The sequence below is a fragment of the Neobacillus niacini genome (genome assembly GCF_036961885.1).
Taxonomy (GTDB): domain Bacteria; phylum Bacillota; class Bacilli; order Bacillales; family Cytobacillaceae; genus Neobacillus; species Neobacillus niacini_H.
In genome coordinates this window covers 1-57,671 of record NZ_JBALNQ010000052.1, presented here as the reverse complement: position 1 = coordinate 57,671, position 57,671 = coordinate 1, and the positions used below count along the sequence as shown (strand labels likewise).

Genomic DNA, 57,671 nt, shown 5'->3' with positions numbered 1-57,671 from the left:
CACCAAAAGTAAAGCCAGAGAATGTAGTAATCATTGGTGCCAGATCACTTGATGAAGGTGAAAAAATACTTATAAAAGAAAAGGGAATAAAAGTTTATACGATGCATGAGATTGATAGATTAGGAATGGCAAAAGTAATGGAAGAAACAATTACTTATCTAAAGGAAAAGACGGATGGTGTTCACTTATCGCTCGATCTTGACGGTTTAGATCCCAATGATGCACCGGGAGTAGGAACCCCTGTTATGGGAGGGATTAGTTATCGTGAAAGTCATCTGGCAATGGAAATGCTAGAAGAAGCAAAGATCATAACGTCTGCAGAATTTGTTGAAGTTAACCCCATCTTAGATGAAAAAAATAAAACTGCAAGAGCTGCTGTCGAATTAATGGGTTCATTGTTCGGTGAAAAATTATTATAATCATTCGTCAGCAGCCTTTCACAGAAGGCTGCTGACACTGTTTTCCCACCATCTATATTCCTCAGTAAAAAATCTTTTAAGCTTCCCTTTATCCAAATAAGTTAATATTTGTTAATATAAAAAGTATAGAAGAAGATATAATTTATATTGAAACTTTTTTGCAATTGATTCGTAAGATTGTATAGCCGCATTGGAGCTGAGAAAAATAAATGGATGCCCTTATAAAAAAAAGAATTAAACAAGTAATAAAAGGCGATCAAGATGCATTTGCTGATATTGTCGAAATCTATAGCAATAGTATTTATCAGCTTGGCTATCGAATGCTGGGAAATCGCCATGAGGCAGAGGACATTGCACAAGAAGCCTTTATTCGTGCATATGTTAATATCAAATCATTTAATCAGGATTTGAAGTTTTCAACTTGGTTATTTCGAATTGCAACTAATTTATGCATTGACAGAATTAGAAAGAAAAAACCAGATTACTACTTAGATGCAGAAGTCTCGGGAACCGACGGCCTCACCATGTATTCGCAGCTGTCATCCGATTCTCCTTTACCTGAAAATGAATTGGAAAGTCTAGAACTTCAAGAAATTGTTCAAAAGGAAATTTTAAAACTGCCTGAAAAATACAGGTCAGTTATAGTTTTAAAATATATTGAAGAACTGTCATTAAATGAAATCAGTGAAATTCTTGATATGCCATTAGGTACAGTCAAAACCCGTATCCACCGTGGACGCGAGGCGTTACGGCAACAATTACGTTATGTTTGATAAGAGGTGAACACGTTGAAGTGTGAAGAAGAAATCGTTGAATTAATGCATGAATATTTAGATGAAGAAATTGATCCTCAAAATGAGATGATTTTAAGAGAACACCTCAAAGGCTGTAAGGATTGTGAGATACTATTCAATGAATATAAGAAGACCATCGCGGTTGTAAAAGGGACTTCAAGGATGCAGGCTCCTCCTAATTTAACATCTAAGGTAATGGCTCGCCTTCCAAAAGAAAAGAAAAAGGTCGGTATGCAAAGATGGTTGCGAAATCATCCATTAATCGCTGCAGCTTCCCTATTTTTTGTTCTGATGATGGGAAGTGTATTTTCAACCTGGAATCAAGAACGAGAATTCTCCGTTTCTAAACAGGAAAACTTAGTCGTACAAAATAATACGGTGATTGTCCCTGAAGGAGAAGTGGTCAAAGGAGATGTAACCGTTCGAAACGGAACATTAAAAATCGAGGGTGAAGTTCAAGGTGATGTAACGGTTATCAATGGGAAACAGTATTTAGCTTCAGCCGGAAATGTTACAGGTCAAATAGAAGAGGTTAACGAAGTTTTCGATTGGATCTGGTATCACATGAAAAAAACAGCTTTAGAGGTTATAGATATATTTGATGAAAATGAAGAATAATAGTAAGAAGTCACTCGTAGTGAGTGATTTCTTTTTTAATGATAACTGACAAATAATAGGGTGCAAGCTTAATCTATGGTATAATAAATTAGTTATAAGTTAGACAAATTTACGGAGGAAAAACAATGCCGTTTTTTGAAGATTTTACTATATGGAAGTATCTAGCTAGTATTGTTGATATTCTCCTTGTATCGTATGTCATTTATAAACTTTTAAATCTTATAAAAGGAACAAAGGCCGTACAATTATTAAAAGGAATTGTCGTTATTCTCCTTGTAAGAGTTGTGAGTGGTTTTTTTGGTCTAAATACACTGAGCTGGCTCATGCAACAAGCGATTGATTGGGGATTTCTTGCTGTAATTATCATTTTCCAGCCAGAGCTTAGGAGAGCGCTTGAGCAACTTGGCCGTGGAAAGTTTTTTTCAAGTAGCAGCAGACCTGATGAAGAAGATCAAGATAAAATGGTGGAAGCCATCACAAAGGCAACAGATTATATGGCAAAACGGCGTATTGGGGCCTTGATTTCCATTGAGAGGGAAACAGGGATGAGTGATTACATAGAAACAGGAATTCCACTTGATGCGAAAATTTCTTCTGAATTACTCATAAATATCTTTATTCCAAATACACCACTCCATGATGGTGCCGTGATTATTCAAAAAAATTATGTAGCCGCAGCTGCCTGTTATCTTCCTTTATCAGAAAGCCCGTTTATCTCAAAGGAACTAGGTACAAGACATCGTGCCGCTCTGGGAATAAGTGAAGTTACAGACAGTATTACGGTGGTTGTTTCAGAAGAAACCGGAAATATCTCTTTAACGAAAAATGGTGAGCTTCACCGAAATCTAACATTAGAAGGTTTTAAGGAATTAATTTCGCATGATTTAATTGTTACCAACACAAAAGTAAAACCGGCTTCTTCAGCTCGTTGGAACTGGAGGGGGAAGAGTAATGGATAAATTGATGGATAATCCCTGGTTCATTAAAATCCTGGCGATATTAATGGCTGTTCTACTTTATTCAGCCGTCGTTCCAAACTCTGGGAGTGAGTCGAATGATATTAATGTACCAGGGGGAAAAACCTCAGAGATAATAGAAGAAATTTCAGTTAAAGCTTATTATGATACCGAAAACCTTGTCGTTTCAGGATTGCCTGATATGGTTGAAGTAACACTCGAAGGTCCAATGCCCCATGTGCAGTCAGCGAAGGCATTAAAAAACTTCGAGGTATTTGTCGACCTAACCAATGCTAAAATAGGCAATCAAAAAGTAAAATTTGAAGTAAGCGGGTTATCAGAAAAATTAAAAGCAACCATCAAACCAGCTTCGGTAACCGTGTCGATTCAAGAAAGGGTATCGAAAGAGTTTACCGTGGAAGCTGAATTTGATCGAGATTTGATAAAAGAAGGTTATTCCGCTGGACAACCTACGGTTAAGCCAAATAAGGTGAAAATCACAGGTGCCAAGGATGTAATCGATCGAATTACCTACGTAAAGGCAGCATTTGAAGGTAGAGATCTTCTTGATAGTACTGTTTCAAAAAAAGCACAGGTACAAGTACTTGATAAGGGATTAAATAAACTAGATGTAGTAATCGAGCCGGAAACAGTAGAAGTTACCATCCCAGTTAAAAGCAACAATAAAACAGTTCCGATTAACATCGTTGAAAAAGGCACTCCACCAGCTGGGGTTACAATTGCATCGATAAATTTAGATATTAAGGAAGCTGTCATATCGGGAGCCGAGGCTGTTTTGAAAGAAACAGATAATGTCCGTGTTGAAGTTGACGTTAGTAAAATAAGTGGAAATACGACACTCACTTTACCAGTCATTATCTCAAACGGTGTAACGAAAGTAACACCTGAAACCGTCGAGGTAACGGTTGTGGTTGTAAAAAGTGAAGGGGAGAAAGCTGTATCAGCTATCCCTATAAATGTTAAAGGGTTATCCGAACAATATGAAGCAGTCGTTAATGATCCAACAAATCGATTAATAAACTTATTAGTCTTTGGACCTGGTGATGTAGTTACTGGTTTAGGACCAAATGACTTCAATATAATTGTCGATTTAACCGGCCTTACAGATGGTGTTCATAACGTTACCATTCAAGTCAATGGACCATCTAATGTAACATGGAAACCAGATAAATTATCTGCAAAAGTTACGATAACAAGAGACAACGTATAGAACACAGCAGTAAACATGATAAGGAGCGATTTTGATAATGGGAAAATATTTTGGAACCGATGGCGTCCGTGGCGTTGCAAATAGTGAATTAACACCTGAACTAGCCTTTAAATTAGGACGTTTCGGAGGTTTTGTTTTAACAAAGGATAAAGAACGACCAAAAGTGCTAATCGGCCGCGATACACGCGTATCAGGTCATATGCTTGAAGGGGCATTGGTGGCAGGGTTACTTTCAATTGGTGCTGAAGTCATGCGCTTAGGAGTTATCTCTACGCCTGGAGTATCCTATTTAACAAAGGCACTGGGTGCTGAAGCGGGAGTAATGATTTCTGCCTCCCATAATCCGGTTGCGGATAATGGCATTAAATTCTTTGGCCCGGATGGATTTAAGCTTTCTGATGAGCAGGAACTTGAGATAGAAAATTTAATTGATATGGCAGATGACCAATTACCAAGACCTGTTGGTGCTGACCTAGGTCAAGTTATGGATTATTTTGAAGGGGGACAAAAGTACCTTCAATACTTAAAGAATACGGTAGATGAAGATTTCTCAGGGATCCATATCGCCTTAGATTGTGCACACGGAGCTACATCTTCACTTGCGACACACCTATTTGCTGATTTAGATGCAGATATCTCCATCATGGGAGCTTCGCCAAATGGCATTAATATTAATGCTGGAGTTGGCTCAACTCATCCGGAAAGCTTAGCGGCTCTAGTTATGGAAAAGGGTGCAGACGTAGGTCTATCATTTGATGGAGATGGCGACCGCTTAATCGCGATTGATGAAAAAGGAAATATTGTTGACGGCGACCAAATCATGTTCATTTGCGGAAAGTATATGAAGGAACAGGGACGGTTAAAACATAGTACGATTGTCTCAACGGTTATGAGTAATCTTGGTTTTTATAAAGGATTAGAAGCACTCGGTATTCATAGCGTTCCTACAGCAGTTGGTGACCGCTATGTGGTGGAAGAAATGAAGAAAAACGGGTTTATTCTCGGTGGTGAGCAATCTGGACACATCATATTTTTGGACTATAACACAACAGGAGATGGCTTATTAACGGGGTTGCAACTAGTAAATATTATGAAATCAACCCAGAAAACACTATCTGAATTAGCTGCAGATATGAAAAAGTTCCCACAGAAGCTTGTGAATGTTCGGGTAACAGATAAACATCATGTCACTGACAATGAGAAGGTAAAGGCAGTTATTGAGCAAGTAGAAGCAGAAATGAATGGGAACGGCCGGATTCTTGTTCGACCTTCCGGCACAGAACCACTTGTTCGAGTAATGGCTGAGGCATCAACTGAGGAATTATGTGAAGCCTATGTGAACCGAATTGTTTCTGTCGTAAAGGAAGAAATGGAATTAAAAGAATAGACTTTTTTAGAGATATGCATAAGGGAACGTAACTCTTCCTTTATGCATATTTTATTATGTAATTGGAAAAAACAGTAATCAGTTGACGAATAACGATTCATCGGTTACGATTGTTTTGCTTTGTATTTTTAAAGCGAAAAATTTTATCAAAAGGGAGGATCGTGTGTATAAAAAGGTAATAATAAAAGCGCCTGAACTAACCTAGGGATGGTTAGTTGACGAGGAGGAGGTTTATCGAATGTTCGGCGGATACCTCCCGGTTGAACGCACAACCGATTGTTTCTTCTTTAAAACACCAAGGCAACTTGGTGCACAAAGAGAAGAAAATGCGCATACTAAACATAGCAATTAAAAGAAGCAGGTATATACAGATACCTTTCAAAACAGAGATAAGGGGGCAAGGTGAGCCTCCAAAGCATTCTTGCCCCCTGTATCAGGGAGGAAAAGAAAAATGTGTGGAATTGTTGGATATATTGGAAATAATGATACGAAGGAAATTTTATTAAAAGGCTTAGAAAAGCTTGAATATAGAGGTTATGACTCAGCTGGTATTGCTGTGATGAATGAAAATGGGGTCCATGTTTTTAAGGAAAAGGGCAGGATTGCAGATTTACGTGAAATTGTCGATATGAACGTAATGGCTAATATCGGAATTGGCCATACACGCTGGGCGACACATGGTGTGCCAAGTAGAACAAATTCACATCCACATCAAAGTGCATCTAGCCGTTTTACGCTTGTTCATAATGGTGTTATTGAAAACTATGATCTTTTAAAACGTGACTATTTAGCGGATGTTACTTTTGTAAGTGAAACAGACACAGAAGTGATCGTCCAGCTCATTGAAAAATTTGTACATGAAGGCTTAGAGGTCCTAGCGGCCTTTCGTAAGACACTTAGCCTTTTACATGGCTCATATGCCCTTGCTTTATTAGATGAAAAAAATAGTGATACGATCTTTGTTGCCAAAAATAAGAGTCCGTTACTTGTCGGCTTAGGCGATAATTTCAATGTTGTGGCCAGCGATGCGATGGCAATGCTTCAAGTAACCAGTGAATACGTTGAGCTTATGGATAAGGAAATCGTGATTGTGACAAAGAATGGTGTCACGATTCAAAATCTTGCTGGGGAAACCGTTACTCGTACTTCTTATACTGCAGAATTGGATGCAAGTGATATTGAAAAAGGCACTTATCCACACTACATGTTAAAAGAGATTGACGAGCAGCCTGCGGTTATGCGAAAAATTATCCAAGCATACCAAAATGACCAAGATGAATTAACAATCGACCCTGAAATCATCCATGCGATTAATGACGCCGATCGCGTATACATTATTGCGGCTGGGACATCCTATCATGCTGGTCTGGTTGGGAAACAGTTCATTGAGAAAATGGCTAAAATTCCAGTAGAAGTTCATATTTCCAGTGAATTTGGTTATAATATGCCTCTTCTATCTGAAAAACCATTATTCGTCTTTATTTCACAGAGCGGTGAGACTGCAGATAGTCGTGCGGTTCTTGTTACGATTAAGGAAATGGGTTATCAAGCACTTACGATTACCAATGTGCCTGGTTCAACGCTTTCCCGTGAAGCAGACCATACGCTATTACTGCATGCAGGCCCTGAAATCGCTGTTGCTTCTACAAAAGCATATACCGCACAATTAGCAGTATTGGCTATTTTAGCGGAAGTAACGGCAAAAAGCCGCAATCTCGATCCAGGATTTGATCTTATTCGCGAACTTGGTATCGTTGCAAATGCGATGGAAGTGCTTTGTGACTCTAAAGAGATAATCGAGCATATTTCTAGGGAGTTCTTATCCGTAACACGCAATGCTTTTTTCATCGGACGTGGTATTGATTTCTATGTCGGGTTAGAAGGTGCCTTGAAGCTAAAAGAAATTTCTTACATTCAAGCTGAAGGCTTTGCAGGTGGAGAGTTAAAGCATGGTACGATTGCTTTAATTGAAGAAGGTACGCCAGTGATAGCCCTTGCCACCCAAGCAAGTGTAAACTTAAGCATTCGCGGAAACGTTAAAGAAGTAGTTGCCCGCGGTGCAAACCCATGCATCATTTCCATGAACGGACTAAACATGGACGAGGACAGCTTTGTTATTCCGGAAGTACATGATTTATTAACACCACTTATCTCTGTAATACCATTGCAAATCCTTTCCTACTACGCAGCTCTACACCGTGATTGCGATGTGGATAAACCACGCAACCTTGCAAAATCGGTTACTGTTGAGTAGGTTGGAAAGATTGCGTTATTAAAATTGTCTCCCCAAAACACCTTTTTTCCCTCTAAAACAAAGTTGGTACCTGCTGAAACTAAGTTGGTACCAAAACGGGAAGAACGGGAGAGGCACTATGTATTTGAAAGAATCAGGAAACGTACCGTTGGTACGCCCATCCTGGTTCTTTTTTTATTGATCAAACGTTTGATTAGTTTAGGACAAATACTAATCAAACGTTTGTGTAAATGCGGATAAAGCCCGATAAATCAACGATTTGGAGCAGGAGAAAATAGCGAGAGAAGCCATGGGAGCCACTTTTGAAGCTGATCCAGTCAGAGCAAAGCCCGAAGGGAAGTTCGAAAGAACTTCCGAAAGAGCCTACATTAAACCTCAATCCTTAACCCTACTATGGAAGAACTTTGTTTCATTTTTATCCCTGTTTTTCCTCTGACCTTCTTTGACGAAATGCCCGAAAAGGGCTGTTTTAGGGAAGAACTTAGTTTCAGATAGAAAGGCGGGAAAAAGAGGCGGGAAAGCAAGAGGGGCAAGGGATTGAGGGGAGTGAAGGGGGAGGAGAAGCGGGGAAGGACTTTCTTTCAGGGAGACATAGTAGAGAAAAGGTTTAGTGAAGTAGATTGGATAATTAAAATTCCGTGTGTAGTGACTACAATAAATCGAGAGAAACATACCGTTGAAACGACATATCGGTTCTTTTTTTAAATCATTTGGTCAGGATTGGAGTTAGGAATTCTTTTAGAATGTGATAATTACCAGTTTGATTACGAAGAAAAAATGCGAGAAATCGAAGAGCGAAGAAAAAATGATGATTACGAAGAAGAAGAAGAAGAAGAAGAAGAAGACAATGAATGGGTTTGTTTATAATCAAGTCATATGCCTTTTAAGACCGAAGCACGTTCAGGTTCAAGCCTGAAAGGCTTCGGTTTTTTATTAATTAAACGTTTGAGTAAAAAGTAATCGTAGGTTTAAAGGGGCATACAGTAAGTATGTATCTCTATATTAGGGAAATATTCCATATTCTTTCACGTGATGCTTCCCCTACTCAAATGTTAACCCTTGTTTAACCATAGGGAGTTATTCACCATCAATAGCCCTTAAATTGCTAAGATACAGCTACAATATTGTGTGGTATATTTAGGAAAATTAGTAAAATGGGGGAATTGAACATGAGAGAAATAGATTTTAAGAATTATCTTGTCCAAAGTGAACAGATTCAGAGTAAGGTGAAATCGGTTGCTTCTAAGGTTTCTAAAGCTTTAATAGTAGAAAGAGAGCTGAAAGTCGATTTAGATTTGATTGTAAAGAATGACGAAAAAATGTATAAATTGCTAATAAGAGTTCAGGAAGAGTTGAATGATAAGGTTTATCATCAAGTTTACCAAAATGCAGTCAGAAAATATTATCTCTTTGTAAATGGAATACAGTTTCCAAAGATGAAGGATTTTGAAAAAGAATGTAGCAGAAATAAATCTTAAACTATACAGGGAAAGTATAAAGTAATACTTTTGAGACTTCAATATAGGGAAATAGTTTGACTGCAAATTGGCACTTTTGCTAAGGAGTAGAAAATTGGAATGATTTTCAACGCACGAACTAATTATGTGTTACCTTTTCTCGGAGTATGATGAAAATGTTGTAAATTATTTGTTACGAAATTACCGAAAGACAGTATATTCAATTTAACATTGGGGGATAATAAATTATTTATTTACATAAAAAAGTTGAATAAGAGAAAGAGAGATGGTAAACACTTCTCCTATAAACATATTGAGGAGTGGTTATTTTGACGGTAAAAAGGCTTAAAGAAAGTTTTAAAAGTGTTTATCCAGCATTGGCAAAACAATGGCATCCGATAAGAAATGGCTTTCTAAAACCAAGTGATATTACTCCACATTATAATACTTGTGTATGGTGGATTTGTAATAGTGGACATGAATACCTTATGAGTCCCAATAAGAGGGCATGTGGCAGAGGGTGTTCAAAATGTGCCAAGCATATATCTATTATAGAATATTGTTTGTATTTATGCATTTTAAAAAGCTATCCTGAAACAATTATTCAATTGAAACTAAAAGATAAATGGAAAGTAGATATTTTTGTTAAGGAAATAAATACGTGTGTGGAATATGATGGATTCAGATGGCACATAAATCAAATCATAAGAGATATTGAAAAAAATAAGGTACTAAACGATTTGGGTTTCAAGATAGTAAGGCTCCGAGAGTTAGGACTACTACCTCTAATAAGTTCAAAGGATAGTAAGCAGATAGTTGTTAAGAGAAGCAGAAATATTCAAGGGTTTAATCAAATAAGGAAAAACGTAATAGAGATATGCAAAAAGCTAAACAAGTCAATAAAAATGAGTATTCAACTACATTTCACAATGGACGATTATTTGACAGCATTAGAAGAAATTCATGTAAAACCAAAGAAGAACTCAATTGTGGGTACTAAATTAGCAGAGGAATGGAATTATGAAAAGAATGGAGATTTAAAACCTTCCAATTTTACTGCTGGCTCACACTCTGAGGTATTTTGGAGGTGTAAATCAAAGGGACATGAATGGTCCGCAGTCATTTATAGCAGGAAAAAGAACGGATGTCCTTATTGTGTTAATCAATTGGTCTTACCAGAAGATTCAATTGCGTTCACGGAGCCATGGATTTTGGGGAAATGGGACTTTAAAAGGAATAAACGGACCCCAGATACTATCCCATCGGGTTCAAGTAAATATATTTACTTACTACCATGTCAATATAATCATAAACCAAGGTATGATAAGGTTCACAGAATCCTTCAGGACAAAGGAGAATGTAAGGAATGTAACAAAAGAAGTCGATCAATTGGTTTATTGCATGATTATATCCTGGATGAGTGGAATTTTGAATTAAATAGCGGTTTGGACCCATTCTTGATTAATTCCCATGAAAAAACCGAAGTATATCTAAATTGTACAAGTTGTGGTACTCCTTATCCAACTCAGGTTAGAAATAGGGTTAGGCGAAAATCATCATTTTGTCCGAAATGCGATTTCAGAACAAGAAAAATCAATGCATGTAAAAAATAATTAATAGTATTTCTTTTTTGGGGGTATTTGAAATGAATAAGGATCGGCAAAAATTGCTGGAGGAAATCATGAGGATTGACCCAGTTATTCGAAAAGCAGAAGAGAAATTGCGAAGGTTAAGTAGTGATCCTGAAGTTGTGAAGGAATATGAAAAACGAGAAAAAGAATTGGCAAAAATTAGGGAATATCAAATAATGGATGAAATAAAATCGCTTGAATTTGACGACGAAGTATATGCTGAACCATCGAAATATCAGATTAGGGTACGTGAAATGGCAAATTATTGTCGAATGGAAGGAAAGCCAATTAGCTCTTTGAAAAAAGAGGAAGCAATGAGATTCGTTGAGAGAAAGGGTGAAAAATGAAAAGCTGTTATTAATTGACCTGCACTAACCCTTCAGTGCTACCAATAGGTTTACTGGTAAAGTAAGGGTTACCTTTAAAACCTTAAAAGAGGATGGTCGCTACTTTATCATGCTATTCAAAACATACAATTTAATATGCTATTTACTATTTTGTCCTTATAAAGAAAACCCGCTAAGGGGTCAAAGGGTTTCTTTAATATCGGAAATTGTTATATCTTCAGTGTCAATAAAGTCAATAATGTCTAACAAGCTTTTAATACAATAGTCTTTGTCCGTTAAATGGTCTGCGATTAACGCTCCAGTTAAATCCAGCATTCTGGTTTTTATTCGGGCAATTGTAAGCTTTGCTTCAAGAAGGTCGTTCATTATTCTTTCCCCTTACCAAATGATGTGATTAATGTTTTACTTTATGGCACCTATAGTTTAATCAAATTCGAATGCCTTTTCAAATAGCTGTCCTTGGGTAGACCAATTGTTGACGAAAAGGGTATTTTCTCCTATGATAGTAATATAATATGAAATGTAAAAATACGGAAGAAATAGGTTGTGATTGTTATGGGGAACCTCTTTAATCGACTTCACAATTTAATAAATTTTTCAACCTAACGCTGAGTCCATGGTGAACTTGGTGTTTTTTAATGCCGTTATCTTCCTAACACAATTAGAAGTTATATTAAAAAAGGAGGCAGTTGAAATGAAAGACATTTTGATTAAAAGTACCGTTTTAAAGGTTGCAGGAGATTTAATATTTATGACTTTGGGTCTTGTAATTGGCTATTACTTGAAAAATGGGCTGTTCTAAAAATGGATAGCCATCCTTATGGGCTTTTCAGTTAAAAGAATAAGTTTGGTTAAATGGCTGATGATAAAAGGCTAAAGGAATTGCTACATGCTGGAGGGTGGAGATAGTGTGAGAAATGCAAAAAGTAATACAAAAAGAGCGGGACAACCACCTAATTTTTGGGGGAACTATCAGGATAAAGTGCCTAAAGAACAAAAAGAAAATATAATTAAGCAATACTTCAGCCAAAATATGTTGTTCATTTATACTGATATGAGCATGAGAATTGACCGTGGAATGATGGCGGTAGCCTGTACTTATGTTTCGTCAGGAACTGTCATGGTCAAACATCAGATAGTCCATCCACCTTTCGGTTGCAAGCAAATAAATGTATACGGAGAATTAGTGGCAATCCAATTTGCATTCAACCAATTTCTAAAGCACGTCGGTGACTGTAACAGTGTGACTATTTATTCTGATGTTAGAGATATTAATGAAATATTGAATCAAACAATTATGTTTAAAAGAAACCCATCGTTAAAACAGCTACAAGAAAAATTGATATTGCTCTATCAAAAAAAGAAAGAGCAATACCCCAACCTTTCCGTTCAGTATTTAACCAGTGACCAGAAAGCTCATAACCCCTTCTATAAAGCCTCTCATAATGCGTCTCGTAAGTTATTGGGATTGTAATATATCTGGGCTATGAAGCTGTATTTCCTTAATCCAGGAAGGCAAAGAAAGGTCTTCCGTAATGATTTCGGTTCGAACAGTATTATCTATATCGGACAAATAAACAAGTTTGCTCTCAGTCCCAAAAATCTGTTTGGCAAGATACATGAAATGAACCTGGGGTTCACGCAATGTGTCTTTTTCCTTTTTTACTTCGGCAAAAAAAAAGTCTTCTAAACTGAAAACGAATAAATCTGGATTTTCAATAGAATATCCTTCTTTAATCAATTCTTGGACAGTTTTCTGGAATGTCTTTATTTTTGACGAGTCTATCATGGATAAAATACATTGATTGAACCGCTCGAATTTGGATTTCTTTGATAATAAATTGAAATCGTTGTTGAAAACATAATAGCCATGCTGACGGAAGTATTGCTCCGCTTTCCATTCCCCATATCCATAGCCATTTATAACTCCTGGTCCGTTCCAGTTTAAAGTATGAGATGGGACAACACGTGGGTCTCTTGTTTTCCAATCATTTAACTCTTCACGTTGATAAGGAATAATAATCTTTTCAAATGTAATAGTTGCCATGGTAGCTCCCTATAATCAAGGCTTATAACGCCAGTCTTAAAAGTGACAAATCCTCTTTCTTGTTCTATTCAAATATTATACTATGATTTTAAGATGGAAGATTCAAGAAAAAATGAAAAAGGCAGTACAGAGCTTTGGAATAGCACGAGGGATATGTGAAAAAATACCGCTGAATTGAGGGTAGAGCGAAGAATTTATGAAAAAATAAAGAATCCATATGGAAAGAGGTGCTGACTATGAGCATATATGCAAATTGTCGAGAAGAATTATTGAATGCAGTCCATAACATTGTTAATAAAAAGGGAAAAAATGAGTTTTCTATTATGGAAGTTATTGAGTATATGGGAAGGGAAAATACCCCTTATTCAGAATCAACGATACGGACACACATAACGTCCAGGTGTTGTTCCAATGCTCCCGAAAATCATGCTGTTGTTTACAATGATTTGGAGAGGATTGGGAGAGGGAAATATAAAATTATACATAAATAAAGAATGGGATAAGATGAGAGGAAGCGGGGAAAATGTTAGATTTGGATTTTCATGAAAAAGAATATCAAATGGAAAGAGCTTTGTATGTTGTATATTTTGAATGGTGGAATCGTATGCTTCGAGCCGTGCAACAGCTTGATGACCGAGATATTCAAAAACTGTCCAATCCTTTTGTCATAAAATGTTTGCCAGCCTATCGTAAGGCTAAAAGAAAAGTGTTATTTGTTGGAAAGGAAACCAATGGCTGGGGCTTGTTTCACGAAACCTTACAATACTATAAAGATATGGATGAACAATATCAGCGAGAAAGGATTATTCGATATTTACAATGGATGTATGAGGATTTTCGATTAAGGCGGAAATGGGATCATACACTATTTTGGCGTGGTTGCAGGGAATTATTTCAGGCAATAGCACCTGGAGAGGGTGACGATGCATTCTTACATACAGAGCTTATTCCTTTTGATTATGACAATAATCGTCCTCCAGCACATCTGGAAGAAAAACTTCAAAGTGAGTTTAATGTACTACCAATGACCATCGAAGTAATAAAGCCCGATGTGGTTATCTTCTTAACTGGATATTCATATGATGATAGATTAATAAAAACGTTCAGGGACCAAAGGGTAGCAGGAGACACTATTGAATTTTATCCCATTGATGGCTTTGAAGAAAGACAGTTTGCTCGCATTTCTCATGTCATGCTCCCATTTCATACTTATCGCACCTATCACCCAGGGTACTCATTATTGAACAGGGATATAGTGTTTGATCCTATAAAGGAAAAGATAACAGGACTTCTAAATATATAATTTTTAGTGGTAGTAATCAAATGTAAAGAAAAAAAGTCTCAAATAAAAAAGCATGGAGTGTTTGGAATGAAAAGATGTATGAAATGTAAAATCTTATGAGTAATTCATCAAAAGAATGCACTAAATGTGGAAGTAAGGAATTGGAAAAAGGACGGTATAAAGATGAGAAGAATAAAGGTGTGATTTATAATAAATACCTACAAAAGAACGAAATTCGTAGATGTCCTACATGCGGTGGTGCGGGACTTATAACTATTAAAAATGGAATAGAAGAATGTAGTGTATGCAGTGTAATGTGAATTAAAACAAAAGGAGTATTTCTTTAAAAAGGTAGAGGGTTACAATTTGAGGTGCATATCATATAACTGTCAAGAAAAATGGTGCAGTTTTATAAAGTTCAAAGTCTCTTTTTTCAATAAACATTTCGTAGAAGTAAAAGGGGCTTTGGAAGTCTCATCCTTCGTCTGGATAGTAAGTAAAGAATGCTTCAAGGATAATTTTTAATTCGAAGTAGCGATAATAGGTTACTTGAAACTCCTCTTCTAATCCGTTCATGTCATCTGAATAAAAATATATGTATCATATTGTCCTTTTTGAATATCACGTAAGTTGTGTGTGCCTCTCTTTTTAAACATATGTGCATTTCCGTATACGTTTAAGGAAATCTCGAAGGGTATTTTCTACTTTTGATTATAGTAAAAAGTAGAAAATCATTCACAGTATCAAAATGCTTCATAATGACCTCCGATTATAAGGTGAATAATTTATTATTTTTATTTTAACGCTCTTTTAAAAATGGAAGCTTACATCAATATGAGCAAATTACGAATTTTGTATTAAAGGTAACTATAGATTTTCATAAAAGATATGAAAAAGATACATAAAAGGTGGCAAAACAAGTTGAATTTAGTTAGTAAAGAATAGTATGGAGGAGAAAGGTGGAGCAAAGTAGAAAGGATTTGGTTCAAAGTGAGAAATTGTTAGGTTTACAAAAAAATAACTTGATTCCTTCAGTTATCAAATCAGTTGAGAAATCTACAATATATTGTATTTGATAAATTGGATTCCTGGTATGGGAAATGTGAAGGAGTTTCGGAAATGAAAAAAGTAAGAAGAGAAGTAAGTGCAGATTTGGGTAGTATGGTAAAAAGACTTCGAGAGGCAAAAGGCTATAGTGTCCATAAATTGGGGGAGCTGTCCAAAACCAGTGCGGGATATATTTCTCGAATTGAAAGAGGGGTAAGAAAACGCCCCAGCATTATTGTATTACAGGATCTTGCAAATGGTCTTGGTGTGAATGTAAATGTCTTATTATCGGTAACGTCAGACAGGGACGAAAGGAATCAGGTTACGTTAGAACAATTGCTGTACAGTCACGATTTTTCAATTAGTAATAATGACATAGTTTCAACTGAAGTAAAAGACTTAATATTAGAGTTAGTTGAAATCGTATATGATATAGAGTGGGAAAAGGAAACAATTTTAGAGGACGCAATTCATATTCTCAAGGTTGTTTATGAAATAAAGGAGAAAATAGGGAAATAAAAACGATTTGTTGGCTATCCAATTAGGATAGTCATTCTTTTTGAGATAGTGTTCAGACATTCTGGTAATAAAAACGAAAGTCCATATTTAGAGAGTGGATAATTAAGTTCAACTTTCATTGTTACAAGGGATTATCCTAAAAGAAACAAAATGCCTTATAATGTTCAAATCTTTGAATAAATATCGATGGGAAATTTTTTGTTTTTGTCGAATAATCGGATCAGAAGGGGAGTTTTACTTAATCTATAGTTGGTTAATAGCGTGGGAATTAGATCTTAAAGGACACGAATAGGAGTCGGAATCATATACCTTGAAAAAGGAAGTAAAAGGTAAATGATGGAAGTGAGAAGAGTGCAAAATGAATCAATTAGGTAGTATAGTGAGAAGGTTACGAGAGGAGAAAGGCTATAGCTTAGTTGGATTAGCGGAAAGAAGTTATGTTTCTGCGAGTTATATCAACAAAATTGAGCTGGGTACAAGGAAACGTCCAAGTGTTGCCATTTTAAAGGATATTGCCCAAGGACTTGGCGTGGAAATGGACTATTTGCTGACGGGCAGTATCCCAACATTAGAACAGTTAGTGTTTAGTCATGATTTTACTATCGGGGATTCCAAAACAATTAGTATAGAGGGGAAGGAACTATTGATACAGTTGGTAAACACTATATATAAGATGGATTGGAATAATGAAAATATTTATGGGATACATAAAGTAATCATAGATTTAAAGGAAAAAATAGAGTGAAAAAAGGTATATTAACAATTTCTAATTAGTTTACGCTATGTAAGACAAGCAGAATTACAAAAATATCCTTCTGCCAACCTGTAACAATCTCCTTTCCGCAGTAACAAAGTTGGCACTTGAGGGGAAACGGGAGACTTTTCGGATCAATCTACAGGATCGAGAAATGTAACAATGGGCATTCTTCTCGGTCTTTTTTTTCGGAAGGGGTAAAATACTTAAGGTATCGAATCCTTGGGTATAGCGACATATGATTACAATACAAGCATAGGATGAAGACCTTTCTGACAGAGCTATTCAATTTCCTCCACAAGCCCTCCTCGCTGAGAGGGAAAGTTAGTGCGGGTTTTTGAAGTATATGACATCCTACCAATTTACGTATGGAAACAAATAACATATATGAGCCACCGTAATTATCACTGAATTCGGTGGTTTTTTTATGAAGAGAGATTGACTCAAATTGAGAAAAAGTTATATACTATATTTAACAAATTGTTAAATACTAAATTTAACAAAAGGAGGATTGAGATGAACCTTGGTGATATTGCAGAAATCAAAACAGGACTTGTACTAACAAGGAAAAAAGCTATGCTGGATACACAAACTCAAGCTTCGTATAAGCTTATCACCCTTAAAAATATTAATGAGGATGGCACTTTTAATGGGGAAAGCTTTGAGATATTTCAGAGTAATGAGCCGTTAGAGCCTCGTTATTTCACCGCTGAACGTGATATATTAATTCGCTTAAGTCACCCAAATACTGCTGTTTATGTAGGAGAACAGCAAAGTGGATTATTAGTCCCGTCTTACTTTGCAATTGTAAAGGTAAATCAAACAAAGTTTCTGGCGGAGTATATAGCCTGGTATCTAAACACTTTTGAAGTAAAAAAAGAACTGGAGAGATCACAGGCAGGAAGCCGTATACCAAGTACGAATCAAAATGTGTTGAAGACTATTCCAGTTCTCAATACTGCTTTTTCCAAACAAAAGGCACTAATAGAGCTATTGAGGCTTCATCGGCGAGAGATAAAACTCTACGAGCAGTTAATTAAAGAAAAAGAGCAGTTATTTAGGGGCATAACAGAGCAGGTAATAAATAAGGAGGAACAATCATGAATGAACAAGTTACACAGCAAGACGTAAATTTAATTCTTTGGCAGGCGGCGGACACGTTTAGAGGGAAAATTGATTCAAGTACATACAAGGACTACATCTTAACTATGCTATTCATTAAATATTTAAGTGATGCATATAAGGAACAATTAGAGGAATACACAAAACGTTACGCTGGAGATCAGCAACGGATTCAACGTGCTATCTCCAGAGAGAGGTTTATTTTAGATGAACTATCAACGTTTGACTATTTGTATAGCAAGCGAAACAATGCAGAGATTGGAGAGATTATCAACAAAGCATTGGAACGCTTAGAGAATGAGAATACAGGTAAACTACGGGGTGTTTTCCGCAACATTGACTTTAATAGTGAAGCAATACTTGGAAAGACAAAAGAGCGGAATACAATGCTTCGTTCATTGTTGGAGGATTTCAATAAGCTTACATTAAAGCCATCTGTTGTTGGAAATGAGGATATAATTGGTGATGCATATCAGTTTATGATAGAACGTTTTGCTTCTGATGCAGGCAAGAAGGGTGGAGAATTTTATACTCCTACAATGGCATCAGAGCTTTTAGCTCGCCTTGTAAAACCACAAGAAAATGATCGTATCTATGACCCTACCTGTGGTTCAGGCTCTTTGCTTATTAAAGTAGCAAATCAAGTACCGAATAAAAGGGTTGCTATTTACGGTCAAGAAAGAAATGGGGCAACTCATTCATTGGCTTTAATGAATATGTATTTACATGGTATAGACGATGCAAAAATTGAGTGGGGGGATACGTTAGCTAACCCACTACATTTAGAAGAAGGTAAATTAATGAAATTCCAAGCAATAGTTGCTAATCCTCCTTTTTCATTAGATAAGTGGGCAATGGGCTTTGCAGGAGAGGGTACAACCGACAGCAAATTTAAAATGGAAGCGAGCCTTGACCCACTTAGGAGATTCGAATGGGGAGTTCCTCCAAGCTCAAAAGGGGATTATGCTTTTGTCCAACATATGCTGTATTCTTTGGCGGAAAATGGTCGAATGGCTACAATTCTTCCGCATGGCGTATTATTTAGAGGTGCCAGTGAAGGGAAAATCCGTCAACAAATAATTGAAATGAACCTTTTGGATGCTGTAATAGGTCTTCCTGAAAACTTATTCTTTGGTACAAACATACCTACTTGTATTATGGTGTTTAAAAAAGACCGTAAGCGTAAGGAAGTTCTTTTTATAGATGCCTCTGGCGATGGTAATTATGAAAAAGGTAAAAATCAGAATAAGTTACGAGAGCAGGATATTCAAAAAATTGTACAGACATATGAAGCTTTTGAAACGATTGAGAAATTCTCATATGTAGCAACAATAGAAGAGATTAAAAGCAATGAATTTAACTTGAATATTCCTCGATATGTAGATACATTTGAGGAAGAAGAGCAAGTCAATATGAAGCAAGTCAAACAAAATATTATGGGCATTAAACAAGAGTTGAAAGAAGTAGAGAAGCAGATGGAGAGTTATCTGATAGAACTTGGATTATAGGTGATTATTTATGAAAACAACCAGTGAAATTGAAAAAGTAAGTAAGCAACCCGTAAATGAATCTGAGATGAACTCACGTTGGAAAAAAGTTAGGTTGGGGGATTTGGTTGAGTATAAGAAAGGTTTTGCTTTCAAGTCTGTTGATTATAAAAATGAAGGTGTAAGAATAATTAGAATTTCTGACACTACTTATGAATCAATAAAAGATGATAATCCAATTTATTTAGCCCTTGAAAGTAAGGAGTTATACAAAGAATATGAGTTAATGGAGAATGACCTTATAGTTACTACTGTGGGGTCAAGACCACCTCTATATGATTCTATGGCAGGAAAAGTTATTAGGGTTCCAAAAGAGAAGAGTGGATCGTTACTTAATCAAAATGCTGTATTAATCAGGGCTAAGGAAAATGTTGACCAACTGTTTTTATATAACTGTTTGAAGACCGAAAAATATTTATTCCATATAGAAGGGAGTGTAAGAGGAAACGCAAATCAAGCAAGTATTACTTTGGAAGACTTGTTTGCATTTGAAATTCCTTTACCGACCATAGAAGAGCAGAAAAAAATCTCAACTATTCTATCTACTTGGGATAGGGCATTTGAGTTAAAGGAAAAACTCATAGAACAGAAGAAAGCTCAAAAAAAAGGTTTAGTACAGAACTTGGTGAAGGGACATATACGTTGGAACGATAGCGTCGAATATAAAAAAGAGGAAATTGAAAAACGTGTGAATTTGCTAAGAAATGGAACTATACCAACAGGGTACAAAAAAACAAAAATAGGTATATTACCAATTGAGTGGGAAATAAAAAAGGGCAAAGAACTATATTCTAATTATTCAGATAAGAAGCATGACGGTACGTTAGAGGTTCTTTCAGCTACTCAAGATAGAGGGATTGTGCCAAGGTCAGAAGTGGGCATTGATATAAAATATGATAAAGAAAGTTTGATGAATTATAAAAAAGTTGAACAAGGTGACTTTGTAATAAGTTTGCGTTCATTCCAAGGCGGAATTGAGTATTCACGCTATAAGGGATTGGTAAGCCCTGCATACACTGTTTTGAAGAACAAAGTAGATATGAATAAAGAATTTTATCGTTATCTATTAAAAACAGAAACGTTTATAAATCGTTTGAGCTCGGTTACATTTGGTATTAGAGACGGTAAACAAATAAGTTACTCTGATTTTGGGGAGTTATATTTACCGTATCCCCCTATTAAAGAGCAACAGCAAATAAGTCGAATCTTATTCACTGCGGATAAGGAAATAAAATTTCTTGAGCAAGAATTAGCACAGACAAAGAAGCAAAAAAAGGGTCTGATGCAACAACTTCTAACAGGAAAAATCCGAGTAAAGGTGTAATATCTTTGCTCTTTTTCCTTAAGTTACTTGAAATGGGGATAAGCGAATGGTGAGGGAGAACAGTTATGATGAACGAATTATAAGTCAACAGCCTGCAATTGAGGTGTTAAAGAAATTAAACTATAAGTATATTTCATCGGTAGAAGCAGAACAAATGCGTGGTAGTTGGTATACCGTTTTGCTGAAAACCACTATGGAAGAGAAACTGCGGGTGTTGAATTCCTATGAGTATAAGGGGAAGATATATAAATTCAGCGAGTCTAATATTCAACAGGCTATTCGTGATTTGGACGAAGATTTGACAAACGGACTCGTAAAGGCAAACGAAAAAATTCTCGAAACACTTCTGTTAGGACGGAGCTATACAGAGCTTCTGCCAGATGGCTCAAGACGATCATTTACTATACAATTTATTGATTGGGAAGACTTCTCCAATAATGATTTTTCCGTAGTAGAGGAGTTTGCTGTTGAGCGAGCTGACGGACGTGGAACAGTTCGTCCTGACATTGTGTTGTTTGTAAATGGCATTCCACTTGTGGTCATTGAGTGTAAAAAGGCATCTATTTCAATGGATCAAGGAATAAGTCAGATGATCAGAAATCAAGGTAAGGACTATGCACCACACTTGTTTAAATTCATCCAGATCGTAATGGCAACTAACAAGAATGAAACAAAGTATGCAACATGTAATACACCGAAGAAGTTCTGGTCTATTTGGCAAGAAGAACAAGAAGCTTGGTTACAAAAAGAATTGGAGAAAGCTGTGGAAGGACGTTTGTCAACCGTACAGGATAAGAATATCATTTCATTGTTCCATCCTGAACGTCTATTGGAGCTAATTAGTTACTTCACGTTGTTTGATAAAGATGTGAAGAAAATTGCTCGTTATCAGCAGTATTTCGCCATTAAAGAGATAATAAAGACTATACAAGAATACGATGAAAACGGGAATCGCCAAGGTGGTGTCATTTGGCACACCCAAGGGTCAGGTAAGTCCTTAACAATGGCGATGCTGTCAAAGTACATTCTATCGGAGCTTTCTGGGGTAAATCCAAAAGTAATCGTTGTAACAGACAGAAAAGAATTGGATAAGCAAATTCATCGCACGTTTAACCATACAAGATTAAAGACCAGCAGAGCCACTTCAGCAGACCATTTGGTTGAACTAATTAATGACGGTAACGTTGATATTGCGACTACACTGGTTCATAAGTTTAACAAAGCTTCAGTTAAGCAGAAGCCTATCAAGTCCAAAGACATATTTATCCTAATTGATGAATCGCATCGAACTCAATATGGGGAGCTTCATATTAAAATGAAGAAGGTATTCCCTAATGCTTGCTATTTAGGCTTTACAGGTACTCCTCTCATGAAGAAGGAAAAGAGTACGATGGTGAAGTTCGGAAAGCTCATTCACACGTATACGATTGCAGATGGAGTTCGAGATAAAGCAATTGTTCCACTACTGTATGAAGGGAAAATGGTTGATCAAACGGTAAACCAAAAGGCAATTGATAAGCGTTTGGAAATGATTACTCGCCATCTTAATGATAAGCAAAAAGAAGAGGTAATGAAGAAGTGGAGCCAGTTTGAGCGGATTGCTTCATCGAATCAACGGATTAGCATGATTGCATTTGATATAAATGAACATTACCTATTGAATTATAAGACTCAAGGAAGCCATTTCAAGGCAATGCTTGCGACCAATAGTAAGGTAGAGGCTCTCCGCTATTTAGAGGCATTTGAGGAGCTTGATGATTTGAATTGTGCAGTTGTCATTTCTCCACCTGACCAAAGGGAAGGGCATGATGAGGTAGATGAAGAGTCTAACGACAGGGTGTTGAACTTCTGGAAAAAGATGATGGAACGTTATGGAAATGAAGATGCCTATGAGGATGCAATTAAGGATGAATTTGTAAATGGTGACGAGATTGATATTTTAATTGTCTGCGATAAGCTTCTCACTGGCTTCGACGCTCCGAAGGCGACCGTTCTCTATATTGATAAACCTTTAAAAGAGCATACGCTCCTGCAAGCAATTGCACGAGTAAATCGTCTGTACGAAGGGAAAGAGTACGGATTTATAATTGATTATCGAGGTCTTTTACAGAAGCTTGACCAAGCCATGCAAATGTATAGTGGTGCGGGTTTGGAGAACTTTGACCCTAAAGATATTAAGGGTGCAATTCATGATGTAATTACAATAATTGGGTTGCTACGACAGTACCATTCTGACTTACTTCAAATTTTTTCTCAAATTAAGAATAAGGATGATGCTGAAGAGTACGAGGTTTGGTTGGAGGATGAAGAACGTAAAGAAGAGTTTTATGATTTACTCAGTAAGTTCGGTCGTAATCTTGGGATAGCATTAGAATCTGAAAAGATTTACAATGCGTTACCAGAAGAAGAATTGAAAAAGTACAAGAAGGATTTGAAGTTTTTCCAAGAATTAAGGAAAAGCGTTAAGCTCCGCTACTCGGATACAATTGATCATAAAGAATATGAAGCTAAAATGCAGAAACTCATGGATAACTATATATCCGCAGAGGAAGTTATCCGTATCACAAACCCTGTTGATATATTAAATGAGAAGGCGTTCGAGGAAGAACTGGAGCGTTTGGATACTAAACGTGCTAAGGCGGATGCAATTCGTACTCGATTGACCAAGAGTGTAAATACAAAATGGGATGAAAATCCTGCCTATTATAAACGTTTCTCGGAACGTATTAAAGAAGCTCTTGAAGCCTATAAGGAGAAGCGTATTTCCGAAGCCGAGTACCTAAACAAAATGAAAGATATAATGAAAGACTATCGTTCAGGTGCATCTTCAGAAGATTATCCAAATTCAATCAGGAAAAATGGAAATGCCCAGGCGTTTTATGGTGTTACCAAAGATATTATTAGTGAAGTTAATGAAGCAAATGTGAGCTACGATGTCCTTGGAGATTTGGCATTAAAAATAGATAACACTATACAACAACATGCAAAAGTAGATTGGCATGATAACACGCAAGTTCACAATCGTATCGCCCAAGAACTTGACGACTTGCTTTTTGACTTTAAAAACGAACAGGAAATAGACTTAGATTATGATCAGATAGACAAGATTATTGAGCAAATCAAAACAGTTGCCCTACGACGTTATTAAGGTTGTGAACAACATGGAAAAACATCAAGTACAATATGGCAATAGAACAATTGAGTTTTACATTGAGCGGAAAAATGTGAAAAACGTTAATCTTAATATCAAACCTGATATGACCATCCAAGTCTCCGCTAATGAAAAAGTACCTCTATCTTTTATATATGACTTTGTAAAAGGGAAAGGAGCATGGATTTTAAAGCATGTAAAGGGCTTTGAGAAAGTGCAATCCTATAAGCAAAGTGAAAGAGAATATGTAAGCGGGGAATCTTTCAAGTATTTGGGCAAACAATACCGTTTGCGTGTCCAAAAAACTGAGGGAGATGAAGCCGTAAAGTATTTTCGAGGGTTTATATATATATTTGTGAAAAATACACACGACTTTAATAGGAAAGAGAAGTTGATGGATGAATGGTTTCGAGAAAAAGCTCGAAAGGCATTTGAGAGATCGCTTGATAAGCTTTGTCCATTGATACAAAAGTACGGAATAGAAAAACCTTCTATTGATGTTAGGGTGATGAAGGCAAGATGGGGGTCGGCATTATTAGATTCCAATACGGTTCTCCTAAATCTTGAACTGATTAAGGCTCCAAAGCATTGTATTGATTATGTAGTGTTGCATGAGTTAGTTCATTTTAAATACAACGACCATAGCGACAGGTTTTATAATATGATGTATTCTCTAATGCCAGATTGGGAAAAGAGAAAGGCAATTCTGGATGAAGAGATTGTTAGGGACTTGTAGCTGTATGACACCTACTTAGAGAAGTAACAACAAGAAGATACTACATTAAGGACAGTTCTCTACTGATATTTATAAAAGGGGACTGTCAATTTTTTTTATGGATAGAAAAGGGAGGTTTATTCGTGAAGATATATTCAAGGGATTACAAGGTATTAAATGAGCAGGAACTAATTCAGTGGGAAGACTTACAAGAGAGAGAAATAGTAAGAAGGATTGGTAAAATAGCAATTAGAAGAAATCTATATAGGGAATATCCAAGTGCTGTTAGACACTTCATTAGCTTGTTTCCAAATAATCACCTGGATATTGAAGATTTACAACAAAGAGAAAAATTAGAAAAGCTTGTTCATGAATATTCTGATCTAATAAGTGAAAAAGAAACAACAGAAAGAACAATCTTGAACTGGATAAAGGAAAAACAAGCGTATTTTATTATTGCATCCATAATGAAGAGTTATTACTCTTTCGGTCATCATGATGCATACATTTTTCCTGAATTTCAATTGGGAAATTCATATCAGGTGGATTATCTTATTATTGGTCAGAATTCAGGCGGTTACGAATTTATCTTAGTTGAACTTGAACATCCAAATAAAAAGGTAACATTAGCTGATGGTTATGAAGGTGAAAGTCTCAGGAAGGGCTTAAAACAAGTGAGAGATTGGAAATCTTGGCTCGAAGGGAACTATTCCTCACTTTACGAAACATTCAATAAGTATAAGGGAGATATTAAAACTCTACCTATTGAATTCATGAGATACGATAGTTCGAGAATTCATTATGCTGTTGTAGCAGGTAAAAGAAGTGATTTTAAAGAAAAAACCTATGAAATAAAACGTCAAAAGCTGGCGGAGAAAGTTCTGCTTCTCCATTATGACAACCTGTACGATACTGCTAATTCAGTAATTGGCGAAGCTACATATTAACCGAATTTAAGAATATTGATACCATTCGGGATAGGATGTGGGGGAAGACTATGGACCGAGAAGACTTAAAAACTGGGATTCAACTTTTAATTGCATCAAAAAGAGAAGGTGACTACTGGGATTTTAAAGAGGAACATCACTCAAACAAAGCTGATCTTTTACATGACATTATTTGTATGGCTAATAATAGGGCGGATAGAGATGGCTATATCATTTTTGGTATATCCAATGATTTTGAGGTAATGGGGTTGGAAGGTGACCTTAATAGAAGAAATCAACAAAACATCATTGATTTCTTGCGTGCTAAGAAGTTTAGCGGTGGTATTCGCCCAATAATTGAATTGAAAAGCTTGTATATTCACGGGAAAGAATTAGATGTATTAATCGTAAAGAACAGCACAGATACTCCTTACTATCTTACTGTGGATTTTCCAGAAAGAGGACGCACCGTTCGTGCAAATCATATTTATACCAGGGTTGGGGACACCAATACGCCGATCAATGAAAGTGCTGACATCAACCATGTTGAATATCTATGGAAAAAACGCTTCCTGTTAAATAGACCTCCTTTGGAGCAAATTCATAAACGATTGGATAACAAGGAAGAATGGAAAAGCGAAGGCGATACCTACTATAATGTCTACAATCCCGAATTCACGTTACAATTAAGAGACGATGAAGATTTTGGAAGACCAGAGTTTTATTCCTATCTTATGATGAATGAAAGCACATCCTATGGAAGTTTAATAGTGAGTTGCTTTGGAACAACATTATATAATCAACAATTTGTGGTGTTGGACGGCGGGCGGTATTTGACTGTAATACCTAAATGGGGATTCATAGGAAATCAATTTAGGTGGGAAGAAACATATGCCTACAAATACTTTATAAAGGGGAATTTGGACTATTCCCTGCACCTGTTTCTCCTCTCTGAAGACAACCATGAGGCATTATGGGCGAGAGATCACTTGTACAGTGGAATTATCATTTACAACAGTGAATTAGAAAGAGAGTTGTTTGAGGAATTCCTGAATCAAAACGAAGAACTTATTATTGAAGCTATGGAGAAAGACAAGGATTCCTATAATTGGCTTAAATGTAGTGAAGACCTTGAAAAGCAGGATGTCGCAAGAAAAATCAAAACGGGAATGGCATTAAAAGGCTTACTCAAAGAATTCCGTTCACATCTACGGCAAGAAACACTTATGTAAAGGTCATTTTTATTGAGGTATGTAATGGGGCAGAGGACACTTGATTCAGTGTGCATTCTGCCTTTTTGATTAGAATAAATTCATGATCATATCCTTATCCTCATCCTCCACGATGGGCTTCCTTACAACTTCGAAGGACACGGCAGTTCCCGTTTCTTGCAATCTTCTTAATAGATACTGGTACATATCTTCAAACTGTTCCTCATTCAATCCCGCTTGTCCCATGTCCTTCCGTATAAGATTGCGGATATACGAACTTATTGATGTGGTCTTTCGTTTGTTTTCTAAAAAAGAAAAAATGTCATGGTCTGAATGAGAAATGCTGAAGGTGTAACGGCTGGTGTTAGCCATTCGTTTTGATTTCGAGGATTTTCAAAAATGAGTTGGTATTAGCAAATTGGGGATTTACCATGACATGAGAGTAGGGGAATTCCTCTTTAATGAACTTTTCCAAAAGGTAGGAACCGCCACCGCAGAAGTGGATGGAATCAGTATTGAAGGTATACTCACGGCTTTGGGCAAACTGAATGATTTGCAAAAGATGGTCTCTTTTTAACTCTTCAATAAGCAGTTTGCTTTCCTCAATGATTTTCCCTTTATGTGCCAAATAACCACAATGAAGAATTTGTTCCAAATCATCAGCCGAAACGCTTAGACCAAATCGTTCGTTGATCATCTTCCCCAGTTTTCCTTTTAGGACGTTAATTCCCAAGTTGCTTACTGTCATTGTATTAAACAAAGGCTGGATGTGACGGAACGTGCAGAGGGTTGTATTCAAGCCCCCTACGTCTATAACGACAGAAGACTTATTTTTAAATAATTCAATCTGGTTATAGATACTGCCCATGCCTTCAAAGCAGATTGTAATGTCCTGCAACCGAAAGGAAAAAAGCTTATCGTTTACGCTGAACAAGATGGTTTGGTGGGAGTTCTCAATGAGAGCTTTGTGGGCTTCCTTTAAACTGGCATCTTTGTAAATGTTTATGGGGGCGTTTACTGCTAAGTGGATTTGATTTTGGAGAGGGAGTGGGACTTTCGCTTTTTCTAAGAGGATGGCAATACAGGTGTAAATGGAGAGCTGGTGAAGGAGAGAGGTTTTACTTAGCGTAAAATCATTATAATCTTCGGATACCATGCCACCAAGCAGATACTCATTTGTACCGAATTTTACATGGTACGAGTTTGGTTGTAAATCAACGGCGAACCGTTCCACTTTCTGAAGCTTAGTCCTAAAGAGCGTGGTATAAATCTGTCCCTGGTATTTCAGCATTCCCTTCACGGAATGTTTTCCTGAATCTACGGCTATCAATATTTTTTCTTGCATGAAATCAACTCCATTCTATTAAACTATTACCTTGTATTATATGGGCAACGGTTTTGGATATTCATAAAAATATGAAAAAGTCATACCAACATTGTTCGAGTTAATTCTTAATTTTCATAAAGGTATGATCTCTAAAAATTGTAAAATAATTATCTGACTATTATGAGGTTGCAAAGGTAAAATAAAGCTGTATTAGGTATAGAATCGTATAGAACCGTTTTCCCCTGTTATTTGAAATAATAATGGATTATCCTTTATAAGCAGAACAAGAGCTTATAAAGGAGGCTTTCATGTGGAAAATTATTTTTTTGAGTTGAAAGAACAAATCTTAAATCAGGAAAGGTGGGACAATAAGCACTTTCATGTTTTTGACTACGAGGCTGGTAAAGGAAAAAGTACAACAGCCCAGAAAATATTGGGGGAAATGACTAAAGAGTACCCCTTTCGGGTTTTATATGTTCAGCCTTATGTGAAGGACAACCTGCTTGATGAAACTGTTGCATCGATTAATAAATCTGCAGGTAAACAAGTTGCTGTCGGTTATTCCAGTGAAGACACAAAGAAAGGCAAGAAGAAGCAGGCGGAAGAAGCTCAAATCCTCTGCCTCACGACTAATTTTTACCAGCAAATTTCTAAAGGGAACCACAAGGAGTTTATTCGTGATCGGGAAATCCTTATTATCGATGAATTTCCTGATTTTTTGGAAGTTGAGTCAATTGGATTGGCAGATATAGGGGAATTATGGAGCAAGCTTGGATTTCATTCAAAGGAACTTGATTTACTTGTTAATGATTTGCGTGGGAAGTTCTTCAAAATTATGGAAAACAAATCGGCTCAAAAAACTCCTATAATTTCCCACCTCGATTTTAAATCAGAGCTATATAAGACAAGTAAAAAAGTGATAATGGGTTTAATGCAATCATCCTCAAAAGATACACAACCCCTTTTAACTAAAATCCTCCATCTCCTTCAAAACGGCTGTCTCTTCCACGAAAACCAACTCCACACGTTTAATTCTGATTCGAAACTTCTCCCTCTCAAATGCAACCTCATTTTGGATGCTAATGGGTTCGATGCAAGATACCACCTATCCAACCAATTCATTGTAAGAAAACAGAGCAAAGCCTTTTCTTATGAAAACACCCATCTGAATCATTATGAAATCAATACAGCGAAAAAGGGACTAAAAAGATATGCAGACTTTCATGAAACTGTACTTCAGAAGGTCAATATTGAGGAGAGGAAAGGAGTCTTATTCATTACCGATAAGGATAGCGAGCAAATATTAAAAGGTTGCTTGGAAGCCCATTTTTCCCATATGGGAGAAAACCTTGAAGAGATTAGTAAAAGAATGGGATGCCGATTGGAAATTAATCATTTTGGCAATATTGTCGGGGTCAACCATTATCGGGATTTTGATACAGTGTTAATCCTTAAAACACCCTTTTATAACTATTTGAACTATGCCATGAACTACTTCTACTATAGCTCCCTGGATCAAAAGCCCATAGGGAATATTGAAGTTTTTCAACACGAGGAAGTTGAAAATCTTCGAATAACAATGGTAGCGGGTGAAATCTATCAAGCCATTAAACGGATCAACCGAGATAACAGCCAGATTGCGATGATGGAAGTATGCTGTGACTTTCGAGAGGCAATGGATATGGTCAAGCAACAACTGCCAGGAGTGCAATACAGTAAGGCGAAAATGGAGGTCAGCAAAAAGAAAAAATATGATAACTCCTCACGGAAGGACAATTCTGTTTTTGAGAAAAGGATAGAGCAGTTGAAGGCTTTGATTATGCAGTATCAAAGCGAAGGCAAGAGTGAGGTAAAGAAGGAGGAGCTTATTGAGAGGCTTGAATTGAAGCAAAAATCAAGCTTGTCAAAAGTGCTAAAATCTCTGCAAGGTTTTATAGAATCACAGCAAATCATAAACAAAGGTCAGTGGCTTTATTTTAGCGATTCGAATGTGTAGCAGGACGAGAATGTCGATATGGCATCCTTTTTTTGTGGTCAAGATGCCCTAACTGGTGGAATGCAGAAAAGTTGTTCCACGCATTCGTCCAGAAGAAAAACAAGAAAAGAATGTCCTTGCATCCAAACCCATAGGAGGATGACATGAAAAGTTGTCTTTAACTCTATATAAGGAGTTAGCCTAAAATTGGTTGCAACTTTTTGGCTTGCTGTAGTTTTTGGATACTCCTGTTGGAAGTATACCCTGCAATATAGAGTGGACAGCTACTATAGGGGGATTCACTATTTTAAAAAGGAGGCATATCCTTCAGGGGGCAGTCATAGCTTGGAGGATGCAAAATCTCCTATGGGAGTTCCGTAAACCACATGGACTTTCAATAGTCGCTGACGCTTGGACCATTCAAATAGGAGGTTCGCAAACTCCCAGTGGAAAGGAAAGAAAATATGCATCCCGTTTTGCAGGCATTAAGAGCAATGGCATTCTTACTGGAGAACAATGCTTAGGCATAGAGAATTTACCGTTCCTATTGGATGTATCCTAATACGGCAATGAGTTATACCTATGCATGTTGTCCCACCCAAATTGGATGATTCAACCCTCCCAGGAGCAATGCAGGGTGCCTTTGGGATATGGAAATACTCCACACCAATAGATTTTGAGGAAGTACCCAAGGGCAACTGCATACAAAATTCAGATAATTATAAAGTTTGGTTTTCGTTGAAAGTTATCCTTTCCTACAGGAATCCACGGCAACACTTAGGTCATTGCCAAGTTCATAAACATTGTAGGATATTTGGAGTTCCCCTAAGCCTTTCGAGGAATGGAGGAACCCTTGTTTAAAGGTCTTCAAAGCGAAGCGGATTGAAAGTTCTACATGGTTTTTTGAAATCCAAATAGGAGACATTGCTTCCAATCAGAGTTTGCATACTCCATTCCAGATTGAATGCGTTAATCAACTTATTGCGATGGCATGCAGTTTTTACTATATAATATAGGTTTTATTATGTTTTCAGAAAGTTGCAGGGGGGATCGGTTGAAAATAGCTCAAACCGCATTCGACCTAAAGTTGGTTTTATAGTGGGTGAGTTCATGCGATAATATAAATAGAAAAGTAAAAGGAGGAATGTCAATTGACCCGTATCACAAACAAAAATCAAAACCCTTCTCCACTTGAGTGGGAAAGGAACCTCTATTCATTAGCAGGGTATCTCGAAGGAGACTACCAAGAGGAGCTGGGGTCGGATGAACCGTTAGTATCAAATCTTTCGTGCTTGGATGTTGCACTGGACGGGGGCTTTACCAAAGGCTTATATATGCTTATGGCAACGGAGCAATCCCCAAAATTTGCATTCATTACCCAGCTGGCAGAGGCGTTTGCCAAACAAGACTTTGGTGTTTTGTTCATTACCCCTAAGAAAAACCTCTCGATACTTCCTGCATTTGTCCTCTCCCGTCAAACTCTTCTTCACGATTTTCGAAATGAAAAGCCCATTGATGAACTTATGCCTGTTTCGTCCGATTTGTGGAACCATCTTTCCGAAACTGTTAAAGAACAAACAAAACTTCTTGTCAAAAACATGGGAGTTATTGATTCCCTCAATATTACAACCGATTTCCTTAAAGGACGGATAAACGCCTTAAAAACTACCCGATATGAAAAATTTATGTGTTTTGTAGATGCTTCCCATATTCAGCCAAGCCGTTTAGATAGCTTCCTGGAAGACTACAGACAACTGGCAGAAGAGTTAGAAATGCCGATTATCATCTTTACGAAAGTGCCTGTAGAGGAAGGAAAAGATTTCCTCCGCATAATGGATGGGATAAGTCATCTTGTTGATTACTTGCTATTTCTTAACCGTACCACAGCAAATAGTGACCCTATGAGTTTAAGCAAAGGCAAGGAAAACCTCGACTGGCTCCTCTATAAATGCCACGTGATGCCCTCCTATTCAGCTCCTGAATTCCGTAAATGCTATCTGACGGTCTATTCCAAATTTGGTTTATTCTCCGAAGCATAAAGAAGAAAGCAATTCCTCTGTGCGGGAAAGAACCCTAAAAAATCAAAGAAGAAGGGGTTATCCTTCCTTGATAGATAATCCCCATTTGGCTCCTATAATAAGTTCACATCAATGTGTTTCCACAACAAGTTTTTTTGCTCTGTATGAAAAGTCATTAAAAGGGAGGAAATGAATATGGTCATGAAAAAAACTCATATTTTTGATGCAAGGAAATCTGTAGTATATAGAAAGTCGCTTATTTTTAAGAAGGAGATTTACAAGTTAGTAAAGGGGCTTCCAGCCTATGAAGCTGGCAATATGTTCGATCAACTCATTCGATGCTCTACAAGTGTCGTAGCCAATCTGAGAGAAGGAATGGAGAATATTTTTTATGGTAAAGAATTTGACCGTCTGAATACGAGCTTGGGTTCTATAGCCGAATGCAGAGCCTTTTTGGATATGGCTGTTATGGAAGAAGGGTATCTTTCAAAAGAAAAATATGGACGGCTCGATAAAGATGCGGAAACGATTTATCGACTAATATTAGAACGTTTGTTTGAAATAGATCGGATTCTTTCTGGGACCCAGGAAGAGAGCGTGTCATGATGGAAAAGCCCGAAGATTTTAGAAGGTTAGCTCTATATTATCGGTCTCTTGATTTACACAAAGCGGTAAACAACTTATTAAGGGTACACGGGGCAAGGCTTAATGAAGTGGATCAATTAAACCTACGAAAACGGGCAACGGTTGTTACAAAGAAAATCGCATATGCCATGTCACAGACTAATAATAAAATTCGTTTTAAAAAGTTAAATGAAGCCAAAAATTGCCTTCTCCAGCTAAAATCCATGTTAAAGGAAGCGGTAAGCAAAATGGATGGGGCAATGGAAGAATACTCAAAGGTGGAGGATTACATCATACAAGTTTTAAAGCTATTTAATTATTCCTTTGCTCAATTAAAAAAACAAAGGATAAAATGATTATCACTCCTTGTAACCGCTAAGTAGAAATGAACACTTTCTTACCCAAAAATGCTAAATAAGACTGAACACTATTTCCCAGTAGAGACGTGCAATTTATTTGGAGAGGCGGGCATGATAGCCTATTTCGGCTGAGCCAGATAACACTGGTACATCTGGCTTCGTGGCTCATAGTCTTGCCCGCAGAGGCTCTATGTAAAGTGACAATGTCCAAGTTCTAATTCCCAGTAAAGTGTTCACTTCAATTTAGCAAAAAGTGTTCAAAGTTATCTGACGATTACACTCATCTTCCCTCAATATACAAGGAGGGAAGGTGAAATGAAAATTAACAAGAAAAAAGCCGTTCTTCTAATATTGCTCTGTCCCTTCTCCATCAAAATAGGCTTCTTTAGCCTGTTCCATTTTTCTTGCATGAGGTCCCAGCGGTCATCATCTATGGAAATATCCTTTATGTCAATGCCAGCTCCAAAAACCTCGGTTTGGGATTTTTGTCTTATTTGATTTATAACCCGACTAAAGTTTTCCTTTTCAAAGTTTAAGATTACTTGAATCCAAATATCATGGAACCCTAAATCCCCTAATTGCTGGTAAATACTCTCACTTTTTTGTTGTAAGTCGGTTCCGCTTGTCTTCCCACTGTTTAAGATCTTCTTCCACCTTAATGACTTGGGTTTGATAGTAGTTTTTAAGGGGATGGTTAGATTGAGCTTTATGTCGGCTATTTGTTAAGTCTTCTTGTTTCATTTCGATAATCATATTCAATCTTCTTAAAGTTTCAGTTACATCTGCTAATTCACGAAAATAACGTCTAATGGTGTTTCCCTTTTCAGAGAATGCATGTCTGCAGGTTTCCAGTCGTTGGCGAGTCAAATCCATTGTTTCTTTTTCTGCTTGCCATCTTTTTTTGATGGCTTCAAATTCTTCCTCTGTTTTTCCAACCACTTGATTTTCAAATATATCTAATAAATTGTTGTTTTCTTGGAAAGGGGGGCATATTAGTCCTTCTCTCATGTTTTTTACATACTTGTTGAATTCCTTCATCTAAAAAGTCTTGTTTCAACCTTATTCAACTTGCCGTCATACGAAAACCCTTAAATGATTATACCTAATAGTCAGTAGGCATCTTAGTTGAAGAACAATAATGTTTCGTACCATTTGTATTATTTCCATAACTTTGTATCTAAATTAGGGAAGGGAAAATCAAATCAGACATTATCATAATGCAACTATCCTTTGCGAGTTCTCGTTATTTCGAATGCCTAAGTAATTTGCTGTATTATAAGCACAGTATACGAGTAGTTAGATATACTTTTTCTAAATCTAAGGAAGGAAAAAATCTTTTTTCATCGAAATACAGTGAAAAAGGAGGAGGATATAATGAGCCAAAATAAAGATGAATACGTAGGAAGATGCTCAAATTGTGGTAAAGAAATTAGAAGTAATGACTATTGGGAATCTTTTGATGGCTACGGAATGCATGAACTTTTTTGCTCACGTAAATGTAATGATGAGTATCGTGAGGAAAACCCAATTAATCATCAAGCTTGGAAGGATTAAATACTAACTCGCATTAAATATAGGCATTAATAATGTCTCCCTCATAATGAAAAGGGAGACATTATTTTTTGTTTATGTGTTTCAATTATTGTACCTTTTGGGATAGATGAATCTTAAGTTCCAGAACTTCTGTTTACCCATTATGTGATATTTCCAAAGTTTAAATACTATTTGGAATGCATAATTATTAATCTGTGTTGCATTTAGATTGCACAGATTAAATTAATGTTTACAACTGTATAAAATAGTGATAATATTAAACTGAGTAAAAAGGAGGTGACAAACGTGGCTACCAACGCTTACCACTTAGTTGATCCAACGCATAGAAGTTCAGTCGTTCTTTCAGATTATTCAAGTGCAATAAAAAAAGCCGTTTCCTGTATCCGCCCCTCGGCAGTTGTAACAGTTTATAACAGTTTTTTTGAAATTAATACTTTAACTGATTTAACCGATGGTGAAAGACGTAGCATCGGAAGGCGAATTGCACAAAACTCCTCAGACCTAAACTCACTGAAAAGACCACATTCAAATGGCTATCACTTATTCAAACGTAAATAGCATTGATGGGAGAGGCTTTAGGTAATTACCTCTCCCACTATTCTTAGGTTGACCAATTTCAAAACAAATAAAACTGGAGTGTTATCAATGAAGAGTATTTTACAAGTACAAGAGGGATTTAAAGACAAAAAAGAAGCGTTATCATCTGATTACTTCAAGATATATAGATCAAAAACAAGAATTTCAGCACTAAAATTTTATGTAGGGAAAGCCTCCAAATATGTTGGTAAATCCACCACCATTCCTCATGATTTTCACTCGGAGTTATCTCAGTTTCGGGGTATCGTAAGTATTGGAAGAACAAAAGTAAAAAGAGAACACTCAACAGATTACGATTTTAAAAACATACATTTATATTCATCAAATTGTGAAACATTGGATGGCTATGAGCGAATCTGCTATGTATATAGTGTTGAGAACGAACAGTTTTTAAAGATTAAGGAATGTGCAAGATCACGAGGAGATAACTATTCGGCTTATTACAAGTTACTATCCGAAAGAATGATGGCGGAAGGATTTATTGAAGATGATAATGAGTTTGTAATAACAAAGGAAAACGTTGATTTATTTATTTCAATAGTCAATAAAATTTGCAAGGAAGCAGAAATAAGCTTGTATGAACAGCACTTTACTAATGAAATCCAAAATGTAAATGGTACCTATTTTAATACATTTTATTGGGGTGAACGCTCCAAAGAAAACGTTGTAGTTGAAAGCAACCCTGAAAAAACTACTACTCTGAATTCCGACTTCAATTTGATTTATCAGCAGTTATTTAATTTAATTGACTCTTCATCCGATATTGAGCTACTGTCTAAATTAGGTAAACAATTGAGGGAGTTAGGTCAATTTGCGGAGCTAAAAGCTAATTTAAAAAAGCCTCAAATCTAAACTCCCAAAGGCAAAAATCGAACTTTACAAAATCGGGGACTGTAAAAAAAGGAATTCATCAACGGCGGGCTTTAAATAGCTTTACAGTTTTTCCATTTCCTGTATTGTACACAATGGTTATTTTAGATGATTTTGTTAAGTTGAATATTGGGAAATTGATGCCTTTTATTTATAAAGAAGGTAGATTCAATTTTCCCCATTAAAAAGAACGGTTAACACCAACGTTAACCGTTCTTTGCATTTAACTTGGTATTCCACTTTGAAATAACTTGTATAATTGATTTTGCATCATCCGTTGACATTTTTGATGTTGCGGGCTCATATTTTATTATTTTGCAAATCCTGTAGAATTCTATTACATCTTTAACATCTTGATTATTGTATTTTATTAATTCAAATCTAACCCTATCAAATTCCTCAAAATTTAGAGGCACGTTAAAGGAATAAGAGGGATCAATTGTCCCGTTAGCTCTACGTTCTAACGCTTCAAGATAACTCTTTTCCTTTGCTAAAGTTCTGAAGTTGGAGACTATTTCATCTAATAAAAACAAATCTATTATATTTTTAATATACTTCTCTTGATCTTCATGTTTCTTGTTCTTTTCTCTTTCTTGGTCATCTTTATCTTTTAGTCTTGCTTTCTGCTCTTGTTTTACCTGTGAATTCGCAATAAAAAAAGCAACCATTCCACCGATAATTCCTCCTGAATAGTTACCAAAAAATCCAACCCATGCATTTTCATCACCTATTGTTAAAGCTCCACCAGGAATATTAAGGATTACGCCCAATAAAATAGGTGTAAATACAATCATAGCGATAATTTTCAATACTTCTATTTTTTTTAATTCCAAGACTCGACCCCCTCTCTATCTATCCATTATTATACAGAAATATATTAGGATAAGAATATAGAAGGGGAGAAAAGTTGAAGTACAACTTAATACGATTTGTGTTGCACTTAAGCCCTTCTGGAGTTATGATGATGGCAAACAAATGCAACACAATTTCTGGATGTACTACCTTTATTTGGTGCAACAGAACTCCGTGAGTGGAAGGGAATCGATGGTATGGATATTTGCAAACAATTTGGTCTTTATCTAAATGATGAAGGGAAAAGCGAAAATACCCAAAAGTCATATCTTTCAAATTTACAAGAATATCTAAGGTGGTTCAAGGAAAGTTATGATTCTACTTTCCAAAAGCTGTATAGGGAAAATGTATTGGAATACAAATCTTATTTGTTAAATGTCAAAAAAACTAAAGGCAAGCATCTAAATGGAAAAACTGTAAACGGCAAGCTAAGTGCTTTAGTTAGTTTTAATCATTTTTTGATTTCTGATAATATACAGCAGAACATCGTTATAAACAAAAGTGATTTTGTAAAAGTGCAAATTGACTACGCAAACCCTTGTGAAATAGAAAAGAAGGATGTAGAAAAATTTAGACAGTTGATCCTTGAGGCAGGGGATAGAAGGCTTTACGCTTTGGTCACCCTTTTGGCATATGGGGGATTACGTATAAGCGAGGCATTAAACGTTAAATTACAGGATTACAGTTTGGAAGCTAAAGAATTGATAGTAAGAAAGGGAAAGGGGCAAAAACAAAGATTAGTATATTTAAACGGCAAAATAGAAACTGCTATTAGGGAGTATTTAAAATTGCGTAATGGGGATGGTGAGTATTTATTTGTTTCACGAGAGAGTGAAAAGGTTGATAGAACTGTAATCAATAAGGCTTTTAAAAAGTATAGCAAAGTGATTACTCCCCATATGTTGCGTCATTTCTATGCCACTCATTGTTTAGAAATGGGATATTCAATTCATGAGGTAGCAAATCAAGCTGGGCATAGGGATATTAAAACAACATTGCTGTATACGAACCCAAGTAGGAATGAATTAAAGAAAAAAGCGGAACTGCTCTAATGGACTAATTTTCGGCTTTTTCAATAAAGAAAGGTGAGGAAAATTGAATAAAGTAAATTTACGGAACCACGATTTCTTAGGTGAAGCCTCAAAAAAAACTGAGGGTATTGCCTAAATGAAATCGTGGCTTTTTTATTGCCCTTTGGTAATGAGGTGGAATAATGATTCGAGAATGGAATGATACAACTATTAAGAGGTTTTTAGATGAAGGGAGAGGAGCTGGGATTGGAAAGGACTACAAACCGTGGTTGCGGGTACAAGACATTGCGTCGCAAGGGCGGAGTACACGTATCTATTCTTTTACCTCACAAAGAGTAGTGCATATGTTAAGCGATTTGCAGTTGTATTACTTCTACTTGCTGGAATTTGATGATCGAGTGGTTGATATTCGGGAGAACTACCCCGCCTTGGATTTTCATGAATTGAATATTCCTTTGGATGGAGAACTGACAAAAAAACTTTTTAACTCGAAAACAAAGGCTCCTCATGTTTTTGAAGTTTCTTTTCTTGTAACAAGAATGGACCAGCAAAATAAACCCTATTACGAAGCCAGGGCAATCAAATCTTCCTCGGAATTTGAGAAAAAGACAACCATTCAGCGGTTAGAATTGTTACACAGATACTTTGAAAGAAAACAGATTGATTTTGGGATTGTGACGGAAAAGGAGATTAATAAACAGTTCGCACGAAACATTGGGTGGATTCTGACAGCCTATGACTTGCACGATTATCCCGATTTAATTGGGAACTTTCATTATCTTAAGCAGGACATGTTGAATGATCTGACCAATCCGTCTGAATCTTTCCTGAAAGCTTTTGCAAGACTGGAAATGAATTATCAGTTGGAAGAAGGATTAGGCTTGATCTTTTTCAAACATCTTCTTGCCACAAAGCAGTTAACAATGGACTTGTCCCAAAAGATAAATCTCTCCGAGCAAGTAGAAAAGTATAATATCGAAATTCCCATTTTGGAAGGTGATAGACGTGCAATTGGTGGTTAATGATTTGCTGGCAGGAAAACAGGAGGTAGATAAAACCGAACGTGTTGTCTGGATTGATAATGAAAATGGATGGGGTTACTTAGTGAACATAAACAAACCATCTTTTCCATACCGTTTAGAAATTAACCATATCGTTCAACTGCTAAAAACGGGCGAACTTGAGAAGGTAACGGAAGACCCATGGTATCTCCTCGTAAATGAAGAGGATTTGACGGATGCAGAAATAAGGAAGCGTGATTTTGCCTGGAATGTTATCCAAGACGTTTACAGAGTGCCAGAGATATTTGATCCGAAACGCAGATCGGAATTGATAAAGCAAGCAAGTATAAAGTTTGATATTAGCCAAAAGACAATAAGAAGCTATTTGAAACAATATTGGTCCAGAGGCATTATTTCAAAAAACTCCCTATTGCCGAATTACCTTAATTCAGGAAAAAAGCAAGCAGGTGAACGGGTATATGCCAAGAAAACAGGGAGACCTCCTCTCCATTCTTCGTCAATTGAAAGAACAAATGTAGGTGAAGAGTGGAAGACAATATTTCGGATTGTTTTGGAGAAACATTATTTTAAGCGTTCGAAACCCTCATTGAAGTATGCCTATCAACAGATGATAAAAGACTATTTTTCTATCAACAGTAAGGATTCTACTTCCAAAATGCTGAACGTTGATAAGCCAATACCGTCCTTAGGTCAATTTTATTATTTTTATCGAAGCCATTATAAGGTAGATTATGTAATACGAAAAAGGGAAGGGAAACGCACCTATTTGCAAAATCATAGAGCCATAACGGGATCAGCCAATGAAGATTCAATGGGCATTGGTATTTTTGCAGTTGACGGAACTGTAGGTGATATATATCTTGTTTCTTCTATAGATAGAACAAAAGTAATCGGACGACCAATAATAATGTTAATTATTGACATCTACTCCAGGCTCATAACAGGAGTGGGAGTTGGTATTGAGAGTATGTCGTCTAATACGTTAAGGATTTCTCTTGCTAATACATTTGAGAATAAAAAGGAATTCTGCAAAAGAACGTTGGATATGGACATCGATGAAAAGGATTGGATGGCACACTATTTGCCACATACACTTCTGGCAGACAGGGGAAGCGAGCTAATATCGGATGATCTGACAGATATAGTAGAAGATTTAAACATAAAAATTCAAAATACGGCTCCGTGGCGACCCGAACTTAAGGGTACGTGCGAGTCATACTTCCAAATTTTACAAAATTTTTTGAAGCCCTATTTACCTGGATTTGTCCAAAAGGACTTTAAAAAGCGGGGCGGTCAAGACTATAGGAAGTCTGCAGTTCTAACGTTAAAGGAGTATTTCAGCATTTTAGTGGAATGCATTCTCTATTTCAACTCACGGTACATGCCTGATTATCCACGGTCAAAAGGAATGATTGAGGAAAGCATTCCCCCTATCCCCAATGAAATCTTCAAGTGGGGTTTGGCTAAGGGGTCAGGAAAGCTAAGAACCATTCCTTCTGTTGTTGCTGTCTATCCCAAATCAAAGGCATTAGTTACGAAAAAAGGCATCCTCTTTAAAGGAATCTATTATTCTTGTCCAACCGCCGTAAAAGAAGGATGGTTTTCCACAGCCCGTATTAACGGAAATTGGAATATTGGTATACGATATGATCCGCAAATCATGAACAAGATTTATATAAAAAAGGATAGAACCGATTATGAGGTTTGCTTGTTAATTGAGCAATATGACCTTTACCGCACAGCCAGTTTAGAAGAGGTTGTGGAACTTCAAAGGACGAACCACCAGGAAGAAGTGGATTATGAGGAGAAGGATCTGAATGCCTCAATCAAGCTTGCTCAAAAAGTAGAAGGAATTGTAAAGCGTGCGAAAGAGGAAGCGAAACTTGAATCTATGGATGGTCGCATAAGTAAAAATGTTAAAGACATCAGGCAAAACCGCAAGGAAGAACAGGAATTGTTGTGGTTTACTGATGTGAGGGGAAAAGGGAAACGTTCCTTTCAGAATGAGGAGACTTATGGACCCTTAAACGACAAGCAAGTAAAAAGCTTGGATATATTCCGTAAAAAGCAGAAGGAAGGTCTGGATCTTGAACAAGATTGAATTGCCGAATGGATCGTTGGCTCAGGTAGCTGAATATAAAGAGCAAGATATTGCTGAGTATCAAAATCCACTTATTGAGGCTTTACCGCCAATATATTCACAGCAGGAGGTGATAGACCTTTTAAGTGTCTATCCGCCCTTCAATAAAGAAGAAAGGTACTATGAAGACAACAAGCGGACTCATTTGATTCAACGGATACTCCGCTATTTTCAACCATTACCAATCCATTTAAAGCTGTATACATCCGTTGATTGCTTACTGCGGGCAGGCTATGTTTCTCGTAACCCTATAACTAAAGAATATGCAAATGGTTTTGTGAACAATTGGAACCATATACAACATGGCTTTTCTGAACAAACGGCAGTTCAAACAGCTCAGACGCTTAGCATAGTAGGAATTTCTGGTAGCGGGAAAACAAGAACACTGAATCGGCTTCTACACACCTATCCGCAGGTAATTTCACATACGTCTTATCAAAATCAGCACATGAACCTATATCAGATTTCTCACTTATCAATCCAAACGCCATTTGATGGGTCAGTGAAAACGATAATCTATGATTTTATGTATCAGATAGACTTAATTATGGGGACAAATTACTTTAAACGGTATTCCAATAGTCGGCTTTCAACCAGTCAGTTGATGCCCATTTGTGCCACCATTGCCCGCTCGAATCATTTGGGGTTGCTAATCATTGACGAGATTCAAAATCTCAAATCGGTCAAAAGCAAAAATTCATCTCAGGTATTAAACTTTTTTACTACTCTTATTAATTTGCTTAATATTCCAATGGTTATGGTAGGTACCCCGAAAGCAATGGACATATTCCAATCCCAGTTCAGGCAAGCCCGACGAAATACGAATTCAGGCAATATCATGTGGGACCGATTAAAAAAGGATGATATATGGGATCTTTTTATTCGAGGATTGTGGCAATACCAATGGACAAGAGAAGAAATTGTTTTTAATGAAGAGTTATCTACCGCACTTTACGATGCCTCGCAAGGCATTATAGACATTGCCGTCAAACTCTTTATGATGTGTCAGCTCCGCAGTATTTCCAGTGGGGAAGAAAGAATAACAATTCCGCTTATAAAGAAGGTGGCAGAAGAAGAACTGAAAATCGTCAGTCCAATGCTATATGCCTTACGAACCAACAATCTTAGGAAACTGGCAGACTATGATGATTTAGTGTTTCCAGATATTGAGGGATTTTTGGAACGGGAAAGAATTGTGCTGGATCAGAAGCAAGTAATGGATTCCTTAAAGCAGGGTGCAAGCCGTAAAGCCGAGCAGAATAAGTTGGTTGATGATGCGGTATTCCGATTGAGCATCCTTGGGATTGCAGAAGGGATTGCAAGGGAAACTATAGTAGAAGTTATCAATCAGGGTAATCAACCTAATGATTTGTCACAACTCGTACAAACGGCATTTTGTGCTATTAAGATGCCAAAAGAAAAAGAACTAATTGGTAATAAAGAAGATGCAAGGGACTTAAGGGTCATTGTTGATAACGAGAAAGCTCATGATTTGAATGCGTATCAGGCTTTGAAAAAAGCAGGCTTTATCAAAATAGACTATCCAATGGGTGAAATATCATGATTGTGCAATTCCCAACACCTTACCCAGATGAACTTTTGTACAGCATTCTCGGTCGCTACCATATGCGGTCTGGGAATGTTTTTTTGAAACATACAACGGAAGATTTGTTTGGAAAAAGAACGGTCTCTGCAACCGTATTTTTACCTTCAAACATCCATTCTTTGGTCAGCCATTTGCCAGAAAATACAGCCTTAAACGAGGATGTGCTAATTAGAAACCACACCTTTTTCCCGTTTGCTACAGTATTTTTGCCAGAGAATAGGGCGAACTCCATTTATCAGGCTATGCTAAGTGATAGTGGAGAGAAGATTTATGTTCAATCAGGTTTAATGGCAAGTTCGATTCCACAAAATAAAGCATTCAAATTTTGCCCATGCTGTTTCCGTGAGGATCTTGAGCAGTTCGGTGAGCTTTATTGGCACCGTCTACACCAGCTACCTGGTCAATTGCTATGCCTGAAGCATGATTTGTGGTTGGAAGATAGTAAAGTACCAATCATCAACTCTAACAAGCACAGCTATATATTGCCGACTATCGAAAATTGCGGTTTGTCAAAGGGGAGGCAAGTAGAATCAAAAATTTACAAACAATTTGTCGGTATTCTTAAACCAATGGAAAATCTATTAAATGGGAATTATCCGTATAAGTCATTCTCCCACTTTACAAATTTTTATCGTAAATATTTGAGGGGGAAAGGATATACCACTGCAAAAGGAAAGGTCCAACAGGAAGAATTGTTCGAAGCATTCCATGAATTTTATCCTGATCACCTGCTTAAGTTTTTTCAAGTGAAATTAGAATCGAAGAATTCATGGTTGGCTTCTATAACCCGTAAGCACCGAAAATCCTTCCATCCTTATTATCACGTCTTGTTACTAAACTTTTTAGACTTAAATATTGAAGATGTTTTCACAGAAACATTGTTGAATATTGACCTCCTTGGGAATTTCCATGGGGCTTGTTTAAATGTTATATGTCCCGATTATAATAGGGATGTTATTCAAACAGCTACTATCAGAAGGTGCGAAAAAACAAAAGAGCCTATTGGCAGATTTACTTGTCCTACATGCGGTTTCTCCTACACCAAAAAAGGATCAGCCCTTAACGATGATTCATGTAACGAATACTCCCGAATCATGGATTTTGGATCACTTTGGAGAGAAGAACTTGCAACACTGCTTGGGAAGGATTTAAGCTATCGGGAAATTGCTCGAAAATTAAACGTGGATACCAATACGGTAATCAAATATAAAGAAATTATTAGAAGTGAGGACGTAGCCGATACCCAAAGTAACACGCATACGATTGAGTTACTAAAAAGTCATCGTCATGCTTGGCTTCAACTCCAAAAAGAACATCCAAACCTTTCTAAAACGGAGTTGCGAAACCTGGCTCCCCCCACTTATGCATATCTGTATCGGCATGATAAAGAGTGGTTACAAAATAATTCGCCAATTAAACGAGTATACAGGTCAGAAAATAAACGTGTAAATTGGAAAAAAAGAGATAAGGAGATATTAAGAAGGGTTCAAATGGGAACAGATGAACTATTAAGCCGTAAGGAAGATTGGATCAGGATTACGGTAAAAAGTTTAGGTGACTTCATTGGTGAAAGAGCCTTATTAGAACAACACTTGGACAAGATGCCTGAAACGAAATCATATCTACAAAAGGTGAGGGAGTCGGAAAACGGTTTCCGCTTACGAAGGGTAAAGAGTGTTTTACAAGAAATGCATGAAGCGGGGGAAGTTATTAAGACGTGGAGTGTTCTTAGAAGAGCAGGCATTAAGCCTAAATTTGAAGAAGAAGTAAAAAAGTTTATTCAATTGAACAGTGGTATTAACGTCTATTGATAAAATGTTTATTTATAAGGATTAATGGAGGGATCTGAAAAAGGAACCTTGAGCGTGTTACTCACGTTTATGGTTCCTTTTTGATTTAAAAAGATAATGATAAAACAATGATAAAAATTTTTATCATTGTTGATATTTTTTCTTGATAAATTAGATAAAATAACTTACTATGGATATAATTAAAATATCATGATGTGGGAGGCTGGTCTTATTGGATGAAAAAATGCTGGGATTAATAACACTTGTTGGAGAACTGTCTGGTGAAATTCAAAAGATGAAAGTTGAAATGGAGGAAATAAAAAAGGAAATTTCAAAAATGAAGGAGGTCAAAACAATGAATTCTGCTCTTAAGGTAGATAGTGATGAAGAAATTACCTTAACTGTTGCTCGTGATTATGTAATGGAGCAAATATCAAAGCGGTATCCAGAATTAGAATTAACTAAAGGCAGTCAAAAACTGGGTACAAAATTGACAATCTCAAATGGTAAGAAGACATTAAGGGTGCTTGTCAAAAAGTCAAAGTCGCATCGTATCAAAGAGGATTATCCAAGTGGTTGGTTTACAGTACATGAGGAAGCAACAGATGCATTCGACCTATATGTATTTGTCATTACCTTTAAAGATGAAATTCATACCATTTTGCTTAGCCCGACACAATTTAAAAAGTGGGTCGAGGCAAAGCATATTACTTCAGATAATATTCATTTTTATATGAATCAAATTGAGGGTAAGTGGATAGATGATCGTGATGATATTAACTATCAATTTACTGATTATGCCGAAAATTGGTCCGTTATTGAAGAGATATTAGAAGGAAAGGACGTTTAACAGCAACTCTAATTATCCAGAGAGTTAAGTGTGCCGTTATATGGGAACAAACAGGAGAATTATTTTGTTAATGGAGGGTTCGCAATGATCTTCAAAAATAAACTAATTGACATTTTTAGTAAAGAAGGATTGTTGGAGAAAGAAAAAAAGTATTTTCTTAATCGTGTTGGAGAATACGGTACTATAGCAAAGCTTTCAAGATATGGAATAGATGCTTATCTTACCCATGGAAACAAGAAAAGCTTTGATATTGTTGCGGCAGGAAATGGAAAGAGTGTCAAAATTCAAGTAAAAACAACAAAGGAAAATGCTGTACCAACAAGGTTTTTCCAAACCTACTATGATTTAGGCATCGAAACGCCTGATTACTGGGTTCTCGTTAATTCCATTATGGATGAAAACGGTCAATACAATGAAAAATATTATATTTTAACACATTCAGAACTAATGGATTATCATGTTGAACAGCTTAAGCGACCAAAAGAAGGTATTAATAATGCTGACGATTTACGTAAAAGAGAACAGCTATTGCGTGAATCCAGGAAAAGTAAAGTTGAAGCAGAAAGAAAGGCTTCTGGTTTAGATAAAGTATTTTTTAAGGAAATACAGAAATTTGAAAACCAATTCAATAAAATTTTTAACGCACTCTACGGCATAGAAAAAATTTCTTAAAACTAATACATTAAGGATACTGGATTTTATGACCTTTTCTCTAACCAATACACATTCTCTACCGACAAAACAATGTTTGAACCTGATTAAACACAGTAATATCTGAAAATGGAAAGGGCAAGGGATATATATGGATTACCAGAAGAATCGGGAAACGTACGGTTGGTACGCTGTCTCGGTTCTTTTTCTATTTACCAGAAAAGAAAAAGTAGTGATACACTACAAACATTTTTTTCCATGTTGCTGTTATACTGTAAAAAGATAATATAGTAAAAATCTTCATACCCAAACTAATATAGGAAAAAGGAAGAAAGAACGTTTATCAAAAGATATAAGCATCATTTACGAATCAGAAAAGAGAGGCGAAAATTCAATGGCACGAAAAGTTATTCTAAGTAGAAAAGGATTTGACGGAACGACAGGAGGAAAGCCAAGTCCAATCATTGATGATAAGTTTGTTTCACTGCCAATCCCCAGGGCTGATTCGGGTGATTATTATAAAAAATTTAGATACTCACCAACAGAGAACTACCTAAAGGTGATGAAAGACTTGGGGATAAATTTGTATTCAGAAGCCCATTTAGATCCTGACTTAAAAAGAACAACCTTAAAGGAAAGAGATAAGAAATGGAGGGGGCTATTTGGTCAGGCAGGAATTTCACAGGGGACGTTACATAATAGAGGGGTGGGTAAGGATGATATATTCCTTTTTTTTGGCTGGTTTAAAGAGGCAAGAAAGCTAAATGGAACATGGAAGTATCGTGCAGATGCTCCCGATATTCATGCTATATTTGGTTATTTAGAGGTTGATAGGGTTTTAGATATAAAGGCAAGAAATCCAGTCCCTTCGTGGACCAAATATCATCCTCATATTAAAGGTAGAAGGGAATATGGTACGCAACGCAATAGTGTGTATATGGCAACACCCCTTTTTTCTAAGGATTCTAATAAACAAGGATGGGGATCTTTTGAATATAATAAACAGCTTGTCCTGACTAAAGATGGTGAAAAAAATCGGTCAATGTGGATGCTTCCTCCATGTTTTCAGGGGGAGCAGAACAGCTTTACTCACGCAATAAAAACATGGAATGTTATGCCCAACGGTTGGATTGAAATGCAAACTAATGGCAGAGGAGATCAGGAAGTATTTATTAGTAGCAACCCTCAAGTGGTAGAGTGGGCGGAACAACTAATAACATCCTGTTCAATATATGAATAATAAAGCTAAAACAGGATACCAAAAATGGGCTTGAGAGGTGTTTACCATTAAAAATAGATTTGAAGTGAAAGATGATATTGTTATTATTTTTGTCGATAGACAAGATGACCAAATCATTGGGGTCATTATTGATGCAATTGATTTGCTGAAAGCCATGAGTTTTCCAAATTCGTGGGGAGCAACCAATGTGGGAGGTAGAAGGTGGCAAATAAAGGGAACCTATCGAGAAAATAGCATAAAGAAAAATATCACGCTTAGTAGGTTTCTTTTAGACATTAAAAATAGCTCTCCCGTACGTTTTATCAATGGAAACCAGTTAGATCATCGAAGATGTAATTTATCAGTTGGTTATGAAGAAATACAAATTACAAAAGGCAATGAATATGAAATACATAATGATGTAGCTTTTTTGAAGCTGAATAAACGTGATGGTACGGATCTCTTTACCCAAATTGATAAAGAAGATTTAGAAAAGGTATTGGAGAAGGGAACTTGGTTTGCTGAGTGGTATTCGGACTTTAACAACTATATGGTTCAAAATGTAGCTATTATTATACGAATGGAAAAAAGCACAGAAAGAAAGTAACTTTGCACTCCTTTCTCATGGGAACGGATTCCAAATCTCCTATTAGGCATGTGGACGGCGATACTTTAAACAACTGCAAGTCCAATTTAAAAGTGTATAGCCAAACGATGATGAATGATTATGAAGAAATCGGCAACGATACGGTTGCAATCATTTTAAGAGATAAACAGGGGAAAGAAAAAGCCAAAACCTTAATTGATAAAGAAGATTTGGAACGGGTCCTCAGCAACGGCTATACATGGTTTTATTTTAAAACCCCAAAAGGCGAACCTTATGCAGTTGCCAATACAACAGAAGGCAGAATTTACTTGCATCGGTTTATTATGAATACATCAAAAGGGATGGTAACTGACCATGTAAATCACGATACTTTAGATAACAGAAAACAAAATTTAGTGAATGCCACAAAAAGTGAAAACCAGCAGAACCGTAAAGGAGCAAGAAAAGGTAGTAGGAGCGGAATAAGGGGAGTATCTTGGGATGAAACAAACCAAGATTGGATTGTAGTAGTAAAAGGGAAGTATTATGGTCGGTTTAAAGAAATCGAAAAAGCAAAAGAACTTGCAAATGAAAAGATAAAAGAAGTAATGCCTTATATCAATGAAAAAGGTGGTTCAAAGTAATTTTAAAAGGTTGAAAAAAATCATTGTGACTAATTGGCAAGCTCAATTAAGCAAAGCCGAATTTCATTAAAGAAGAGGATACGGAGATATGGGGAAACATAGAGATAATTCAAAGGAACTAAATACAGAAAAAAGAGAATTACATTTCCATCTATACTTAAGTCCATACTTAAAAGACCAATATATACGAATATATGATGTCTTAGCTGATACTCACGCCCGTACCTATAAAGCAATTTATGAACCATTAAAAACCAACATAGATGCTGTTGCGGAAGAATATAAAGAGGAAGCAGAAAATGTATTAGAAGGAAGATTCCACTCTGAATACTCGGACTATGGAGATTTTATGGAGTCAGTACGTGATTATGTTTATGAACGAATCGACCAACAGTTCCTTATGCACTATCAATTTGAATTAATGTCTTTAAGCAACCTGTATCAAGTATTTGAACAGCAAATAAGAAAATGGTTATATGAGGAAATAACACATCATGAAAACGAATTTATTAATGAGGTAATTTTTATCCATATAAATGATAAAAACAAGAATGCGTATGATACGTTTTATGGTGATTTCGGAAAGATTACTAATGTACTAACCGAATTGAAATTAACATTTAAAGATTTGTTTGGAAATGAAGAGCTTATTGTAGAAACCGATTTATGGAAGACAATTCGTGAATGTAATTTATTATCTAATACATATAAGCATGGGAGCGGTCATTCTGCTTCTAATTTATTTGCTCTATGCCCTGATTATTTTGAGAAAGTAAGTAACACTCGTTTAATGGACATGTATCGTACTACTAACTTAGAACGAGTATTAAATGTTGAAAAAATATGCTTTGAAAAATACAGTAGTGCCATGAAAGAGTTCTGGGAAAACATGAAAGAACACCAGAGGGGTACAATGAAGATGAACGTTACAAATTCTTGAATTCATTAATTTGATTGAGTAAATGGGAGCTTATCATGTTCTCCAAGAAAGAATGTAATTGCCCTCTGTATAAAGGAGCTGGCGTGATGTTTTATCAATACCTGTATAAAATAAATTGGAAAAAACTTGTAATAGTGTTGAGCTCAATAGCGGTAAATATACTTTTCTGTCCATAGGAGGAAAAAATGAAAACGCACATTGTTCCTAACGAAGCAATTCCTCCACTAACCTCTAATGAAGTCATTTCTTATGAACCAAATCTCCCTTATCCTATCGTTCATTACCCTTCGAGATTTGGCTCTTTTTTTGGTTTTCAGGAAAGTCAGGATAATCCTGTTTTCTATTGTTCCTGCCAAAAAAGCGGTCTGGAAGTTTACCTTTTGACTGACGAGTTTAATCAGTTTAGCGATATTCCAAAGGTATTAAGAAAACAATTTGGCGAGTCTAATTTTAAATCCATTCAATACAAGGATAATCTCTGCCATGTTTGCAATAGGGTGGCTCCTGCCTTTGGGTTTGGAAAGACACTCAACGGCACGAAATTCCACTCCATATACGGACATTACATAAATGGAGTAGCATACAGTTACGGTATAAATCCTTTTGGAAGAGTTCATGAACCATCACTTATTCCATCAGACATCGTTCCCTACCTTATCACAACTCAATATGATGACAAGAGGTTGGATGAACAGTCAAGATTTGATTTTATGCGTTATTGTGAAGATATCGTTCGAATGAGGATGGGTTATTTCACAATCGGTAAAAAATGGACAACCGAAATTAAACTGCTTGAAATAGTGAAGAAGCTTTATCCTAAATATACGGTAATTCACCAATTTCCCCTTGATCATTTACGGGCTGATATTTTTATTGAAGAATTGGCTTTGGTGATTGAATACCAGGGAGAACAACATTTTAGCCCTATTGAAATCTTTGGCGGGAAGGAAGCATTTAATAAGACACAAGCCAGAGATAAAGAAAAGGCAATGTTGTGCAAATTTTATAACCTTGGAATCATCTATTTTACATATCAAGATGACATAACAGAAAAAAATGTGAAGGAAGGAATTTCTCTTTACATTAACGAAAGAGTTAATCTGGTATGACTGAAACTGGCTTAGGGACTTTGCTAAGCCCCAGTTGATGACAAAATTTCATGTTTCTATTTTGTTTCCCAAAAACAATATCCTTCCCTCAGTAACAAAGTTGGTACCTCAAGGGGGAATGGGAGGCAAATATAGGTCTAATCAAGAATCAGGAAGCGTACCGCTGGTACGTCCATCCTGGTTCTTTTTTTATTACGTCACCAAAAAAATAAAGTAGTAACACACTTAAAACGGCTTTTTCCATTATACTGTAAATAGACAATATATCTAAAAATTTGACAATATTCATGAGTATCATTTTTTATTATTTTTCATATAGGAGTGGGGGATAAAAGATGTTCGAAAGGTTAAAGGAAACTGTTGAGAAATTTGACTTGCTAAACTTACTAATTATGAATTCAGCCTGCCAGATGATGCCTGTCAATGCAAATAAGTTACAGCGTTTTGAGGCAATGGCTTTTTGCCTTTGTTCTTGTCGCTATGAAGATAACCAGCCCGTTATGTCGAAATCACGTATTAAGTCTATTTATAACAGTAATATGTATGACCTCAAAAAAGTTGCGGTTTATGAAGATCCATTTGAGCAAATGTTTACTGAGTCAATTACATTTTACGGAGGATCATATATTGTTTTCCCTGGTATAACAGAGACGGGAGCATTAATAATTAAGCAACTTTTAAAAGCAATATTTTTTAGTGAAAGGAAAACCGAGTTTCGGGAATTTTACAAAAAGGCATATGATGTTGCTATCTTATTTTTATCTATCAGCGATGCAATGGCTAAGAAAGCGGGGTTGAATTATAGAGAAGAAAGTAAAGTAATAGATTCTGATATTCGAATCCCTCCGTTTAACATAGAAGAAAGATTGTTTGATGCGGTTTCATTTGATAAGGAAGATCTTACTGAAACCCTAAATAAAAGTGGGGTCAATATCGATGTGCTTAATAAGTTAATAGTCAATTTTGGTGATGCCAATATTAATGACTATACAAGTGACAATCATATTTTGCATCACAAACCCTTTTTATGCTATGAGGATAAAATCATAGTCACCATGCCTTGCAACTTATTGGGTACTCTCAGGCATTCGATTATAAGCCTGGCAATAGAATATGGATTTACCAATGAACTGAAATCTAAATTGCAAAAGACTCTGTGGGACACAACCATTAGATGCCTAAGTATGATGAACATAGAACAGATTAAGGCACAGGATCACTTCTCATTGGATAAAAAAGAACTCAACTATAAAGAAGGACTTTTTTCAATAGATAGCGATAAAGTAATGTATGTTCAACTACATACAGATAACTTTGCTGATTATGATGCCAAAGTAGTCTATGGCGTGAATAAGATGCTTGAAGGCGAGTTCGAGAAAAGGGCTTTGGAGCAGAAAAATCATATATTGGAGAATAATATAGGTATAAAAACCGTATTTTTTTTACTATTACTCCAGCCAGCAGGTCGAGCAATGAGGTTAAGGATATCCCAACTCGCTGACGAAATACATCTGATGATGTCATTGAATGATTTAGAAGTTGTATCGTTATTGGAAGGTGGAGACTCATTACACTTATATAAATTTGCAAGAGCAAAAAAACGAGTGGAATCCGAAATACATACCTGGGGTTTTTTGGATATTTACAGTTTATATAGATTTAAAGATAAGAGTTTCTATTTTTCTGATGAAGTACAACCGACAATGTATCATATTCCAGTAGGTGAAGGTAGAGATGTTATAGAGAAGATGCATAGAAAGGTTCGACCTCATGGTGTCCCTATTTCAAATGGTAATGAAATTATAGAAGTAGTCTCAATGCATAGCGATGAAACCATACCTATTTATTTGCCAGCAATCCCAATTAAAAACATGATTATGCTACTTGTAGAGGGAGACACATGGAACATATGGGTTACAAGCAAACAGGCTCATCCGATTACATTTCAAATTGTGGATCTTGTTGCGTATTGGATCTGGCAATTTTCTCGTGAGCTTAACCAAATAATCCAACATAAAAGCCTAATGGAAATAGAGGTAAATTTAGAACAGTTGGAGAATTGGACACAGCATAACTTGGAAATGCATGAAAAAGATCAAAACAGCGATTCAATTTCCTATAGCATTTCAGGTAATATTATTCAAATAAATATTTGCTACAGCTTCCAAAAAGAATTGGAAGGACATACGAATCAAGGAGAACGTGCCTTGGTTAGTAAAATTCTGGAGGCATTAGAGGAGATAAATAAAAACCGTATTTTACCTTCCGTAAATAAGGTTTTAGATGATATAGCACCTATTGGGGCAAAGAAAAAGTTATTGGTTTTTAACCAAAATAATGTTTCGGTTTTACTTGAACCAGGAAGTTTCCCTCAGTTAAGGTATATTGATTCAACAGATGAAAACATGATTTTAGATGGTATAGGTGAGTGGTTGAAAAACGAGAAAAAGATTAATGTTGGAAAGATCACTAACCAAAAACAAGTTATAAATGATGTGGTAGGATATCTCTTTTCCAAGATAGAATCAAGCATCCAAACTTTAAAAGAGCCTGAGAATGTTCTTCAAACGATGATGTTATATTATGAAGCATTACTATATAAGCGGGAAGAACATAGGATAACAATTCCAACTACATTGCATTGCTTTTCGGATAAAACAAGTATGGTAAAAAAAATAAATGATGATACCAGTAAGTTCAACAAGCTATCAGTCAGTCTTCGGTTTTTAATTGAATATGTTAGTGCTTGCCCACCGAGAAATGGGACAGAATATTTCAGCACGGAAGTCATGGATTATTTACTGGCACTATCTTCTCTTCTAATTGAATGGGCTAATAATAGCGACTTAATTAATTATCAGTTAACAGATTTGCAAATTTCTATGCTCCCTTCAGAAAGGTTGGGCTTAGCACATGAGAATAACTATTTCTCAGCCAGTTCTACGTATTTCAGGCAGTATTCCTCTCAGGTATTGAGTAATGCCATTGATAATTATGAAAGCAATTGGGAAACAAGTGGAGATAGAAATGTCGAAACTGTGGATTCGGATATAGTTAATGCATTTGAAGAGGAGTTTGGGGTGAGATTTTACCATTACACCGAGTTTATAACAAACGTTTTAGATTTTGGAAGAGATTTGCCTGATGAAGTTAAGGGTATTCCTTATCCCGAATTTGTAGGAGCTATTCAAAAAACGGGGTTAAGTAAAAAGGAAGTTGAGGACATTCTTACTTTATTGAGTCTTAAAGAGAGAGAAAACTTTTTAAAAGCACCAAAAGGATTTAGGAAGGAAGATATGCTCCCTTGGAAATTCAACAGAGAATTATCGTATTTAAGAAAACCTTTTCTCGTGCAAAACGATATTGTTTATTGGAGTAATAGACATTTGTTCTATTGTGGACAGCATTTGATTGATCTGTGTATTGGTGGAAGGCTAAAAGCAAAGAGCGAAAAAATGAAGATTCTGATAAGTAAATACCAAAATATAAGAGGAGAAAAATTTAACAATGTTGTAGAAGGGCTGTTTAGTACCTATGATTTCTTGATTACCAGAGGACAAGTAAAGAAGTTTGGCGGTAAAAGAATTGAAGGGGAAAAAGGTGATTTAGGGGATATTGATGTCTTGGTGATTAATCCAAGAATTAAAGGCATTTATCTTCTTGAATGTAAAGATTTATCGATAGCAAGAAATCCTTATGAGGTACATCATGAATTAAATAATCTATTTGTTGGGACAGAAAAGAAGCCTTCCATTGTAGAAAAGCATTCAAAAAGAACTGTTTGGATTAAAGAAAATATCAACTTGGTCTTGGCAAACTTTGGTCTATCCACAAAAGGAAAGTGGATAGTGAAACCACTTATAGTAATTGATGAAGAAATGATATCCCCTTATCTCTATAAAGAGAAGGAAGGCATGCGGGTAATTTCGATAAATAGATTAAAAGAAGAAATAGAGAGCGGAAAGTTTTTTCGAAGATGATTAGGGAGTTAGTTATAAATTTGAAACAAATTTACTTAACGAATTTTTGAATTTTTGGAATTGAATTGGAGTGATGTTAAATATGAAATTACCATTTGAACAATGGCTACAAACACAAAGTCTACCAGAAGAAGCATTGAGCATCGTTGAAGAAGGAATAAAGTGTTATAAAATTGGTGCTTATCGTGCCTCATTTTTAATGTCATACTATTTCTTGTTAAAAGTGCTAAAACATAGACTTGAAAATGCAAAGGATGCTAAACCAGATTCAATTTCTTTAAAGAGTTGGCAGGGACTTTTACAAAAGATACAAGATGATAGTGTATGGGATCAAACTGTTTTTGATACAACTCAATGGAAAGAGAGTGATGGTAGAAGTAAAATTTATCTTATAAATAATGATTTACGTGAAGATATGGTTTATTGGAGAAGAAAAAGAAATGATTGTGCTCATTCTAAAGATAATATTATTAGCTACCCTCATGTAGAATCCTTTTGGTTATTCATTCAATCTAATCTAAGTAAGTTTATAGTCAATGGCGGCAGAGAGGGACTACTCAATAAAATTGAAAAACATTTTGACCCAAAATATACGCAACCTGGACAAGACTGCACTTATATTATTGAACTAATTCCTTATGTCGTAAGAAAAAGTGAAATCAGTGACTTGCTAAAAGACATTCATGAAATATTAAAGAAACAAAGTAGTTATATGTACATTGAAGATAAAGAGGATGTTTACTATTCATTTTGGAAGGACATAGCATTCTCAACGAATAGGGAGCTTAATGAAAGTTTCATTGAATTTATTACTTCTAATAATGATATTTTTACCGATTTTATTACTGTTTACCCTGAAAAGTTATTGATGTGTGTTGAAAAGGAAGAGTTGATCAGGCAATTTTGGAAGGAGGATTTCTTTAAAAGGGGAGTTCTTGGTACTGACGAATTTTGGAACTTAGCAATAATATTACTGAACAATGAAGTGATTCCCGTAGATGAGAGAGAATCATTTGTTCGTCGATTAGCTCTAAAAAGTTCAAGTAGGGGTATAAGTCTGGAACAAATAACAGTTCTAAAAAAACACGGTCTTTTTAGGCATATAAGAGAGTATTTGTTTGTAAATGATAGATTAACTCAATTGCATAATGGATACCACAATGCTAATTCTAATGCTCAATTAATTATTTTTTATTTAAAGAATGAACAATTAGATGATGTAGTGGTGGCAACTTTAAATTCATTGCTATATGGTATGAGTTTCGGAACCTTTGTTGAATTGTTTAGTGATTTTCTAAAGAAGAATCCTGACTTTTCAAAGCCATTCAAAGAGAGCGTTGAACTTCAAGGTTTAAAATTAGCTCCTATTTTTGAAGAAAAACAAGAAGGTTAGGATTCCTCTGTAATGTAGGTTGGTTATTCACAACTCGATACAACCATTAGTAAACTATAAAAAGGGTATTCTATTAGAAGGTGGAAAAATAAAATGGCTATTCTATTCGATATTACTACTTTTAATGAAACAATGAAAACTTTGAAACGAATGTTCGGGATTGATGATGAATTCATATTGGAGTTCATTAAGAGAGAGAACAACACAGTTCATGACTTTCTAAACTATATATCTGCAGATAAGGAGAGCATTTCCGAGCTTGATATTATTGTAACTTCTACACACGTTACAACTAATGATGACGAATGTAAATCTCTAAAAGAAATTGGATTAGTTAATACAATTGAAGCAATATCTTTAAATACTCCTTTCAAAAGACATTTGGATAAGCATGGAATATTGATAAATCTTCAAAACGGTACGGTTGAACATAGAGGGAGTACATACTTTTTTGGCAAAAGTTTTAACGGATATTCTGATACAGAAGAAGAAAATCTCTTAGAGCATATAGCATTTAAACTCTATTGTGATCGTCAAGTGAATGGTTTCTTTTGTACAGAAAATGCCTTAACCTATGGTGGTAGGGTAAATAAAAGACCTGAACTAATGAATAATATAGCTAATTTGTTAAATTACAATGAATTAGTAGAGGATTGGGTTAAAAACAATAACTTAAAATGTTATGTTATTAAGTTTGCTATTCCCCTCTCCGAATATTCGGTTGATTCTTTCGGAAACATTCCATCTAATTTAGACAATCAAGTGGAGATAGATTTATTAAAAAAAATATGGATGATTCATCTTGCATTAACTAATATAAAGGATCATGTTTTCTATCAGGGCTTAGTAAGGGAAAGAATATCTTACTTAAACCCAGATTCTAAAGTAAAACCTTTACAATTTATTGATATTTTTAGTGAGAGCGAGTATCTAAGATATTTAAAATAGGTCTATTTTCAAGTCCAGTAAGATTTATCTTCAAACGCTTTTTTGAGGAATATAATAGTTTTAAGAGGGAGAAAAAAGATGAGAGAAAAGCTTTCTGAGTTTATTGCTAATAATTTAGATGCCGAATTCATTATGGATAATTTTGATTTAATCAACAGTGGATCATCAAGAGATGTATATGCAATTAGCAAATCAATTGTGGCTAAAGTAGCAAAAGAAGACTCAAATGGACAAAGGCAGAATTTAAAGGAATATCAGGTATTTGAACAATGCTTTTCTTACCAAGATATGAGTGATGATGATATCAAAAACGATCTGTCACACATTAGATTTGGAAATCTATATGAAGATGATGCAGTGAGGATAGCAAAGGGAATTGTTAATTCACTTGCAATTGTTTATGCAATCTCTCCAAATAATGATATTTTGTTAATGGAAAGGCTTGAAGGAATAGTTAGGGGCAATATAGATTTAGAAGAACCTTCATTGATTTTCTTAAAGCAAAGGTTTTCTTTGTTTGAAGGGGATTTGCAAGCTGGTGAGAATTGGATGTACAACGTAGATGGAGATACAAAAATAGTTGATTATGGTTGTGACGACGATATAGCTGAAAATCATACCGAGTGGGGCAACTTGGACAAATATGATTTAGATGACGAGTAATACTTTATGAGATGTTAAGGGCGACACGAAGTTCAATAGAAAGGTCATTTATCCATTTGGATAGTTCTAAAAATTTCTGTACATTAGTATGGGTAGCAGAATCTATAATTAAGAAATAAAGCAATAATATTCATATACTTAATCCTTTAATTCTTAGTTCTATTATGTCTCCCCAAAACACCTT

General features: G+C 36.0%; 54 protein-coding genes (1 of these 54 running past the window's edge). 48 read left to right on the top strand and 6 right to left on the bottom strand.

Annotation, left to right across the window (positions count from 1 at the left end; translation table 11 throughout):
- The 11 genes from rocF to V7124_RS19970 form a co-directional block, all read left to right on the top strand.
- Positions 1-419: the 3' portion of an arginase gene (gene rocF / locus V7124_RS20020; RefSeq protein ID WP_335419006.1), read on the top strand. Its footprint begins 478 nt before the window's first position; the window shows 419 of its 897 coding nt (coding positions 479-897); its start codon lies beyond the left edge, outside the window; its stop codon occupies positions 417-419.
- A 209-nt stretch (positions 420-628) separates the two neighbouring features.
- Positions 629-1,192, top strand: a complete 564-nt coding sequence (gene sigW, locus V7124_RS20015) for an RNA polymerase sigma factor SigW (protein ID WP_335419009.1) — start codon at positions 629-631, stop codon at positions 1,190-1,192.
- Between the two features lie 15 nt (positions 1,193-1,207).
- A complete protein-coding gene (locus V7124_RS20010) occupies positions 1,208-1,831 on the top strand; it encodes an anti-sigma factor (protein ID WP_335419014.1) in 624 nt (207 codons plus the stop codon).
- 125 nt (positions 1,832-1,956) lie between these two features.
- Positions 1,957-2,790 carry a diadenylate cyclase CdaA gene (gene cdaA, locus V7124_RS20005; RefSeq protein ID WP_335419018.1) on the top strand — a complete coding sequence of 278 codons (834 nt, stop codon included), beginning with the start codon at positions 1,957-1,959 and terminating at the stop codon, positions 2,788-2,790.
- Positions 2,783-4,018, top strand: coding sequence for a CdaR family protein (locus V7124_RS20000; protein ID WP_335492740.1), 1,236 nt, complete (start codon positions 2,783-2,785; stop codon positions 4,016-4,018). The genes cdaA and V7124_RS20000 overlap by 8 nt, the downstream gene beginning before the upstream one ends.
- Positions 4,019-4,055: 37 nt before the next feature.
- On the top strand, positions 4,056-5,405 hold the full coding sequence (glmM, locus tag V7124_RS19995; protein ID WP_335419024.1) for a phosphoglucosamine mutase: 1,350 nt from the start codon (positions 4,056-4,058) through the stop codon (positions 5,403-5,405).
- Between the two features lie 451 nt (positions 5,406-5,856).
- Entirely contained in the window at positions 5,857-7,659 is a 1,803-nt protein-coding gene (gene glmS / locus V7124_RS19990; protein ID WP_335492736.1) for a glutamine--fructose-6-phosphate transaminase (isomerizing), read from the top strand.
- 720 nt (positions 7,660-8,379) lie between these two features.
- The gene (locus V7124_RS19985; protein ID WP_335492733.1) at positions 8,380-8,526 is read left to right on the top strand and encodes a hypothetical protein; all 147 of its coding nucleotides are present in this window, start codon (positions 8,380-8,382) and stop codon (positions 8,524-8,526) included.
- Between the two features lie 302 nt (positions 8,527-8,828).
- The gene (locus V7124_RS19980) at positions 8,829-9,137 is read left to right on the top strand and encodes a hypothetical protein (RefSeq protein WP_335492730.1); all 309 of its coding nucleotides are present in this window, start codon (positions 8,829-8,831) and stop codon (positions 9,135-9,137) included.
- A 308-nt stretch (positions 9,138-9,445) separates the two neighbouring features.
- Positions 9,446-10,729: a zinc-ribbon domain-containing protein gene (locus tag V7124_RS19975; protein WP_335492726.1), complete on the top strand. Its 1,284-nt coding sequence runs from the start codon at positions 9,446-9,448 to the stop codon at positions 10,727-10,729.
- 32 nt (positions 10,730-10,761) lie between these two features.
- Positions 10,762-11,094, top strand: coding sequence for a hypothetical protein (locus V7124_RS19970; protein WP_335492722.1), 333 nt, complete (start codon positions 10,762-10,764; stop codon positions 11,092-11,094).
- Between the two features lie 180 nt (positions 11,095-11,274).
- On the opposite strand, the gene V7124_RS19965 is transcribed toward V7124_RS19970, so the two are convergent.
- The gene (locus tag V7124_RS19965) at positions 11,275-11,460 is read right to left on the bottom strand and encodes a hypothetical protein (protein ID WP_335492719.1); all 186 of its coding nucleotides are present in this window, start codon (positions 11,458-11,460) and stop codon (positions 11,275-11,277) included.
- A 544-nt stretch (positions 11,461-12,004) separates the two neighbouring features.
- Here V7124_RS19965 and V7124_RS19960 point away from each other — a divergent pair.
- Complete coding sequence (locus V7124_RS19960) at positions 12,005-12,568, top strand: hypothetical protein (RefSeq protein ID WP_335492716.1); 564 nt, start codon at positions 12,005-12,007, stop codon at positions 12,566-12,568.
- On the opposite strand, the gene V7124_RS19955 is transcribed toward V7124_RS19960, so the two are convergent.
- Positions 12,554-13,141 (bottom strand): hypothetical protein, encoded by a 588-nt coding sequence (locus tag V7124_RS19955; RefSeq protein ID WP_335492713.1) that lies wholly within the window; start codon positions 13,139-13,141, stop codon positions 12,554-12,556. The two genes, V7124_RS19960 and V7124_RS19955, sit on opposite strands and share 15 nt — an antisense overlap.
- A gap of 236 nt (positions 13,142-13,377) precedes the next feature.
- Between V7124_RS19955 and V7124_RS26300 the strand changes: the two genes are divergently transcribed.
- From V7124_RS26300 to V7124_RS19900, 12 genes are all read left to right on the top strand, one after another.
- Positions 13,378-13,632 (top strand): DUF7669 domain-containing protein, encoded by a 255-nt coding sequence (locus V7124_RS26300; RefSeq protein WP_420490571.1) that lies wholly within the window; start codon positions 13,378-13,380, stop codon positions 13,630-13,632.
- 32 nt (positions 13,633-13,664) lie between these two features.
- Positions 13,665-14,444 carry a hypothetical protein gene (locus V7124_RS19950; RefSeq protein ID WP_335492709.1) on the top strand — a complete coding sequence of 260 codons (780 nt, stop codon included), beginning with the start codon at positions 13,665-13,667 and terminating at the stop codon, positions 14,442-14,444.
- 95 nt (positions 14,445-14,539) lie between these two features.
- Complete coding sequence (locus V7124_RS19945) at positions 14,540-14,743, top strand: hypothetical protein (protein WP_335492706.1); 204 nt, start codon at positions 14,540-14,542, stop codon at positions 14,741-14,743.
- Between the two features lie 799 nt (positions 14,744-15,542).
- Positions 15,543-15,989, top strand: coding sequence for a helix-turn-helix domain-containing protein (locus V7124_RS19940; protein WP_335492703.1), 447 nt, complete (start codon positions 15,543-15,545; stop codon positions 15,987-15,989).
- A 358-nt stretch (positions 15,990-16,347) separates the two neighbouring features.
- Positions 16,348-16,734: a helix-turn-helix domain-containing protein gene (locus tag V7124_RS19935; protein ID WP_335492698.1), complete on the top strand. Its 387-nt coding sequence runs from the start codon at positions 16,348-16,350 to the stop codon at positions 16,732-16,734.
- Between the two features lie 525 nt (positions 16,735-17,259).
- Entirely contained in the window at positions 17,260-17,847 is a 588-nt protein-coding gene (locus V7124_RS19930; protein ID WP_335492694.1) for a restriction endonuclease subunit S, read from the top strand.
- Positions 17,844-19,373, top strand: a complete 1,530-nt coding sequence (locus V7124_RS19925; protein WP_335492691.1) for a type I restriction-modification system subunit M — start codon at positions 17,844-17,846, stop codon at positions 19,371-19,373. Before V7124_RS19930 ends, V7124_RS19925 begins: the two co-directional genes overlap by 4 nt.
- Before the next feature lie 10 nt (positions 19,374-19,383).
- On the top strand, positions 19,384-20,736 hold the full coding sequence (locus V7124_RS19920) for a restriction endonuclease subunit S (RefSeq protein WP_335492689.1): 1,353 nt from the start codon (positions 19,384-19,386) through the stop codon (positions 20,734-20,736).
- Between the two features lie 46 nt (positions 20,737-20,782).
- Entirely contained in the window at positions 20,783-23,884 is a 3,102-nt protein-coding gene (locus tag V7124_RS19915) for a type I restriction endonuclease subunit R (protein WP_335492685.1), read from the top strand.
- A gap of 13 nt (positions 23,885-23,897) precedes the next feature.
- Positions 23,898-24,623 (top strand): M48 family metallopeptidase, encoded by a 726-nt coding sequence (locus V7124_RS19910; protein WP_335492681.1) that lies wholly within the window; start codon positions 23,898-23,900, stop codon positions 24,621-24,623.
- A gap of 122 nt (positions 24,624-24,745) precedes the next feature.
- On the top strand, positions 24,746-25,549 hold the full coding sequence (locus V7124_RS19905; RefSeq protein ID WP_335492677.1) for a Shedu anti-phage system protein SduA domain-containing protein: 804 nt from the start codon (positions 24,746-24,748) through the stop codon (positions 25,547-25,549).
- Between the two features lie 50 nt (positions 25,550-25,599).
- Positions 25,600-26,760: an ATP-binding protein gene (locus V7124_RS19900; protein ID WP_335492672.1), complete on the top strand. Its 1,161-nt coding sequence runs from the start codon at positions 25,600-25,602 to the stop codon at positions 26,758-26,760.
- 69 nt (positions 26,761-26,829) lie between these two features.
- Here V7124_RS19900 and V7124_RS19895 read toward each other — a convergent pair whose 3' ends face one another.
- Together V7124_RS19895 and V7124_RS19890 are read right to left on the bottom strand one after the other, a co-directional pair.
- Positions 26,830-27,111: a hypothetical protein gene (locus V7124_RS19895; protein ID WP_335492667.1), complete on the bottom strand. Its 282-nt coding sequence runs from the start codon at positions 27,109-27,111 to the stop codon at positions 26,830-26,832.
- Positions 27,104-28,084, bottom strand: a complete 981-nt coding sequence (locus V7124_RS19890) for a ParM/StbA family protein (RefSeq protein WP_335492664.1) — start codon at positions 28,082-28,084, stop codon at positions 27,104-27,106. Before V7124_RS19890 ends, V7124_RS19895 begins: the two co-directional genes overlap by 8 nt.
- Before the next feature lie 292 nt (positions 28,085-28,376).
- Here V7124_RS19890 and V7124_RS19885 point away from each other — a divergent pair, with 292 nt between their 5' ends.
- From V7124_RS19885 to V7124_RS19865, 5 genes are all read left to right on the top strand, one after another.
- Positions 28,377-30,062 carry a DEAD/DEAH box helicase family protein gene (locus tag V7124_RS19885; RefSeq protein WP_335492659.1) on the top strand — a complete coding sequence of 562 codons (1,686 nt, stop codon included), beginning with the start codon at positions 28,377-28,379 and terminating at the stop codon, positions 30,060-30,062.
- A 331-nt stretch (positions 30,063-30,393) separates the two neighbouring features.
- A complete protein-coding gene (locus tag V7124_RS19880) occupies positions 30,394-30,603 on the top strand; it encodes a hypothetical protein (RefSeq protein WP_335492656.1) in 210 nt (69 codons plus the stop codon).
- 589 nt (positions 30,604-31,192) lie between these two features.
- Positions 31,193-32,080, top strand: coding sequence for a hypothetical protein (locus V7124_RS19875; RefSeq protein ID WP_335492652.1), 888 nt, complete (start codon positions 31,193-31,195; stop codon positions 32,078-32,080).
- 174 nt (positions 32,081-32,254) lie between these two features.
- Positions 32,255-32,665 carry a four helix bundle protein gene (locus V7124_RS19870; protein ID WP_335492649.1) on the top strand — a complete coding sequence of 137 codons (411 nt, stop codon included), beginning with the start codon at positions 32,255-32,257 and terminating at the stop codon, positions 32,663-32,665.
- Entirely contained in the window at positions 32,662-33,039 is a 378-nt protein-coding gene (locus V7124_RS19865) for a hypothetical protein (protein WP_335492646.1), read from the top strand. Before V7124_RS19870 ends, V7124_RS19865 begins: the two co-directional genes overlap by 4 nt.
- Positions 33,040-33,636: 597 nt before the next feature.
- On the opposite strand, the gene V7124_RS19860 is transcribed toward V7124_RS19865, so the two are convergent.
- Positions 33,637-34,050: a hypothetical protein gene (locus V7124_RS19860; protein ID WP_335492642.1), complete on the bottom strand. Its 414-nt coding sequence runs from the start codon at positions 34,048-34,050 to the stop codon at positions 33,637-33,639.
- Between the two features lie 366 nt (positions 34,051-34,416).
- Between V7124_RS19860 and V7124_RS19855 the strand changes: the two genes are divergently transcribed.
- The 3 genes from V7124_RS19855 (at position 34,417) to V7124_RS19845 (ending at position 36,045) form a co-directional block, all read left to right on the top strand.
- Positions 34,417-34,596, top strand: a complete 180-nt coding sequence (locus V7124_RS19855) for a hypothetical protein (protein ID WP_335492637.1) — start codon at positions 34,417-34,419, stop codon at positions 34,594-34,596.
- A 285-nt stretch (positions 34,597-34,881) separates the two neighbouring features.
- Complete coding sequence (locus V7124_RS19850; protein ID WP_335492633.1) at positions 34,882-35,154, top strand: hypothetical protein; 273 nt, start codon at positions 34,882-34,884, stop codon at positions 35,152-35,154.
- An 87-nt stretch (positions 35,155-35,241) separates the two neighbouring features.
- Positions 35,242-36,045, top strand: coding sequence for a hypothetical protein (locus V7124_RS19845; protein ID WP_335492629.1), 804 nt, complete (start codon positions 35,242-35,244; stop codon positions 36,043-36,045).
- 224 nt (positions 36,046-36,269) lie between these two features.
- Here the strand turns inward: V7124_RS19845 and V7124_RS19840 are convergent, their stop codons facing one another.
- The gene (locus V7124_RS19840; protein WP_335492626.1) at positions 36,270-36,896 is read right to left on the bottom strand and encodes a hypothetical protein; all 627 of its coding nucleotides are present in this window, start codon (positions 36,894-36,896) and stop codon (positions 36,270-36,272) included.
- A 216-nt stretch (positions 36,897-37,112) separates the two neighbouring features.
- On the opposite strand from V7124_RS19840, the gene V7124_RS19835 reads away from it, so the two are divergent.
- From V7124_RS19835 to V7124_RS19760, 16 genes are all read left to right on the top strand, one after another.
- Positions 37,113-37,967, top strand: a complete 855-nt coding sequence (locus V7124_RS19835) for a tyrosine-type recombinase/integrase (protein WP_335492623.1) — start codon at positions 37,113-37,115, stop codon at positions 37,965-37,967.
- 161 nt (positions 37,968-38,128) lie between these two features.
- Positions 38,129-38,968 carry a TnsA endonuclease C-terminal domain-containing protein gene (locus V7124_RS19830; RefSeq protein ID WP_335492621.1) on the top strand — a complete coding sequence of 280 codons (840 nt, stop codon included), beginning with the start codon at positions 38,129-38,131 and terminating at the stop codon, positions 38,966-38,968.
- On the top strand, positions 38,952-41,069 hold the full coding sequence (locus tag V7124_RS19825; protein ID WP_335492618.1) for a transposase family protein: 2,118 nt from the start codon (positions 38,952-38,954) through the stop codon (positions 41,067-41,069). Before V7124_RS19830 ends, V7124_RS19825 begins: the two co-directional genes overlap by 17 nt.
- Positions 41,056-42,672, top strand: a complete 1,617-nt coding sequence (locus tag V7124_RS19820) for an ATP-binding protein (protein WP_335492615.1) — start codon at positions 41,056-41,058, stop codon at positions 42,670-42,672. Before V7124_RS19825 ends, V7124_RS19820 begins: the two co-directional genes overlap by 14 nt.
- A complete protein-coding gene (locus V7124_RS19815) occupies positions 42,669-44,525 on the top strand; it encodes a TnsD family transposase (RefSeq protein ID WP_335492612.1) in 1,857 nt (618 codons plus the stop codon). Before V7124_RS19820 ends, V7124_RS19815 begins: the two co-directional genes overlap by 4 nt.
- Positions 44,526-44,736: 211 nt before the next feature.
- Positions 44,737-45,354 (top strand): hypothetical protein, encoded by a 618-nt coding sequence (locus tag V7124_RS19810; RefSeq protein WP_335492609.1) that lies wholly within the window; start codon positions 44,737-44,739, stop codon positions 45,352-45,354.
- 84 nt (positions 45,355-45,438) lie between these two features.
- Positions 45,439-46,026 carry a hypothetical protein gene (locus tag V7124_RS19805; protein ID WP_335492604.1) on the top strand — a complete coding sequence of 196 codons (588 nt, stop codon included), beginning with the start codon at positions 45,439-45,441 and terminating at the stop codon, positions 46,024-46,026.
- 373 nt (positions 46,027-46,399) lie between these two features.
- Complete coding sequence (locus tag V7124_RS19800; RefSeq protein ID WP_335492600.1) at positions 46,400-47,245, top strand: hypothetical protein; 846 nt, start codon at positions 46,400-46,402, stop codon at positions 47,243-47,245.
- A gap of 64 nt (positions 47,246-47,309) precedes the next feature.
- Positions 47,310-47,831 carry a hypothetical protein gene (locus V7124_RS19795; protein ID WP_335492597.1) on the top strand — a complete coding sequence of 174 codons (522 nt, stop codon included), beginning with the start codon at positions 47,310-47,312 and terminating at the stop codon, positions 47,829-47,831.
- A 50-nt stretch (positions 47,832-47,881) separates the two neighbouring features.
- Positions 47,882-48,454: an HNH endonuclease gene (locus V7124_RS19790; protein WP_335492594.1), complete on the top strand. Its 573-nt coding sequence runs from the start codon at positions 47,882-47,884 to the stop codon at positions 48,452-48,454.
- 88 nt (positions 48,455-48,542) lie between these two features.
- Positions 48,543-49,394, top strand: a complete 852-nt coding sequence (locus tag V7124_RS19785; protein ID WP_335492592.1) for a hypothetical protein — start codon at positions 48,543-48,545, stop codon at positions 49,392-49,394.
- Positions 49,395-49,579: 185 nt separating this feature from the next.
- Positions 49,580-50,503, top strand: a complete 924-nt coding sequence (locus tag V7124_RS19780) for a hypothetical protein (RefSeq protein ID WP_335492589.1) — start codon at positions 49,580-49,582, stop codon at positions 50,501-50,503.
- Between the two features lie 335 nt (positions 50,504-50,838).
- Positions 50,839-54,483 (top strand): hypothetical protein, encoded by a 3,645-nt coding sequence (locus V7124_RS19775; protein ID WP_335492587.1) that lies wholly within the window; start codon positions 50,839-50,841, stop codon positions 54,481-54,483.
- Between the two features lie 82 nt (positions 54,484-54,565).
- A complete protein-coding gene (locus tag V7124_RS19770; RefSeq protein ID WP_335492585.1) occupies positions 54,566-55,876 on the top strand; it encodes a hypothetical protein in 1,311 nt (436 codons plus the stop codon).
- Between the two features lie 93 nt (positions 55,877-55,969).
- Complete coding sequence (locus V7124_RS19765) at positions 55,970-56,824, top strand: hypothetical protein (RefSeq protein WP_335492582.1); 855 nt, start codon at positions 55,970-55,972, stop codon at positions 56,822-56,824.
- Positions 56,825-56,902: 78 nt separating this feature from the next.
- On the top strand, positions 56,903-57,487 hold the full coding sequence (locus tag V7124_RS19760; RefSeq protein ID WP_335492580.1) for a hypothetical protein: 585 nt from the start codon (positions 56,903-56,905) through the stop codon (positions 57,485-57,487).
- The last annotated feature ends 184 nt before the right edge of the window (positions 57,488-57,671 follow it).

What these genes read in the sequence shown, in the direction of transcription:
- V7124_RS19965 (WP_335492719.1), bottom strand. Translation starts at nt 11,460, where the DNA reads ATGAACGACCTTCTTGAAGCAAAGCTTACAATTGCCCGAATAAAAACC.
- V7124_RS19950 (WP_335492709.1), top strand. Translation starts at nt 13,665, where the DNA reads ATGTTAGATTTGGATTTTCATGAAAAAGAATATCAAATGGAAAGAGCT.
- V7124_RS19860 (WP_335492642.1), bottom strand. Translation starts at nt 34,050, where the DNA reads ATGAGAGAAGGACTAATATGCCCCCCTTTCCAAGAAAACAACAATTTA.
- V7124_RS19835 (WP_335492623.1), top strand. Translation starts at nt 37,113, where the DNA reads ATGGATATTTGCAAACAATTTGGTCTTTATCTAAATGATGAAGGGAAA.
- V7124_RS19895 (WP_335492667.1), bottom strand. Translation starts at nt 27,111, where the DNA reads ATGGCTAACACCAGCCGTTACACCTTCAGCATTTCTCATTCAGACCAT.
- sigW (WP_335419009.1), top strand. Translation starts at nt 629, where the DNA reads ATGGATGCCCTTATAAAAAAAAGAATTAAACAAGTAATAAAAGGCGAT.
- V7124_RS19980 (WP_335492730.1), top strand. Translation starts at nt 8,829, where the DNA reads ATGAGAGAAATAGATTTTAAGAATTATCTTGTCCAAAGTGAACAGATT.
- V7124_RS19775 (WP_335492587.1), top strand. Translation starts at nt 50,839, where the DNA reads ATGTTCGAAAGGTTAAAGGAAACTGTTGAGAAATTTGACTTGCTAAAC.
- glmM (WP_335419024.1), top strand. Translation starts at nt 4,056, where the DNA reads ATGGGAAAATATTTTGGAACCGATGGCGTCCGTGGCGTTGCAAATAGT.
- V7124_RS19865 (WP_335492646.1), top strand. Translation starts at nt 32,662, where the DNA reads ATGATGGAAAAGCCCGAAGATTTTAGAAGGTTAGCTCTATATTATCGG.
- glmS (WP_335492736.1), top strand. Translation starts at nt 5,857, where the DNA reads ATGTGTGGAATTGTTGGATATATTGGAAATAATGATACGAAGGAAATT.
- V7124_RS19765 (WP_335492582.1), top strand. Translation starts at nt 55,970, where the DNA reads ATGGCTATTCTATTCGATATTACTACTTTTAATGAAACAATGAAAACT.
- V7124_RS19845 (WP_335492629.1), top strand. Translation starts at nt 35,242, where the DNA reads ATGAAGAGTATTTTACAAGTACAAGAGGGATTTAAAGACAAAAAAGAA.
- V7124_RS19940 (WP_335492703.1), top strand. Translation starts at nt 15,543, where the DNA reads ATGAAAAAAGTAAGAAGAGAAGTAAGTGCAGATTTGGGTAGTATGGTA.
- V7124_RS19935 (WP_335492698.1), top strand. Translation starts at nt 16,348, where the DNA reads ATGAATCAATTAGGTAGTATAGTGAGAAGGTTACGAGAGGAGAAAGGC.
- V7124_RS19780 (WP_335492589.1), top strand. Translation starts at nt 49,580, where the DNA reads ATGAAAACGCACATTGTTCCTAACGAAGCAATTCCTCCACTAACCTCT.
- V7124_RS20000 (WP_335492740.1), top strand. Translation starts at nt 2,783, where the DNA reads ATGGATAAATTGATGGATAATCCCTGGTTCATTAAAATCCTGGCGATA.
- V7124_RS19970 (WP_335492722.1), top strand. Translation starts at nt 10,762, where the DNA reads ATGAATAAGGATCGGCAAAAATTGCTGGAGGAAATCATGAGGATTGAC.
- V7124_RS19855 (WP_335492637.1), top strand. Translation starts at nt 34,417, where the DNA reads ATGAGCCAAAATAAAGATGAATACGTAGGAAGATGCTCAAATTGTGGT.
- V7124_RS19785 (WP_335492592.1), top strand. Translation starts at nt 48,543, where the DNA reads ATGGGGAAACATAGAGATAATTCAAAGGAACTAAATACAGAAAAAAGA.
- V7124_RS19920 (WP_335492689.1), top strand. Translation starts at nt 19,384, where the DNA reads ATGAAAACAACCAGTGAAATTGAAAAAGTAAGTAAGCAACCCGTAAAT.
- V7124_RS26300 (WP_420490571.1), top strand. Translation starts at nt 13,378, where the DNA reads ATGAGCATATATGCAAATTGTCGAGAAGAATTATTGAATGCAGTCCAT.
- V7124_RS19910 (WP_335492681.1), top strand. Translation starts at nt 23,898, where the DNA reads ATGGAAAAACATCAAGTACAATATGGCAATAGAACAATTGAGTTTTAC.
- V7124_RS19925 (WP_335492691.1), top strand. Translation starts at nt 17,844, where the DNA reads ATGAATGAACAAGTTACACAGCAAGACGTAAATTTAATTCTTTGGCAG.
- V7124_RS19830 (WP_335492621.1), top strand. Translation starts at nt 38,129, where the DNA reads ATGATTCGAGAATGGAATGATACAACTATTAAGAGGTTTTTAGATGAA.
- V7124_RS19805 (WP_335492604.1), top strand. Translation starts at nt 45,439, where the DNA reads ATGATCTTCAAAAATAAACTAATTGACATTTTTAGTAAAGAAGGATTG.
- V7124_RS19930 (WP_335492694.1), top strand. Translation starts at nt 17,260, where the DNA reads ATGAACCTTGGTGATATTGCAGAAATCAAAACAGGACTTGTACTAACA.
- V7124_RS19815 (WP_335492612.1), top strand. Translation starts at nt 42,669, where the DNA reads ATGATTGTGCAATTCCCAACACCTTACCCAGATGAACTTTTGTACAGC.
- V7124_RS19890 (WP_335492664.1), bottom strand. Translation starts at nt 28,084, where the DNA reads ATGCAAGAAAAAATATTGATAGCCGTAGATTCAGGAAAACATTCCGTG.
- V7124_RS19800 (WP_335492600.1), top strand. Translation starts at nt 46,400, where the DNA reads ATGGCACGAAAAGTTATTCTAAGTAGAAAAGGATTTGACGGAACGACA.
- V7124_RS19770 (WP_335492585.1), top strand. Translation starts at nt 54,566, where the DNA reads ATGAAATTACCATTTGAACAATGGCTACAAACACAAAGTCTACCAGAA.
- V7124_RS19945 (WP_335492706.1), top strand. Translation starts at nt 14,540, where the DNA reads ATGAGTAATTCATCAAAAGAATGCACTAAATGTGGAAGTAAGGAATTG.
- V7124_RS19880 (WP_335492656.1), top strand. Translation starts at nt 30,394, where the DNA reads ATGCAAAATCTCCTATGGGAGTTCCGTAAACCACATGGACTTTCAATA.
- V7124_RS19870 (WP_335492649.1), top strand. Translation starts at nt 32,255, where the DNA reads ATGGTCATGAAAAAAACTCATATTTTTGATGCAAGGAAATCTGTAGTA.
- V7124_RS19955 (WP_335492713.1), bottom strand. Translation starts at nt 13,141, where the DNA reads ATGGCAACTATTACATTTGAAAAGATTATTATTCCTTATCAACGTGAA.
- V7124_RS19900 (WP_335492672.1), top strand. Translation starts at nt 25,600, where the DNA reads ATGGACCGAGAAGACTTAAAAACTGGGATTCAACTTTTAATTGCATCA.
- V7124_RS19915 (WP_335492685.1), top strand. Translation starts at nt 20,783, where the DNA reads ATGGTGAGGGAGAACAGTTATGATGAACGAATTATAAGTCAACAGCCT.
- V7124_RS19760 (WP_335492580.1), top strand. Translation starts at nt 56,903, where the DNA reads ATGAGAGAAAAGCTTTCTGAGTTTATTGCTAATAATTTAGATGCCGAA.
- cdaA (WP_335419018.1), top strand. Translation starts at nt 1,957, where the DNA reads ATGCCGTTTTTTGAAGATTTTACTATATGGAAGTATCTAGCTAGTATT.